50 protein-coding genes and 1 pseudogene (1 of these 51 running past the window's edge) are annotated in these 57,671 nt (G+C 71.5%); 9 read left to right on the top strand and 42 right to left on the bottom strand.

The window, feature by feature from the left end:
- Window positions 1–40 precede the first annotated feature (40 nt).
- Entirely contained in the window at window positions 41–1,300 is a 1,260-nt protein-coding gene (locus OVA15_RS02670) for a beta-ketoacyl-[acyl-carrier-protein] synthase family protein (RefSeq protein ID WP_268142896.1), read from the top strand.
- A 294-nt stretch (window positions 1,301–1,594) separates the two neighbouring features.
- Here the strand turns inward: OVA15_RS02670 and OVA15_RS02665 are convergent, their stop codons facing one another.
- The 24 genes and pseudogenes from OVA15_RS02665 to ftsY form a co-directional block, all read right to left on the bottom strand.
- Window positions 1,595–2,098: a DUF3145 domain-containing protein gene (locus OVA15_RS02665; protein WP_006215096.1), complete on the bottom strand. Its 504-nt coding sequence runs from the start codon at window positions 2,096–2,098 to the stop codon at window positions 1,595–1,597.
- Window positions 2,099–2,411: 313 nt separating this feature from the next.
- Window positions 2,412–3,389 (bottom strand): tyrosine recombinase XerC, encoded by a 978-nt coding sequence (locus OVA15_RS02660; protein ID WP_268142894.1) that lies wholly within the window; start codon window positions 3,387–3,389, stop codon window positions 2,412–2,414.
- Window positions 3,390–3,419: 30 nt separating this feature from the next.
- Window positions 3,420–4,616, bottom strand: coding sequence for a DNA-processing protein DprA (dprA, locus tag OVA15_RS02655; RefSeq protein ID WP_268142892.1), 1,197 nt, complete (start codon window positions 4,614–4,616; stop codon window positions 3,420–3,422).
- A gap of 34 nt (window positions 4,617–4,650) precedes the next feature.
- A complete protein-coding gene (locus tag OVA15_RS02650) occupies window positions 4,651–6,195 on the bottom strand; it encodes a YifB family Mg chelatase-like AAA ATPase (RefSeq protein ID WP_268142890.1) in 1,545 nt (514 codons plus the stop codon).
- A 287-nt stretch (window positions 6,196–6,482) separates the two neighbouring features.
- On the bottom strand, window positions 6,483–6,878 hold the full coding sequence (locus tag OVA15_RS02645; protein WP_024290708.1) for a YraN family protein: 396 nt from the start codon (window positions 6,876–6,878) through the stop codon (window positions 6,483–6,485).
- Window positions 6,879–6,968: 90 nt separating this feature from the next.
- Window positions 6,969–7,649 (bottom strand): ribonuclease HII, encoded by a 681-nt coding sequence (locus tag OVA15_RS02640; RefSeq protein ID WP_268142888.1) that lies wholly within the window; start codon window positions 7,647–7,649, stop codon window positions 6,969–6,971.
- Complete coding sequence (lepB, locus tag OVA15_RS02635) at window positions 7,646–8,515, bottom strand: signal peptidase I (protein ID WP_268142886.1); 870 nt, start codon at window positions 8,513–8,515, stop codon at window positions 7,646–7,648. Before lepB (OVA15_RS02635) ends, OVA15_RS02640 begins: the two co-directional genes overlap by 4 nt.
- Window positions 8,515–9,216 carry a signal peptidase I gene (lepB, locus tag OVA15_RS02630; protein ID WP_053447196.1) on the bottom strand — a complete coding sequence of 234 codons (702 nt, stop codon included), beginning with the start codon at window positions 9,214–9,216 and terminating at the stop codon, window positions 8,515–8,517. The genes lepB (OVA15_RS02635) and lepB (OVA15_RS02630) overlap by 1 nt, the downstream gene beginning before the upstream one ends.
- Window positions 9,217–9,277: 61 nt before the next feature.
- The gene (gene lepB / locus OVA15_RS02625) at window positions 9,278–9,976 is read right to left on the bottom strand and encodes a signal peptidase I (protein ID WP_006215088.1); all 699 of its coding nucleotides are present in this window, start codon (window positions 9,974–9,976) and stop codon (window positions 9,278–9,280) included.
- Between the two features lie 60 nt (window positions 9,977–10,036).
- Window positions 10,037–10,378, bottom strand: a complete 342-nt coding sequence (gene rplS / locus OVA15_RS02620; RefSeq protein ID WP_006215087.1) for a 50S ribosomal protein L19 — start codon at window positions 10,376–10,378, stop codon at window positions 10,037–10,039.
- A 250-nt stretch (window positions 10,379–10,628) separates the two neighbouring features.
- On the bottom strand, window positions 10,629–11,411 hold the full coding sequence (gene trmD / locus OVA15_RS02615; RefSeq protein ID WP_006215086.1) for a tRNA (guanosine(37)-N1)-methyltransferase TrmD: 783 nt from the start codon (window positions 11,409–11,411) through the stop codon (window positions 10,629–10,631).
- Complete coding sequence (gene rimM, locus OVA15_RS02610) at window positions 11,408–12,079, bottom strand: ribosome maturation factor RimM (protein WP_006215085.1); 672 nt, start codon at window positions 12,077–12,079, stop codon at window positions 11,408–11,410. The genes trmD and rimM overlap by 4 nt, the downstream gene beginning before the upstream one ends.
- 155 nt (window positions 12,080–12,234) lie before the next feature.
- Window positions 12,235–12,477, bottom strand: coding sequence for an RNA-binding protein (locus OVA15_RS02605; RefSeq protein ID WP_040561204.1), 243 nt, complete (start codon window positions 12,475–12,477; stop codon window positions 12,235–12,237).
- Between the two features lie 2 nt (window positions 12,478–12,479).
- Complete coding sequence (gene rpsP, locus OVA15_RS02600; protein WP_006215083.1) at window positions 12,480–12,917, bottom strand: 30S ribosomal protein S16; 438 nt, start codon at window positions 12,915–12,917, stop codon at window positions 12,480–12,482.
- Between the two features lie 216 nt (window positions 12,918–13,133).
- Window positions 13,134–14,381, bottom strand: coding sequence for an ABC transporter permease (locus OVA15_RS02595; protein ID WP_006215082.1), 1,248 nt, complete (start codon window positions 14,379–14,381; stop codon window positions 13,134–13,136).
- Window positions 14,378–15,343, bottom strand: a complete 966-nt coding sequence (locus OVA15_RS02590) for an ABC transporter ATP-binding protein (RefSeq protein WP_006215081.1) — start codon at window positions 15,341–15,343, stop codon at window positions 14,378–14,380. The genes OVA15_RS02595 and OVA15_RS02590 overlap by 4 nt, the downstream gene beginning before the upstream one ends.
- A gap of 178 nt (window positions 15,344–15,521) precedes the next feature.
- Entirely contained in the window at window positions 15,522–16,307 is a 786-nt protein-coding gene (locus OVA15_RS02585; protein WP_006215080.1) for a response regulator transcription factor, read from the bottom strand.
- Between the two features lie 13 nt (window positions 16,308–16,320).
- Window positions 16,321–17,790: a sensor histidine kinase gene (locus tag OVA15_RS02580; RefSeq protein ID WP_268142882.1), complete on the bottom strand. Its 1,470-nt coding sequence runs from the start codon at window positions 17,788–17,790 to the stop codon at window positions 16,321–16,323.
- Between the two features lie 69 nt (window positions 17,791–17,859).
- Window positions 17,860–19,257, bottom strand: coding sequence for a hypothetical protein (locus tag OVA15_RS02575; protein WP_144421619.1), 1,398 nt, complete (start codon window positions 19,255–19,257; stop codon window positions 17,860–17,862).
- Between the two features lie 82 nt (window positions 19,258–19,339).
- On the bottom strand, window positions 19,340–19,822 hold the full coding sequence (locus tag OVA15_RS02570; protein WP_268142879.1) for an NUDIX domain-containing protein: 483 nt from the start codon (window positions 19,820–19,822) through the stop codon (window positions 19,340–19,342).
- Between the two features lie 41 nt (window positions 19,823–19,863).
- Window positions 19,864–21,495 carry a signal recognition particle protein gene (gene ffh / locus OVA15_RS02565; protein ID WP_024290722.1) on the bottom strand — a complete coding sequence of 544 codons (1,632 nt, stop codon included), beginning with the start codon at window positions 21,493–21,495 and terminating at the stop codon, window positions 19,864–19,866.
- Window positions 21,496–21,696: 201 nt separating this feature from the next.
- On the bottom strand, window positions 21,697–22,035 hold the full coding sequence (locus tag OVA15_RS02560) for a P-II family nitrogen regulator (RefSeq protein ID WP_268142877.1): 339 nt from the start codon (window positions 22,033–22,035) through the stop codon (window positions 21,697–21,699).
- Complete coding sequence (locus OVA15_RS02555) at window positions 22,032–23,354, bottom strand: ammonium transporter (protein WP_259871153.1); 1,323 nt, start codon at window positions 23,352–23,354, stop codon at window positions 22,032–22,034. The genes OVA15_RS02560 and OVA15_RS02555 overlap by 4 nt, the downstream gene beginning before the upstream one ends.
- Window positions 23,355–23,617: 263 nt before the next feature.
- A pseudogene (gene ftsY / locus OVA15_RS02550) lies at window positions 23,618–24,786 on the bottom strand (signal recognition particle-docking protein FtsY).
- 85 nt (window positions 24,787–24,871) lie between these two features.
- On the opposite strand from ftsY, the gene OVA15_RS02545 reads away from it, so the two are divergent.
- Window positions 24,872–26,185: an MFS transporter gene (locus tag OVA15_RS02545; protein ID WP_442786717.1), complete on the top strand. Its 1,314-nt coding sequence runs from the start codon at window positions 24,872–24,874 to the stop codon at window positions 26,183–26,185.
- A gap of 234 nt (window positions 26,186–26,419) precedes the next feature.
- Here the strand turns inward: OVA15_RS02545 and smc are convergent, their stop codons facing one another.
- Together smc and OVA15_RS02535 are read right to left on the bottom strand one after the other, a co-directional pair.
- Complete coding sequence (smc, locus tag OVA15_RS02540; protein WP_268142875.1) at window positions 26,420–30,172, bottom strand: chromosome segregation protein SMC; 3,753 nt, start codon at window positions 30,170–30,172, stop codon at window positions 26,420–26,422.
- A 127-nt stretch (window positions 30,173–30,299) separates the two neighbouring features.
- The gene (locus OVA15_RS02535; RefSeq protein WP_053447189.1) at window positions 30,300–32,213 is read right to left on the bottom strand and encodes an FMN-binding glutamate synthase family protein; all 1,914 of its coding nucleotides are present in this window, start codon (window positions 32,211–32,213) and stop codon (window positions 30,300–30,302) included.
- 129 nt (window positions 32,214–32,342) lie between these two features.
- Between OVA15_RS02535 and OVA15_RS02530 the strand changes: the two genes are divergently transcribed.
- The 4 genes from OVA15_RS02530 to OVA15_RS02515 all read left to right on the top strand — a co-directional run bounded on the left by OVA15_RS02530 (window position 32,343) and on the right by OVA15_RS02515 (window position 38,384).
- Window positions 32,343–33,374: a 3-oxoacyl-ACP synthase III gene (locus OVA15_RS02530; protein WP_006215067.1), complete on the top strand. Its 1,032-nt coding sequence runs from the start codon at window positions 32,343–32,345 to the stop codon at window positions 33,372–33,374.
- Window positions 33,375–33,400: 26 nt separating this feature from the next.
- The gene (locus tag OVA15_RS02525) at window positions 33,401–36,118 is read left to right on the top strand and encodes an alpha/beta fold hydrolase (protein WP_268145577.1); all 2,718 of its coding nucleotides are present in this window, start codon (window positions 33,401–33,403) and stop codon (window positions 36,116–36,118) included.
- Window positions 36,115–37,275 (top strand): NAD-dependent epimerase/dehydratase family protein, encoded by a 1,161-nt coding sequence (locus OVA15_RS02520; RefSeq protein ID WP_268142872.1) that lies wholly within the window; start codon window positions 36,115–36,117, stop codon window positions 37,273–37,275. The genes OVA15_RS02525 and OVA15_RS02520 overlap by 4 nt, the downstream gene beginning before the upstream one ends.
- Before the next feature lie 488 nt (window positions 37,276–37,763).
- Complete coding sequence (locus tag OVA15_RS02515) at window positions 37,764–38,384, top strand: helix-turn-helix domain-containing protein (protein ID WP_268142870.1); 621 nt, start codon at window positions 37,764–37,766, stop codon at window positions 38,382–38,384.
- Here the strand turns inward: OVA15_RS02515 and mutM are convergent.
- Genes mutM through coaD form a run of 5 tightly spaced genes read right to left on the bottom strand, consistent with a single transcriptional unit; the run spans window position 38,320 to window position 41,364 of the window.
- Window positions 38,320–39,258, bottom strand: coding sequence for a bifunctional DNA-formamidopyrimidine glycosylase/DNA-(apurinic or apyrimidinic site) lyase (gene mutM, locus OVA15_RS02510; RefSeq protein ID WP_268142868.1), 939 nt, complete (start codon window positions 39,256–39,258; stop codon window positions 38,320–38,322). The genes OVA15_RS02515 and mutM overlap by 65 nt on opposite strands.
- A 2-nt stretch (window positions 39,259–39,260) precedes the next feature.
- Complete coding sequence (gene rnc / locus OVA15_RS02505) at window positions 39,261–39,986, bottom strand: ribonuclease III (protein ID WP_024290732.1); 726 nt, start codon at window positions 39,984–39,986, stop codon at window positions 39,261–39,263.
- A gap of 1 nt (window position 39,987) precedes the next feature.
- Window positions 39,988–40,191 (bottom strand): 50S ribosomal protein L32, encoded by a 204-nt coding sequence (gene rpmF, locus OVA15_RS02500; RefSeq protein ID WP_006215062.1) that lies wholly within the window; start codon window positions 40,189–40,191, stop codon window positions 39,988–39,990.
- Between the two features lie 2 nt (window positions 40,192–40,193).
- The gene (locus tag OVA15_RS02495) at window positions 40,194–40,793 is read right to left on the bottom strand and encodes a YceD family protein (RefSeq protein ID WP_235586747.1); all 600 of its coding nucleotides are present in this window, start codon (window positions 40,791–40,793) and stop codon (window positions 40,194–40,196) included.
- A 28-nt stretch (window positions 40,794–40,821) separates the two neighbouring features.
- Window positions 40,822–41,364 (bottom strand): pantetheine-phosphate adenylyltransferase, encoded by a 543-nt coding sequence (gene coaD, locus OVA15_RS02490; protein WP_053447183.1) that lies wholly within the window; start codon window positions 41,362–41,364, stop codon window positions 40,822–40,824.
- Window positions 41,365–41,408: 44 nt separating this feature from the next.
- Here coaD and OVA15_RS02485 point away from each other — a divergent pair, with 44 nt between their 5' ends.
- Entirely contained in the window at window positions 41,409–42,668 is a 1,260-nt protein-coding gene (locus tag OVA15_RS02485; protein WP_268142864.1) for an aminotransferase class I/II-fold pyridoxal phosphate-dependent enzyme, read from the top strand.
- Window positions 42,669–42,671: 3 nt separating this feature from the next.
- Here the strand turns inward: OVA15_RS02485 and OVA15_RS02480 are convergent, their stop codons facing one another.
- From OVA15_RS02480 to thiL, 5 genes are all read right to left on the bottom strand, one after another.
- On the bottom strand, window positions 42,672–44,024 hold the full coding sequence (locus OVA15_RS02480) for a UDP-glucose dehydrogenase family protein (protein ID WP_268142862.1): 1,353 nt from the start codon (window positions 44,022–44,024) through the stop codon (window positions 42,672–42,674).
- Between the two features lie 203 nt (window positions 44,025–44,227).
- Complete coding sequence (rsmD, locus tag OVA15_RS02475; protein WP_006215057.1) at window positions 44,228–44,797, bottom strand: 16S rRNA (guanine(966)-N(2))-methyltransferase RsmD; 570 nt, start codon at window positions 44,795–44,797, stop codon at window positions 44,228–44,230.
- A gap of 7 nt (window positions 44,798–44,804) precedes the next feature.
- On the bottom strand, window positions 44,805–47,105 hold the full coding sequence (locus OVA15_RS02470) for an ATP-dependent DNA helicase RecG (RefSeq protein WP_268142860.1): 2,301 nt from the start codon (window positions 47,103–47,105) through the stop codon (window positions 44,805–44,807).
- Window positions 47,105–48,172, bottom strand: a complete 1,068-nt coding sequence (locus OVA15_RS02465) for a DAK2 domain-containing protein (RefSeq protein WP_206390017.1) — start codon at window positions 48,170–48,172, stop codon at window positions 47,105–47,107. The genes OVA15_RS02470 and OVA15_RS02465 overlap by 1 nt, the downstream gene beginning before the upstream one ends.
- Window positions 48,108–49,373 carry a thiamine-phosphate kinase gene (thiL, locus tag OVA15_RS02460; RefSeq protein WP_268142857.1) on the bottom strand — a complete coding sequence of 422 codons (1,266 nt, stop codon included), beginning with the start codon at window positions 49,371–49,373 and terminating at the stop codon, window positions 48,108–48,110. The genes OVA15_RS02465 and thiL overlap by 65 nt, the downstream gene beginning before the upstream one ends.
- Window positions 49,374–49,527: 154 nt before the next feature.
- On the opposite strand from thiL, the gene OVA15_RS02455 reads away from it, so the two are divergent.
- Window positions 49,528–50,022, top strand: coding sequence for a DUF3515 family protein (locus tag OVA15_RS02455; RefSeq protein WP_006215053.1), 495 nt, complete (start codon window positions 49,528–49,530; stop codon window positions 50,020–50,022).
- 7 nt (window positions 50,023–50,029) lie between these two features.
- Here OVA15_RS02455 and OVA15_RS02450 read toward each other — a convergent pair whose 3' ends face one another.
- The 6 genes from OVA15_RS02450 to leuC form a co-directional block, all read right to left on the bottom strand.
- The gene (locus tag OVA15_RS02450; protein WP_204783022.1) at window positions 50,030–51,202 is read right to left on the bottom strand and encodes a D-alanine--D-alanine ligase family protein; all 1,173 of its coding nucleotides are present in this window, start codon (window positions 51,200–51,202) and stop codon (window positions 50,030–50,032) included.
- Entirely contained in the window at window positions 51,199–52,350 is a 1,152-nt protein-coding gene (locus OVA15_RS02445; RefSeq protein WP_241180058.1) for an NAD(P)H-dependent glycerol-3-phosphate dehydrogenase, read from the bottom strand. The genes OVA15_RS02450 and OVA15_RS02445 overlap by 4 nt, the downstream gene beginning before the upstream one ends.
- Window positions 52,347–53,135, bottom strand: a complete 789-nt coding sequence (locus OVA15_RS02440; RefSeq protein WP_024290742.1) for a lysophospholipid acyltransferase family protein — start codon at window positions 53,133–53,135, stop codon at window positions 52,347–52,349. Before OVA15_RS02440 ends, OVA15_RS02445 begins: the two co-directional genes overlap by 4 nt.
- A gap of 26 nt (window positions 53,136–53,161) precedes the next feature.
- The gene (gene murA / locus OVA15_RS02435; RefSeq protein WP_268142851.1) at window positions 53,162–54,478 is read right to left on the bottom strand and encodes a UDP-N-acetylglucosamine 1-carboxyvinyltransferase; all 1,317 of its coding nucleotides are present in this window, start codon (window positions 54,476–54,478) and stop codon (window positions 53,162–53,164) included.
- Between the two features lie 157 nt (window positions 54,479–54,635).
- Window positions 54,636–55,235, bottom strand: coding sequence for a 3-isopropylmalate dehydratase small subunit (gene leuD / locus OVA15_RS02430; protein WP_006215048.1), 600 nt, complete (start codon window positions 55,233–55,235; stop codon window positions 54,636–54,638).
- Between the two features lie 74 nt (window positions 55,236–55,309).
- The gene (gene leuC, locus OVA15_RS02425; protein ID WP_268142849.1) at window positions 55,310–56,746 is read right to left on the bottom strand and encodes a 3-isopropylmalate dehydratase large subunit; all 1,437 of its coding nucleotides are present in this window, start codon (window positions 56,744–56,746) and stop codon (window positions 55,310–55,312) included.
- 161 nt (window positions 56,747–56,907) lie between these two features.
- On the opposite strand from leuC, the gene OVA15_RS02420 reads away from it, so the two are divergent.
- On the top strand, window positions 56,908–57,671 hold the 5' portion of the coding sequence (locus tag OVA15_RS02420) for an IclR family transcriptional regulator (RefSeq protein ID WP_024290745.1). It continues 10 nt past the right edge of the window; only the first 764 of its 774 coding nucleotides appear in the window; it begins with the start codon at window positions 56,908–56,910; the stop codon falls past the right edge of the window.

Below are 57,671 nucleotides of genomic sequence, written 5' to 3'. Positions count from 1 at the left end.
CCGGCCCCTCCGCCCCTGAGATCAGGAAGCAGCAGCGCACATGACCCGTAAAGCAGTAGTCACCGGACTCGGAGCCACCACGCCCATCGGCGGCACCGTCCCCGAGCTGTGGCGCAACGCCCTGGCCGGAGTCTCCGGTGTCTCCGCGATCGACGCCGAGTGGCTCGAGCTCTACCCCACGAGCTCGCGCATCGCCGCCTCCGTCTCGACCCCCGCCTCCGAGGTGCTCTCCCGCGTGGAGGCCAAGCGCCTGGATCCGTCGGGGCAGCTGTCCCTGATCTCCGCCCGCGAGGCCTGGGCCGACGCCGGCTTCTCCGGCGCCGACGCCGAGCTCTCCGATGAGGTCGACCCCGAGCGCCTGGCCGTCGTGTTCGGCACGGGCATCGGCGGCGCCTGGACCCTGCTCGATGCCTGGGACACCATGCGCGAGCGCGGCGTCCGACGCGTCATGCCCATGACCGTCCCCATGCTCATGCCCAACGGCAACTCCGCCACGATCGGCATGGCTCTGAAGGCCCGCGCAGCCGCCATCACCAGCGTCTCCGCCTGCGCCTCCGGCACCGAGTCCTTCTACCAGGGGCTCATGCTCATCCAGACCGGCAAGGCGGACGTCGTCGTGGTCGGCGGCGCCGAGTCTGCCAACCACCCCGTGAACTTCGCGGCTTTCGGCGCCATGCAGGCGCTGTCCACCCGCAACGACGAGCCCGAGCGCGCCTCCCGTCCGTACGATATCGACCGCGACGGCTTCGTCATGGCCGAGGGCGCCGGTGCGGTGGTCATCGAGTCCGAGGAGTTCGCCAAGGCCCGCGGCGCCCGCATCTACTGCGAGCTCGCAGGCGCTGGCCTGAGCGCCGACGCCCACCACATCACGGCCCCCGACGACACCGGAGCCGGTGCGGCCCGCGCTCTGCGCGAGGCGCTGCGCGAGGGGGATATCGCCCCTGAGGACGTCATCCACGTCAACGCGCACGCGACCTCCACCCCCAAGGGCGACCTCCCGGAGGCCACCGCCATGCGGGCGGCGCTGGGCGATGCGATCGACGGCATCCCCGTCTCGGCGACCAAGTCCATGACCGGGCACATGCTCGGCGGCTCCGGCGCCGTGGAGGCGATCCTCACGATCAAGGCGCTCACCGAGCGCACCGCTCCGCGGACCATCAACCTGGACAACCAGGATCCCGCGATCGATCTCGACGTCGTGACCGAGACGCGTGAGCTGCGCTCCGGCGACGCGGCGGCCCTGTCCAACTCGTTCGGCTTCGGCGGTCACAACGCCGTGGTGGCCTTCCGCTCCGTCTGAGTCGGCTTCTGCTGCCGGGACGATGCCCGGAAAGCATCGACGGCCCCGCACCTCGAGGTGCGGGGCCGCAGTCGTCGAGTGGCCTTGCAGTGCGATTCAGCGGTGCTCACTCATTCGAGTGGTGCCGCAGTGTGCATCCGACGCCCCGAACGCACATGCCGACGCCCCTCGATTCGGCTGCTCACACGCAGGAGCCACTCGATAGTGGGGAGGCGGAGGGGCTGCTCGTTCCGGGTGAGGGATCAGCGGCCAGGCGTCAGGTCCCGCAGAACAGGCCCGCGAGGCCCGGGACTCTCAGGAGACCCGGTGGAGCCAGCGGACGGGGGCGCCCTCGGCGGCGAGGCGGAACGGCTCGAGCTCCTCGTCCCAGGCCTCGCCCAGAGCCAGCGAGAGCTCGTTGACCACCAGGGCGGGGTTGCCGTGGGAGTTCTCGAAGGCGTAGCGGATGCGGTCCTCGCAGACCACCACGTTGCCGGCGGCGTCGGTGGTGGCGTGGAAGACGCCCAGGTCAGGGGTGAAGGACCAGCGGGATCCGTCGCCTCCGGGCGAGGGCTCCTCGGTGATCTCGAAGCGGATCTTCCCGAGCGTGCGCAGGGCAGAGGCCATCAGCGCGCCGGTCCCGGCCGGTCCGGCCCAGGTGAGCTCGGCGCGCAGAGTACCGGGCTCCGCCTCCTGGGCGGTCCAGTCCAGTGCGGTGCGACCCCGCGCGAGCGCCTCGAGCGCCCACTGGATATGAGGGCACAGCGCCTGCGGGGCGGAGTGGATGTGAAGCACTCCCCGCGTGATCGTGGTCGACATGACGTGTCCCTCCGACGTGTAGGTGCGTCTTCCCCAACGACCTTCACGAGTTCCAGAAGCGACAAGGACCCTTCAGCCCGCGTCTGCCGATGCGGTCCGATCGGAGAGGATTCGAGGCCTCCGGGATCGTCCCGCGATGAAATTTTCTGTCCTGCGGCGCCCCACCGTGCTGATGGATTCGAGGTCATCAGACAGAGGAGCAGTCTCATCCTTCTCGATCGATGACTCTGCCGTCAACTCGGCGGCGAAGTGTACGACGAACTCCGACGTCATAAGGACGTCGATGACGCCGCGCTTCGGCTCCGCGAGGGGCTCAGGCCCGGGGATGCGCCTGCTGGAAGGCGGCCCCCAGCCGGTCGACCGAGACGTGCGTGTAGATCTGGGTGGTCGACACGGACTCGTGGCCGAGCAGCTCCTGGACGCTGCGCAGGTCGGCGCCGCCGTCGAGCAGGTGGGTGGCCGCTGAGTGCCGCAGCGCGTGGGGGCCCCGGGCGGCAACGTCCGGGCGGGCCGCGAGCTCCCGATCGACGACCTCGCGGATCTGCCGGGTGCCCAGACGACCTCCTCGGGAGCCGAGCAGCAGAGCCGGGCCGCTGGCCGGGGAGCTCAGCTCAGCGCGCCGGCTCAGCCATCGCTCGAGCGCGGCATCGGCCGGCGCGCCGTACGGGACGACGCGCTGCTTGTCGCCCTTGCCGGTCACTCGCAGGGTCCGGCGCTGCCGATCCAGGTCATCGACATCCAGGCCGGACAGTTCCGCGACGCGGACGCCGGTGGCCCACAGCAGCTCGACGATCACCAGGTCGCGGGAGGCCAGCGCCCGGTCCCGCTCCGAGGACTTCGCGTCCTGGGCTCGGGCGGCGAGATCGTCGAGGATCGCCTGCAGGTCGTTGGCGCCCACGACCTCGGGCAGGTGGGAGCCGCGCCGAGGCGCCTTCAGGCGCAGGTTCGGATCTGAAGGCGTGCGCCCGGTCGCGGTGGTCCACCCGAAGAAGGTGCGCAGGGCGGAGGTGCGACGAGCCAGCGTCGACGCCGAGGCCCCGCGCGCATGCAGCTCGGCCAGCCAGCCGCGCAGCACGCTCAGGTCGATCTGCTCCACCGCAGCTTCCCGACGACGGGCCCACGCCAGCAGGAGCTCGAGATCGGCCGTGTACGCCGTGATGGTGGCCTCGCTGCGCGAGCGCTCGAGGCGCAGGTGCTCGCCGAACTGCGCGAGCAGCCGGGACTCGGCCTCGGTGGAGTCGTCAGCCGCTGAGTCGTGCGGTGCGGCGGGGGGCGGACCGGCGTGGGACATGCCTCCGATCCTATGACGGTGCAGGCCGGCCTATCGGATCCTCGGCCTGCGCCACAGGCCGTCGCGCTCCAGGGCCAGGCCGTCGCGCTCGAGGCGGCGCAGGGCACCGAGCAGGAGGCGCACCGGCAGCCCGGTGGCGGAGACCAGGGCGTCGATGCTCGCACCGCTGCGCACGGGCAGGGCATCGGCGAGCATGCGGTCCTGCTGGCTGAGCCCGTCGAAGATCTGCAGCTGCTCGGCCGGTGCGGACTCGGCGACTGCTCCCAGGGGTTCCAGCAGGGACAGGACCTCCTCGACGTCGCTGACCAGGACCGCCGCGCCCTCTCGGATGAGGCGATGGCACCCGGCCGAGGCGGCCGAGTGGATGCTTCCGGGCACGGCACCGACCGGTTTGGAGAGCTGGTCCGCGTGATGCGCGGTGTTCTGCGCCCCGGAGCGCCATCGCGACTCCGTCAGCACGGTCGCCGCCGACAGCGCCGCGATCAGCCTATTGCGGTCCAGGAACCGGTAGCGCGCCGGCATGGTCCCCGGTGGCGACTCGGAGACCACCGTGCCCTCCGCGCACACCCGCTCGAGCAGCTCCTGGTTCCCGCGCGGGTACAGCCGGTCGATGCCGCCGGCCATCACGGCGACCGTGGGGACGGGACCGACCCCTGTGGCCAGAGCAGCTCGGTGCGCCGCCTCATCCACCCCATAGGCGCCGCCGGAGACGATCGTGCGACCGCGCGCGGCCAGGGCCCCCGCCAGATCGAAGGTGATGCTGCGCCCGTAGCTGGTGACGTCGCGGGAGCCGACGATGGCCACAGCATCGCGCGGCCATCGGCCCAGCGCGGTGCGTCGCCCTCGGCCCCACAGAGCCACCGGCGACTGCAGGCCGAGCTGGTCGAGCTGCGCCGGCCAGTCGTCGTCCTCGGGAACGCACAGCCACCCGCCGACGTCCTCCAGGGCGCGCCGATCGGCATCCGTGTCCACGACCGAGGCCCGTGCCTTCCAGCGCTGCGCTGCCGTGGCCATGCTCCCGCCCACCGCTTCCGGGGCGCGCTGCATCGCCTGAGTCAGGGCGAGGCTCTCCTCGGCGCTCAGGCGGCGTCCGCTGGACATGATCTCCCAGGAGACGACGGGTCCCAGGGCCTTGATCAGCACATGGCCGATCGCATCCCGCGGCTCGATCACGCGGGACAGGCCCGCCCGCGCTCGGCGGATGAGCTGCTGGTCCTCGAGGGTCATGGCGATCTCCTGATCCGGTGCATGGAGGGGCGGTTCACGCCAGGGAGCTGGCGCGGAAGTGCAGGGCGGTGTCGACGTCGTCGGCGGTGGGGCCGTCGCGAGCCTCCAGGTCGGCCAGCGTCCAGGCCACGCGCAGCACCCGGTGCATGCCGCGGGCGGTCAGCGCACCGCGCTCCATCTCCCGCTCGAGACCCGCCATCACGGACGCGGCGCTGCGCAGGGACCCGCTGAGCAGGGAGGACGTGAGCTCCGCATTGGTGCGCAGCCCGTGAGGTCGCAGCCGCTCGGCCTGGACTGCACGAGCTGCGGCCACTCGGCGCGCCACGTCTGCGCTGGACTCCCCCGTCTGCCCGGCCGTGAGCTCGGCATAGCTGAGCGCCGGAACCTGCAGCCGCAGATCCACCCGATCCAGCAGCGGACCCGACAGCTTCCCGAAGTACGCCCGGCGCTGGGCCGGCGTGCACCGACAGTCCTCGCCCTTGCCGCTCGAGCGTCCGCACGGACACGGGTTGGCCGCCAGGACGAGCTGGAAGCGCGCGGGATAGGTGGCGCTGGCGCTCGAGCGGTCGATCCGCACGTCACCGGTCTCCAGGGGCTGGCGCAGGGCGTCGAGCACGCCGCGGTCGAACTCGGGCGCCTCGTCCAGGAACAGCACCCCGCGATGCGCCCGGGACACCGCCCCGGGCCGGGGAATGCCGGAGCCTCCGCCCAGCAGTGCTGCGGCCGAGGTCGAGTGGTGCGGAGCCTCGAACGGCGGGCGGCGGATCAGCCGCCGCCTGGGCCCCACCAGCGTCTCCAGCGACCGCACGGCGGTCACCTCGGTGGCCGCCTCATCATCCAGCTCCGGCAGGATGCTCGGCAGACGGGAGGCCAGCATGGACTTGCCCGCCCCCGGCGGTCCGGTCAGCAGCAGGTGCAGGGATCCGGCCGCTGCGATCTCCAGTGCCATGCGTGCTTCCGCCTGACCGGCCACATCGCACAGGTCGGGAAGCGGTGCCTCCTCCTCGTCTGCGACGCCGACCGAGGTGTCGGCCTGGCTGGCTGGCCTGCGAAGCGGCCGCGGATCCGCGCCGAACTCGGCGGCGGCATCGGCCAGGCAGTCATAGGCGCGCACCTGGGCCCCGGTCACGAGCGCGGCCTCCTCCGCGTTGGCCGTGGCGACGACGATCCGGTCATAGCCGGCGCGCACCGCTGCCAGCACGGCGGGAAGCACCCCGCGCACGGGTCGCAGCGCTCCGTCCAGGGAGACCTCCGCCAGGTAGACCACACCGGGCGGGGCTGCGAGCTGTCCGTCGGCCTGCAGCGCGGCCATGGCGATCGCCAGGTCGAAGCCGCTGCCGCGCTTGGGCAGCGTGGCAGGGGAGAGGTTCACGGTGATGCGCCGCGGGCTCAGGGGGATCCCGGCATTCCGGGCGGCCGAGCGCACGCGGTCGCGGGATTCCTGGACCGAGGCATCCGGCAGTCCCAGGATGGTGAACGCCGGGATCTGCGAGCCGATGTCCGCCTCGACCTCCACGACCGTGCCCTCCAGCCCGATCAGCGCCACCGACAGGCTGCGCGCGTAGCCCGGACCGCTCATGCTGACCCCCTCCGATGCCCCGGACCTCCCGGGTGGCCTCAGGGTGGGTCACTGACCGGCTCGTCGGATCTCGACCGAGCCGATGCAGGAGGGCTCGTCCCGGAGGCGGCAGAAGCATCAGCCTGTGGAGCCGCGACGCCCGCGCGGTTCCACCTCCCGGCATCCGGCCGGGTCTCCGGCCTCCGGTCGCCGGCATCCGGTGCCCGGCCGCGGCGGCGAGGCTCCTCCCCGGCTCGTCGCCGGCAGCTCGGGCTCCGCAGATGCTGGTCGCGCCCGAGTGCCGCGGCTCAGTGCAGCCCCGCGCGGTGCTCCAGCCGGACCCGCTCGTGTTCCGGGCCGCCGAGCAGCAGCACGGCGATCACATCCACTCGCCGAGCGGCCGTCCAGCCCCGCTCGCCCGCCCAAGCCGCAAGCAGCAGGTGCAGCCGCCGCAGCTTGATCTCATCGACCGCCTCGAACGGATGGCCGTAGTAGGTGCCGCGCCGTGTCTTGACCTCCACGCCCACGAGCACGGCCTCACACTGCACGATCAGGTCCAGCTCCCCGCGCACGCCGTGGTGCGTCGGCCGGGCACGCCAATTGCGCTCCAGCACCTGGGCCCCGCGACGCACCAGGAAAGCCTCGGCCAGCCGCTCCCCCTGCTCCCCCAGCTGCAGCCTCGATCCGCTGCCCTCCTTCGGCATGAGCTCCCCCGTCCGTCGTCGTCCGTTGGGGCCCAGGATGACGACACCCGCACGGGCGGACCAGAGCCGCCCTGCGGCTGTGGAAGAGGTTCAGCTCGGAAGACCGAGCTTCCAGCTGCGCCGGTGGTGCTCGGTGACCCCGCGCTCGAGCAGGGCCGCTCGGTGCGCGGCGGCGCCGTAGCCCTTGTTGCGCGCCCATCCGTAGGCCGGGTGCTCGGCATCCAGAGCCTGCATCAGGGCGTCCCGCTCCACCTTGGCCAGCACGGAGGCACCGGCGATCGAGGCGCAGGTCATATCGCCCTTGACCTGTGTGCGCACCGGACCGTCCCATGCAGCGGCCGCATCCGAGTCTGCGGCCAGCGCCAGCAGGTCGCTCGGCGCGCTGAGCCAGTCATGGGAGCCGTCGAGCAGCACGAGGTCCGGCTGCGCCGTCGGGTCCAGGTCCTCCAGCGCCCGTCGTCCGGCCAGGCGAAGAGCCCCGACGATCCCCAGCGCGTCGATCTCCGACGGCGAGGCCATGCCCACCGCCGAGCCGACGGCCCACGAGCGGATCTGCGGCACCAGCTCCTGGCGCACGGCCGGGCGCAGCGGCTTGGAGTCGCGCACGGCGCTCGGCGCCCCGGGCGTCGAAGCGGAGACGACCGCCACGCCGACGGCCACCGGACCGGCCAGCGCCCCGCGACCCACCTCGTCCATGCCCGCGATCAGTGCGCCGGCGGGAAGAGCCTCGAGCAGGGAGCGCTCGAGCTCGAGTGTGGGGGCCGCGCTCACCGCCACGGCGGCTGGGGGCCGAGGGCTGCGGCCCGGGACTCGTCGTAGACCCAGGTGCCGTCCGGCAGCGGCCCCATGCGATCCAGCGGCCAGCCGACGACGAACGCGGTTCCCTCGACCCGGTCGTGGCTCACGAAACCCTGATCGGTGTTGAGCACATCGCGGGAGTCGTGCGAGACGGAGCGGTAGTCGCCCAGCACGAAGTACTGATCATCCGGGACGATGACGTCGAACTCGATGTCGGAGGCGATCTCACCGGGGTGCAGGTAGGCCTCGGCCTCGTCGATCGGGACCTCGTTGACCATGATCCGCCCCTGGGCGTCGCAGCAGGAGACCCGATCGCCGCCGACCCCGACCACCCGCTTGACGTCGTGGTCCAGCGAGCGATCTGGGGACAGCCCGAAGAAGGACAGGGTCTGCTGCACGGGATTGGCCTCGCGTCGGTCCACGGGGCTCGCCGGGTCGCCGTCGAGGCGCCGGAACACGATGACCTCACCGCGATCAGCACCGGAGACCGTCAGATCCAGCACGTTGGCGAACACCCGGTCCCCTGGCCGCAGCGTCGGCTCCATGGCCTCATCGGTGACCAGATATCCGCTGACCAGCACGTGCTGGGACACGAACGTCATCAGCAGGCCGGCCATCACCACAGTCGCGACATCGCGGGCCGACTGCATGCCGCGGCTGCGCTCGGGCTGCGACGCATCCGCGCCTCGCACGCGGCGACCGGTGCGCCTGCGGCGCATGGGCACGCCGTCCGAGCGCACCGCAGGAGCGTCCCGCAGGCCCTCCCACTGGGCGGGCGCCGAGACCTCCGCCTTCTCCTGCTCGGGAGGCGATGACTGCGACGACGGCGAGCCGGTCATCAGGACGGGTCGGGGACGTCGGCGAAGGTGTCGGAGGGGTTCGACAGCCAGGTCCACCGATCGATAGGCCACAGGATCGAGAAGGCCGAGCCCACCACGTCGTCGTGGCTGACGAACTCGGTGCCCTGCTCGATGTGGTACCGGGAATCGGCGGAGGCCGAGCGATGATCGCCGAGCACGAAGTAGCTGTCCTCCGGGACGGTGACCTCGAACGGGATCTCCGAGGGCTCGTCGCCCTCGTACAGGTAGGGCTCGTCCAGCTCCTGCCCGTTGACCGTGATCCTGCCGTCTGCGGAGCAGCAGGTGACGGTGTCGCCCTCGGTGCCGATGACGCGCTTGATCAGGTACTGCTTGGAGCGATCGGGCGCCAGCCCCACGAACTCGAGGCCCTGGCGCACAGGGTTCGAGGAGGTCTCGGCGGCCGGCAGCCAGCCCTGGGTGTCCTCGAAGACGGCGATGTCCCCGCGCTCGAGCGGTCCCGCCCACGGCTCGGCGACGTTCACGCCGATCTTGTCCTGCAGCTGCAGCGTGTTCTCCATGGACCCGGAGGGGATGTAGAAGAGCCGGAACAGGAACGTCTTGAGCAGGAAGGAGATGATCAGGACCACCAGGATCGTGATCAGGATCTCCTTGAGCATGCCGCCCGACGAGCCGCTCTTCTGCGCCTTCTCGGGGGTGCTCGACGCGGGCTGATCGCTCACAGGCAGTGCTTCCTTCCGGACAGGGGGCCGCAGCGCGGTTCGCCGCGCGTCGGTCGATGGATCAGGGGAGGTCCCGACCGGGGGGCCAGACGACGGCCACCGGTGTCCCGAGCACTCTATCCGCCCGGACCAGGCCTCCGCCCGGTGCGCCGAGCAGTGACCGGGAATCCACGGAGACCGATCGGTGATCGCCCAGCAGCCACAGGCGGCCGTCCGGCACGACGACCTCGAACTCGGTCTCGCTGGGGGCATCGCCCGGGAACAGGTAGGGCTCCTCGAGCGGCTCCCCGTTGACCGTGAGGCGGCCGTCGGCAGCGCAGCAGGCCACGGTGTCGCCGGGCACCCCGATCACTCGCTTGACGAAGATGTCGTCCGTCGGTCGGATCCCCGCCCAGCTGGCCAGCCGCTGACCCGCCTCCACCAGGGGCGGGTCAGCGTCGACGGGGGCGAACGACCCGCGTCCGTCGAAGATCACGAGGTCCCCGCGCTGCAGCTGCGAGGCATCGACCATCTGATCGGAGAGGATCCGGTCCCCCGGCTCGATCGTGGGCTGCATGGACTGCGAGCCGACGTAGTAGATGTCGAGCACCCACGTGCGCACGCCGATCAGCACGACGAGCGCGGCGATCACCGCCACGAGCACCAGCCGCCAGCCGCGGCTCCAGCGCTCGAGCAGGGACGTCCGCTGCGGATCGGAGGGACCCTGAGACGACGAGGACCCGGCCGGAGCCGGGTCCTCGTGCGTGCTGCGCTCAGCCAATCGATCGGCTCCCCGCGACGGCCCCGCCCCGAGGGGCGCGGCATGCCATGGGGAGGGTGATCAACGCTTCTCGCGGATGCGAGCAGCCTTGCCGTGGCGATCGCGCATGTAGTACAGCTTGGCCCGGCGGACGTCGCCGCGGGTCAGGACCTCGATCTTGTCGATCACCGGCGAGTGCACCGGGAAGGTGCGCTCCACGCCGACGCCGAAGGAGACCTTGCGGACCGTGAAGGTCTCGCGGACGCCCTGGCCCTGACGGCCCACGACGAAGCCCTTGAACACCTGCACACGAGAGCGATTGCCCTCGATGATGTTGACGTGCACGTTCAGGGTGTCGCCCGGCCAGAACTCGGGGATGTCGCTGCGCAGCGACTTGGCATCGAGATCATCAAGGATGTTCATGGTGCTTCTCCTGGCGGACACCGCAGGTCGCCCGCGTGAGGTCTTCGGCACAGCGCTGGCCCTGACGGGCATCCCGTGGGCTTCGCGTGCCGCGAGTCGTGTGCTTGCCGCCGATCTCCATGGAGGGATCAGGCGGTGCGTGCGCTGTTGAGGTCGCTCTTCCCCCTGCGGCAGGGGCGTGCCCAGCGCACACGCGAGCGACCATTATGCCACAGCGGGCCGCCGAACTCACACTGCGCGGCCCGGGGATTCACTGCGCGGCCCCCGGCTCCCAGCCCAGCTCCTGGAGCACCGCGAGGTCGTGCTTGTCGAGGGTCTCCGGATCCAGCTGCTCGAGAAGGTCAGGACGCCGAGCGGCCGTGCGCCGCAGCTGCTCGTCCCGTCGCCAGCGCGAGATCTTGGCGTGATGGCCCGAGAGCAGGACCTCGGGGATGGGCCGATCCCGCCACAGGGCGGGCTTGGTGTAGACGGGGTACTCGAGCAGCCCGTCCGAGTGCGACTCCTCCACGAGGGACTCCGGGTTGCCGATCACCCCGGGCACCAGGCGGGCGATGGCCTCGACCATGGCCAGCACGGCGACCTCTCCCCCGTTCAGGACGTAGTCGCCCAGGGACATCGGCCGGACCTCGAAGCGCTCGTGCGCCCAGTCGAGCACGCGCTCGTCGATCCCCTCGTAGCGTCCGCACGCGAAGACCAGGTGCTCGCGTCCGGCCAGCTCGTAGGCGGTCGACTGTCGGAAGACCTCCCCCGCCGGAGACGGCACGACCAGCACGGGACGCGGCCGCTCGACCTGGCCCGCGTCCGATGACTCCAGGACGCCCTCGAGCGCGCGCGCCCACGGCTCGGGCTGCATGACCATGCCCGCCCCGCCGCCGTAGGGCGTGTCATCGACGGTGCGGTGCCGGTCGGTGGTGACCTCCCGCAGGTCGGTGACCGTCAGGTCCAGGAGGCCGTCGCGCCGGGCCTTGCCGATCAGCGACAGGTCGAGCGCGGCCAGGTACTCCGGGAAGATGCTGATGACGTCGAGCTTCACGGGCGCTGGTCCTGGGTGTGCCCGGGAAGCTCGACACCGCTGAGATCGGCCGGCTCGCCGGTCTCGGCAGCGCGTTCGGCGGCCTCGCCCTCGGTGCCCTGCGATGCCTCCAGATCCAGCAGACCGGGCGGCGGGTCGATGACCACGCGCGCCGCGTCGGGGTCGACCTCGAGCACGATCTGCTCGACGAACGGCACCAGGCCCTCCTGCCCGTCCGCCAGCTCGAGCTCGAGCAGGTCCTGGGCCGGCAGAGTCCGCAGCCCGGTGACTCTGCCGACCGCGGCGGGCTCGCGCCCCTCGGCCTCGGCGCGCTCCAGCTCGGCGGCCAGCACGACGTCCAGTCCGAGCAGCTCGTGCTCGTACCAGGCGTCGTCGTCCTGGTCGTCGTCCTCGGACTCGGCCCACAGGCGGGACTCGCGCAGCAGCTCCGCGGCATTGCGGTCCTTCACGGAGGTGAAGCCGAGCACCATGACCGACTTGTTCCACCGGGCCGAGGAGATCTCGAGGGTCCCGGTCGGCGCGAGTCGGGCCGCCCGGTCGGTGGCGGCCTCGAGCTGCAGGACGGCGCCGGGCGCGCAGCGCCCCTGGGGATCGTCGGTGAACAGCTGGACGGTGACTTCGCCGCGGATGCCGTGCGGCTTGCCGATGCGGGCGACCTGGACCTTCACGCAGTGCTCCTTGCGCACGGGATGCCCGTGCTGATGGTTCGTGGCCCCTCGCTGAGGAGGGGGCGGGATGACGACGGCCCCCGCGCCCTTGCGGGACACGGGGGCCGTGTTCGGTGCACGATCGCTCGTGCCGGATCCGTGCGGACCCTCTCGCCTCAGCGTCGGCGGTCGGTGTCGACCACGTCGACCCGCACGCCCTCGGACTCGGACAGGGCGCTGATCACGGTGCGCAGCGAAGCCGCCGTGCGGCCGTGGCGCCCGATCACGCGACCGAGGTCATCCGGATGCACGCGCACCTCGAGGGACTCGCCGCGTCGACCGTTCTTGGCGGTGACGTCGACGTCCTCGGGGTTGTCCACGATGCCGCGGACCAGGTGCTCCAACGCGTCGGCGAGCATGATCACTCGGCCTTCTCGGCCTCAGCCTCGGCGGTCTCAGCCGGAGCATCCTCGGACTCGGCGGAGTCCTCGGTCTTCTCGGCCTTGGGGGTGATCGCCTCGGGGATGATCACGGAGCCCTTGTCCTCGGCCACGAAGGCGGCCTTGGACTCCGGCTGCTGCAGGGTGCCCTCGGCGCCCGGCAGGCCCTTGAACTTCTGCCAGTCGCCGGTCACCTTGAGCAGGGCCAGGACGGTCTCCGACGGCTGAGCGCCGACGCCGAGCCAGTACTGCACGCGCTCAGAGGTGATGCGGATGAGCGAGGGGTTCTCGGTCGGCTGGTAGATGCCGACCTCCTCGATCACGCGACCATCGCGCTTCTTGCGGGAATCCACGACGACCACGCGGTAGCGGGGATCGCGGATCTTGCCCATGCGCTTCAGACGAATCTTGACTGCCACTTGTGCAATCTCTCCTTGGTATTCAGGTACGGGTGCACCGGTCACGCTCCCGTGGGGCGGGCCGATCTTGAGGTGCACCCTGTGGACGCGAATCCGGGCGGAGAGAGGGTCCGCTCGTTTCGGGTACCCGGCTATTGTGCCAGATCTGTCAAGGCTGCAGGCGATGACGCCCCGGTCCCCGGTGCGAGTCCGCTCACGCTTGCCGGAGGCGCCGTCTCAGTCCTCGAGCCGCATCGCCTGGCGCCAGGACAGCGAGCGTCCGCCCTGGAACACCGCGCGCTGGTAGACCCGCTCTCCGATCCGCAGCATGGCCCAGCCGAAGGCGCCGCACACGGCCAGGGCCGCGAAGGGCTCCCACACGGCCGCCTCCCCCTCCAGGAGGCGCACCGGCATGGCGATCGACGAGATGATCGGGACGTACGAGGCGACCGTCAGCCAGGTGCCGGTGCCCATGAGCCCCGCCAGCATGGCGACGACGAGCACTGTCATGATCGGCGTCATGGACGTGTTCAGGTCCTCGCTGCGCGAGGCCAGTGCGCCGAGGGCCGCCCAGATCGTCGCCTGCGCGGCGAAGCCCACGACGAAGAACGCGATGAACCAGCCGGAGGCCGACAGCGCCCAGCCGAGGTCATCCGTGAGCCCGAGCAGCGAGGCCGTGAGGAGACCGGCGCCTGCGAACAGGCCCATCTGCGCGAACGCCATCACGCAGTTGCCGAGCACCTTGCCGTAGAGGATCTGGCGCACCGGGATGGCCGTGGCCAGGATCTCGACCACGCGGTTCTGCTTCTCCTCCAGGACGGAGTTGGCGATCGCCGTCCCGAACATGATCGCCGCCATGTAGAACAGCATCGCGAAGACGTAGCGCAGCACGAACGAGGCCGCGGTATCCCTGCTGTCCGACCCCTCGCCGATCTGCTCGACCCGCACCTCGGAGCCCTGCGCGAGCTGATCCATCGAGGTGCCCGCGCTGGCCGCGTTCGCGGCGATGGTCGCGCTGGAGACCGACTGCGTCACGGCCTGCTCGAGGACCGGATCGAGGGAGCCGTCGCCGAGCAGCACCCACGAGCCGTCCTCGTGGACCAGGGCCGCGTCCACGTCGCCGTCGTCGAGCAGCTGCTCGGCCTCCTGACGCGTCGCCTCCCGGGGACTCGCCGAGTCGTCGTCCGACAGGCTGTCATCGACGGCCTCGACCATCTCGACCGAGCCGGCGCCCACCGCCGCGATCTCGTGCTCGCTGCCCGAATCCGTGCCGGAGAGCAGCGAGGAGGCCACGAGGCCTCCGACGATCAGCACGAGCGTGACCGCCGTGGAGATCAGCACGGAGCGGTTGCGGACCTTCACGGCCAGCTCCCGCATCATCACGGTCAGCCACGGGCGCTCGACCGTGCGACCGGGGCCGCCGGCCTCCTCGGAAGCACCGGGTGCGGAGGCATCGGGTCCGTCGGATCGGGTCGAAGAGCTCATCGGGTCACCTCGCGGTAGATCTCGGAGAGGGTGGGCGCCAGGTCGGTGAACTCCTGCAGGCCGCGCTCCAGCGCTCGGCGCAGCAGCTCGGCGCGTGCGGCGTCGTCGTCCAGGCGCACGACGGCCCGGCAGCCGTCGAGGTCCTCGACCTGCACGCCGTGGACATCGCGCACCCATCCGACGTCCTCGCTGCATCGCAGGCGATGTGACAGCGGGCGGGCGGCGCGCAGCTCGTCGGCGGTGCCGTGCTCCAGCACGCGGCCGCCGGAGAGGATCACCATGGAGTCGCACAGCCGGTCCACGAGGTCGAGCTGGTGGGAGGAGAAGAGGACGGGGACGCCGCGGGCCATGTGCTCGCGCAGCAGCTCGACCATCGAGTCCACGGCCACCGGGTCCAGCCCGGAGAAGGGCTCGTCGAGGATCAGGGCGGACGGGCTGTGCAGCAGGGAGGCCGCCACCTGGACGCGCTGCTGATTGCCGAGCGAGAGGGTCTCGAGCTTGTCCTTGGGCCGATCGGCCAGATCGAAGCGCTCAAGCAGGCGCTGGGCCTCGCGCAGAGCCTGGGCGCGCTCCATGCCGTGCAGCTGACCGAGGTAGCCGAGCTGGTCCAGGATCCCCTGCTTGGGATACAGCCCGCGCTCCTCCGGCATGTACCCGAACCCCGCGCGGTCGGCGGCGGTGATCGGGCGGCCGTCCCAGAGCACCTGCCCGGAATGGATCCGCAGCACGCCCATCATCATGCGCATGGTCGTGGTCTTCCCGGCGCCGTTGGCCCCGATGAACCCGGTCATGCCCCCGGGCTCCACGGTGAAGGAGACGTCGTCGACGGCGGTCTTCTCGCCGAACGTGCGGGTCAGGCCGCGGACCTCGAGCCGATGGCCCCGGCTGGGCGGCGAGTAGGTGGTGCTGCGGCTCGCGGCGCCGTCGGAGGGCGTCTCCTGCGCTGTCTGCGTGCTGCTCACGTGGGCTCCTGAGCTCTCGGCCTCAGCGCCGGGGCAGCTCCCCCAGCGCAACTGGGACCAGCCTAGGGACGGGCCTCGCCGCGGTCCTCCGCCGTGCGACGGAATCTCCGGGACAGCCCAGCGGCTGGGCATGGACGACGCCTCCGCCGCGAGGCGGAGCGACCCGAGATCGTGCGCTTCAGGACCCGACGACGCCGGCCCGGTGCGCCAGCACGACGGCCTGGACCCGATCACGACTGCCGGTCTTGGCCAGCACGTTCGACACATGGGTCTTCACGGTGGCCGAGCCCACGAACAGGCGCTGGGCGATCTCGGCGTTGGACAGCCCCTCGGCCATGAGCCGAAGGATCTCGGACTCCCGCTCGGTCAGGCCCTCCAGCAGACGGCGATGCTCCTCGGACGGACGCCCCGGGCCCGATGCGCCGACTTCGGTGGTTGGGCCGGCGGAGGGATTGGTCGCGGTCGTCCCGGTCATGCGCTGCGCAGCGGCTGCCGACGTCGGCGCGGCTGCGCAGTGGGGGCCGGAAGCGCCCGGAGCCGCTGCGTCCGCGGCGACCCACCGCTGGATCACCCGCACCGTGGCCTCCGGAGCCAGCAGCGCGTGACCGTCGGCCACCGAGCGCACGGCGTCGACCAGATCGTCCGGGTCGGCGTTCTTGAGCAGGAAGCCCGAAGCCCCGGCGCGCAGCGCCTCGAACAGGTAGTCCTCCCGGTCGAAGGTCGTGAGGATGATGACCTTGGCTCCGCCTGCGGCCACGATGCGCCGGGTGGCCTCGAGCCCGTCCATGTCCGGCATCTGCACGTCCATCAGCACGACGTCGACACCGCCCTCGGCGACCCTCTCCACGGCCTGGCGACCATCGGCGGCCTGGCCCACGACCTCGAGGTCGTCCTCGACGGAGAGCACCATGGCGAAGCCTGAGCGCACGAGAGCATGGTCATCGGCCAGCAGCACAGAGGTCATGGCTGTGATCCTCTCATTCCGAGTCGGGCGCTTCGGGACCGATCCTCTCGAGCGGGAACCTCGCCCGCACGCGCCAGCCGGGCCCGGGATCCCGGCTGCCGATCTCCACTGTCCCGCCGTGGAGCTGGACCCGTTCGCGGAGTCCTCGCAGTCCGAAGCCGGTGCCGGCGCTGCCCGCACGGGGCCTTCCCCCGTCCAGCACCTCGAGCTCGATCGCCTGCGCTGCCCCGGAGCCGTGGTCGTCCCGGCGGATGCTGCGGATCACGACCTCGGCGCTGGTGGCGGTGGAATGGCGCACCACGTTCGACATCGCCTCCTGGACGCAGCGGTACATGGACAGCCCGAGGGCCGGCGGCAGCTCAGCAGCCTCTGCCCCGTCGACCCAGGTCACCGTCACCGACAGGCCGCGCTGGGCGTGCTCGCGTGCGAGCTGCTCGATCTCCTCCAGCCGGGGCCCGGGGCTCGTCGCCGGCGCCGTCTCCGCTCGCGGCTGTCCATCGGCGGCCTCCGCGTCCGAGTCCGCTCGCAGGACGCCCAGCAGCTGGCGAGTCTCGCTCACGGCCTGGCGGCTGGATCCCTCGATCGAGCGCAGCGCCTCGGCCGTCAGCTCGGAATCTCGGTGCAGGACCTTCCGGGCGGCCCCGGCCTGGATCCCGATGGCCGAGACGTGGTGGGCGATCACGTCGTGCAGCTCGCGGGCGATCCGCAGGCGCTCTTCGACGACCGCCTGCCGGGCCAGGCGCTGCGACTGGCTGCGCAGCTGCTCGGCCTGCGCGCGGTTCTGATGGTCGCGCAGCGCGGAGCGCCACGAGGTCCACCCCAGGAAGATCGTGATGCCGAAGCCCAGGATGTTGAGCAGGAAGGAGTAGGCCGAATAGGCGGACATGGGCTCGAAGGGCCCGGCCTGGGAGTCGAGCTCCTCGACCATCTCCGCGTACGAGCTCGTGATGGCCAGGTCGATGCCCACCCACAGCAGCAGAAGGACCAGGAACAGGGCCACGATGATGCGCACGACCTGCCGCGACGGCCCCCAGGCCACGAGCGTGTAGACCGCGACGTACAGCCCGAGCACCGTCCCCGACTGACCCGCCGCCATGGGTGTCAGGTAGTAGCCGATCACGTAGACCGCCGTGGAGACCACCATGACAGCAGCGGGCCAGCGTCGGCGCCCGGCCAGCGGCAGGATCTGCAGCGCGACCATGAGATAGCCCAGCCAGCGGGGTCGGTTCTCGCTCGTGCCGGCGAAGCTCTCGAGCAGGGCCAGGATGAGGGCGGCCACCGCGAACAGGGCCAGGGCCCCCAGGACATCGCGGCGCAGCCCCGTGGCACCGGGCCCGGGACGGCGCCAGTCCGGATCCGAGGGGTCGGAGAGGACCCCGATCAGGCGCTCGGCGGTCGTGGGCCGGGACTCGGGTCGCGGAGCCGTCCGGGCGGGAGCAGACGGGGCGACATCCTGGCGGGGGTCCTGGCTGAGCTGCGACACCCCAGCACGCTATCGCCTGCCGCGTCCTGGCGGATCCGTCGCGCGACGGATCTGCCGGCAGCGGCCCGCTCAGTCGTGCGATCGGCCGGGCCGCCTGCCGTCTCGACGGCGGCGCTGCCTGCGCAGCACGGCGTAGAGCCCCGAAAGCGAGGCCGCATCCGTGAACGCGAGTCCGGACAGCGTGCCGAGCACCAGGCTGCCGCGTCCCCCGCGACGACCCAGGGCGGCGAGCCCGATGCCCACGGCGGTCTGCGCCCCGGCGGCGGCCAGCAGGATCTCCGGGCGCTCGGCCAGCCTGGCCTGCAGGCGGGAGAAGGTGCTGTCGTCCGTGGGCTCCATCCCCAGGCCCTGCATGACGGCCTCACGCATGCTGGTGGGCTCGAACCGCTCCAGCCCCTCGATCTCCGACAGCGGCTTCTGCCCCTCGACGATCTTGGCGGCCAGCACCGGCAGCTCGAGCAGCTGCAGCACGGACTCGAGCACCAGCGAGGAGGTCTCCCCGTCGACGTAGTTGCGCAGGCGCACGGTCTGCACCGGGTCCAGGTCGAAGACCGAGGCCACCGACTCGACGTGCATCTGGGTGGTCTCGCCATCGCACAGCTCGAGGACCTCGCGGGTCAGCCGTGCGGCGGGGGTTCCGTCGTCGTCGATCGAGACCGCAGACCAGGCCGGGCCCCAGGACAGCCCGCAGGCGGCTCGGTCGCCGGAGGACTCGGCCGAGATCCGCGTGGGGTCGGGCCGGGCAGTCTCCGGATGGCGGCCCACGCCGTCAGCGCCGTCGAGCAGGACCTCCAGGGAGCGGGCGGCGCCGTCCGAGGCCAGCGCCACGGCCGTGCCGGTGACTCCGGTGCGCAGAGCCCACCACGAGGCGTCGTCGTCGGGCACGAGCACGGACCAGCCGTCGCGGCTGACCGCGCGGAAGGTGGCGCCGGCGCTGCTGGCCAGCAGGGGCAGCTCGGGAGCATCCAGGTGCAGGATCAGCGCCCGCTGCAGGCGGGGGTGCTGCGGCTCGAGGGTCTGACCGGTGATGCGGTGGACGGAGGCGGCGATCTCCTCGACGCCCTGGCCCGGCACGACCGCTCCGTGCTCGCCCACGGTGGCCGTGCGGCCCTGGTCGTCGACGAGGACCGCGATCTGCAGGTAGTCGGAGCCCTCGGCGGCGGCGGCCACGGCGCGGTGGTGGCCCAGGACCTTGCGGATGCCCTGCGCGGTGGGCACGAAGCCCACGATCTCGGCGGCATCTGCGGTGTCCGGGCCGAGCAGGTCGGAGCCGTCGACGTCCGGCACGGAGCTGCGGCTGCTGATCCGCACCGCCAGAGGCAGCACCGACCAGCCGTCCAGGGCGGAGGTCTTGCGATCCACCGGGGATTCCGCGCGTCGGCGGCCGTGCCGGGCGCCGTCTGCTCCGCCTGCGCCGGCCGCGCCGGAGGACGACGGATGCTGGGGTCCGGAAGAGGGGGTGGTCATGCGCGCCATGCTACCCGCGGGCACTGGACGACCCCGGGGTGCGGGCAGCAGATTCCGCTGAGAGCCTGCACCGGGGCGTCCTTCAGCCTCCGATCACGAACTCGGACACGCCGCCGGTCTCGAGCTGCTCGAGGCCGCTGAGGATCATCCGTCCCATGCGATCGCCCACGTACCCCAGGATCTCGTCGGGCTCCGCCCAGCGGTGGCTGTCCAGCTCCTCCTCCTGCAGGGTGATCTCGGTGTCCTCGGGGATCACGCCCCCGTCGTAGAGGAACGCGACCGAATCGCCCCAGATGCCGGCGGCTAGCCCGTGGGCCACCACGAGAAGCCGTCCCTCCGGCAGCTGCAGCCCGACCTCCTCGAGCACCTCGCGGAAGCATCCGGTGCGGGGATCCTCCCCGGCCTCGACCGTTCCGCCGGGCAGGGTCCAGCCGTCGCGGTAGTTCGGCTCGACGATCAGCACCCGGCCGTGCGGGTCGCGGATCAGCGCCGAGGACGCCAGGCGGCGGGTCGGCAGCGAGGCGATGAATTCCTTGAGCTCGTTCTCGGGGAGGTACGACGACATGGTGGCGCCTTTCGCTCAGCGGCGCGGGGGCCGCTGCGGGGTCACTTGAGGAACTTCTCGAAGCCCTTGGGGAGGTCCTTGAGGTTCTGCTCGGGCTGCTGGGGCTGGCCGAACGACGAGCCCGTGGGTGCCTTGGAGCGGTTCTGCGCGGCGGCGGCCTCCTGCGCGCGCTTGGCCGGATTGCCGGAGCGCGAGCCCTTCTTCTTGGCCTTGGACTTGGAGGACTTGCCGCCGCCCGCGCCGGGCAGCCCCTGCATGCCCTGCATCCCCTGCATGCCGGCCATGGGGTTGCCGCCCTGCGGTCCCATGCCCGGAGCGCCGCCGCCCATGCCCGGGAGGTTCGGCATGCCCTTGCCCTGGGACATCTTGCGCATCATCTTCTGCGCCTGCCCGAAGCGCTCCATGAGCTGGTTGACCTCCTGCACCGTGGCCCCGGAGCCCTTGGCGATGCGCGCTCGGCGCGAGCCGTTCATGATCTTGGGCGCCACCCGCTCGTGCGGGGTCATGGACTGGATGATGGCCTCGATGCGGGTCAGCGCGGACTCGTCGAAGTTCTCGAGCTGCTCGCGCATTCCGGCCATGCCCGGCATCATGCCGAGCAGCTTCTTCATGGAGCCCATCTTCTTGAGCTGCTGCATCTGGGCCAGGAAGTCCTCGAAGGTGAAGTCCTCCTGATCGGCGAACTTCTTGGCCATCTTCTGGGCCTCGGCCTGATCCCAGGTCTTCTCGGCCTGCTCGATCAGGGTCATGACATCGCCCATGTCGAGGATGCGCGAGGCCATGCGATCCGGGTGGAACTGCTCGAAGTCCTTCACGCCCTCGCCGGTGGAGGCGAACATGATGGGCTTGCCGGTCACCGAGGCCACCGACAGGGCGGCGCCGCCGCGGGCGTCGCCGTCGAGCTTGGAGAGCACCACGCCGGTGAAGTCCACACCCTCGTTGAAGGCCTGGGCGGTCTGGACGGCGTCCTGGCCGATCATGGCGTCGATGACGAACAGGACCTCGTCCGGCTGGACGGCGTCGCGGATGTCGCGGGCCTGGCGCATCAAGGGCTGGTCGACGCCCAGGCGGCCGGCGGTGTCCACGATGACGACATCGTAGAGCTTGGAGCGGGCGTGCTCCACGCCCTCGCGGGCCACCTCGACCGGATCGCCGGTGGGGTCGTCGAACTCGGAGGTGGTGCCCGGGTGCGGAGCCCACACCGGCACGCCCGCGCGCTCTCCCACGACCTTCAGCTGGGTCACAGCGTTGGGGCGCTGGAGGTCGGAGGCCACGAGCAGCGGGCGGTGGCCCTGGCTCTTGAGCCAGTACGCGAGCTTGCCGGCCAGCGTGGTCTTGCCGGCGCCCTGCAGGCCCGCGAGCATGATGATCGTGGGCCCGGTCTTGGCCATGCGGATGCGCCGGGTCTGACCGCCCAGGATCTCCTGGAGCTGGTCGTTGACGATCTTCACGACCTGCTGGCCCGGGTTCAGCGCCTCGTTGACCTCGGCCGACAGCGCGCGCTCCTTGACGGCGGCGGTGAACTCGCGGACCACGGGCACGGCGACGTCGGCGTCGAGCAGCGCGCGGCGGATCTCCCGCACGGTGGCATCGACATCCGCCTCGGAGAGCTTGCCCTTCCCGCGCAGGTTCTTGAACGTCGCGGTCAAGCGGTCGGAGAGGGAGTTGAACACGTGGTCCTCGCTGTGGATCTTCGATGGTCTGGGGCGGCGGGCCGGCCTGGACGCGCGTCGACGGCGCGACCAGGTGGCCGCGCCGTCGTCGCCCCTGGGGGTGCGCAGTGCGCACCGGATCAGTGCTCCAGGGTAGCAATGCCCGCCGTCAGCACATGCTCGGCTCCTGACGCCGTGCGCTGAAGCGCCTGCGGGACGTGTTCAGACAGCGGACTCGCCGCGCTCCCCCGTGCGCAGCCGCACGACCTCCTCCACGGGGGCGACCCAGACCTTGCCGTCGCCCGCCCGACCCGTGGTGGCGGCCGCGGCGATCGCGTCGACGACCTCGTGGGCCTGCTGGTCCGTGACGACCAGCTCCAGGCGGGTCTTCTCGATGAGGTCCACCGAGTACTCCGCACCGCGGTAGACCTCGGAGTGCCCTCGCTGGCGGCCGTAGCCGTGGACGTTGGTGACGGTCATGCCCTGGATCCCGAACGCGGCCAGCGCGTCCTTGACGTCGGCGAACTTCTCCTGCCGGATGACGGCGACGACGAGCTTCATGCGCGCTGCTCCTTCTTCTGACGCTCGATGACGTCCTCGAGGCTGCCCGGGACCGGGCGACGGGGGCGGAACGAGCCGGAGGCATCGCCCGCCAGGTTGTAGCCGGACTCCGCGTGCTCGGTGATGTCGATGCCCTCGATCTCCGCCTCCGCCGTGATCCGCAGGCCGACGAACGCGCGGATGACCAGGGCGATGACGAGAGTCACGACGGCGCAGTAGATGACCGAGACGACCGTGGCGATGACCTGCGTGCCCAGCAGCGCCAGCCCGCCGCCGTAGAACAGCCCTCCTGCCGACTCCGCGCTCGGGATCGCGATGAAGCCCAGGGCCACGGTCCCCACGATGCCGGAGACCAGGTGCACGCCGATGACATCCAGCGAGTCGTCCATACCCATGCGGTACTTCAGCGCCACGGCCACCGCCGAGCACATGCCGGCGATGAGTCCCAGGACCATGGCCCAGAACGGGGAGACGTCGGCGCAGGCGGGCGTGATGGCGACCAGCCCGGCCACCGCGCCGGAGGCCGCGCCCAGGGAGGTCGGGTGGCCGTCGCGGACCCGCTCGACCAGCAGCCAGCCCAGCATCGCGGTGGCCGGAGCACCCATGGTGTTGATCAGGATCAGCCCTGCCTGCTCGGGGGTGGCCGCAGCACCGACGTTGAAGCCGAACCAGCCGAACCACAGCAGGGCCGCGCCGAGCATGACCAGGGGGAGGTTGTGCGGGCGCTGGCCCGAGTCCTTCCCGAATCCCTGTCGCGGGCCGATCAGCAGGATCAGGATCAGCGCCGCCACGCCGGCGTTGATGTGCACCACCAGCCCGCCCGCGAAGTCGATCGCCTCGCCGAAGCGGGAGCCGATCGCCCCATCGGCGCCCAGCAGGCCCCCGCCCCAGACCATGAACGCCAGCGGCGCGTAGACCAGGGTGGTCCACACCGGCACGAACAGCAGCCAGGCGCTGAAGCGCATGCGGTCTGCCACGGCTCCGGAGATCAGCGCGACCGAGATGATCGCGAATGTGCAGGAGAACGCGACGCCCAGCAGGTCGCTCGTGCCGATCAGGTCCTCCAGCCCCGGCGCCTGCAGAGGGCTGCCCGCCAGGCCTCCCAGGATGGGCTCGCCACCGGAGACCGACCACCCCCACAGGATCCACACCGGGATCACCAGACCCAGGGCGGCGAAGGACATCATCATCATGTTCAGCACGCCCTTGGCACGGGTCATGCCCCCGTAGAACAGGGCCAGTCCGGGCGTCATCAGCAGCACCATGGCGCTGGCGACCACGGTCCACACATCGACCGCGCTCAGCGTCGTCTCGTCCATCGTCAGTCTCTCCTCGCGTCTCGGGCCCTCTCGGGCGCTGCGCACGAGTCAAGCGAGGTCATGAGTCACCGGCGTCGCACCGTCGTTTCCGGCGTGTGACAACACGCGCCCGTTCGTGTCGGGCATGTGAACGGGGCTGCGGTCATCGAGCAGCGTCCGCATGTCCTGAGTGCGGCGGAGACAAGACGAGTGGCCCCGCAGTGTGCGTCTGAGCTGGACGAACACTGCGAGGCCACTCGATCTGTGGGATCACACCAGGGGGCCTACTCGAGCAGGGCGTCCACGAACTGCTCGGCGTCGAAGGGGGCGAGGTCATCGGCGCCCTCGCCCAGGCCGATGAGCTTGACCGGAGCGCCCAGCTCCCGCTGGATCGCCACGACGATGCCGCCCTTGGCGGTGCCGTCGAGCTTGGTGAGCGCGATGCCGGTCACGTTCACGGCCTCGGAGAACACGCGGGCCTGGGTCATGCCGTTCTGCCCGGTCGTGGCGTCGATGACCAGCAGCACCTCGTCGACCTCGGCGGCCTTCTCGACCACGCGCTTGATCTTGCCGAGCTGGTCCATGAGCCCGGCCTTGTTCTGCAGGCGCCCGGCGGTGTCGATCATGACGACGTCGACCTCCGAGTCGATGCCGGTCTTCACGGCGTCGAAGGCCACGGAGGCGGGATCTGCGCCCTCCACCTCCGAGCGCACGGTCGGCACGCCCACGCGGTTGCCCCAGGTCTGCAGCTGATCGGCGGCCGCGGCGCGGAACGTGTCGGCCGCACCGAGCATGACGTCCTTGTCCTCGGCCACGAGCACGCGCGCCAGCTTGCCCACGGTCGTGGTCTTGCCCACGCCGTTGACGCCCACCACGAGCATCACGGCCGGGGTGTCGCCCTTGCGGGTCACGGCCAGGGAGCGGTCCATCGACGGGTCGACGAGCTTGAGCAGCTCCTCGCGCAGCATGGCCCGCACGTGGTTCGGGTCCTGCGTGCCCTCGGCCTTGACCCGCACCTGCAGGTTCTCGACGAGCTCCATCGAGGCGTCGGTGCCGAGGTCCGCCATGAGCAGCGTCTCCTCGATCTCATCCCAGACGTCCTGGTCGATGTGATCGCGGGACAGCAGCGCCAGCAGGCCGCGGCCGAACACGTTGTTGGACTTGGCCAGGCGCCCGCGCAGCCGGGCCATGCGGGAGCCGGCCGATTCGGGGGTGTCCAGCGACGGCGCCTTGGCCTCGGTCGCGGTTCCTCCCCGGCCCGGGCATGCTCACCCGAGCCGTCGTCGGCAGCGCCCGGCGCCGGGTCATCGGCGTCGCGGGTCGAGTCGTAGCCGCCGGGAGGCGCCTTGGGCCCGCGCAGAAGCACGAAGCCCAGCAGCGCCAGCACCACCACGGCGATCAGCACGTACACGAAGACAGGGATCTGAGCGAGTATCTGGTCCACGTCCCCCATTGCACCACGATTCGGCGGGGCCCGCCGAGGGGCGGTGCCCGCACGCGCCTGCGGCGTCAGCGCCCTCTCCTAGACTGCGCTGGTGATGGCCTCCTCCTCTTCCTCCCCGGACCCCGCTGCGCGCAGGTCCTCCGACCGGTCGTCGCGATCGAAGTCTCCTGCCCGGACCCCGGTGCCGCGGGAGATCCTGGTGCTGATCGCCGCGGCCTTCGCGATCGCGGTCGGCTACGGCCTGGTGGCCCCGGTGCTGCCCCAGTACGCCTCGAGCTTCGGCGTGGGGGTGGCCGCCGCCTCAGCCGTCGTCTCGGCTTTCGCATTCTGCAGACTGATGTTCGCCCCGGCCGGCGGTCGCATCCTGGATGCCATCGGCGAGCGCCGGACCTATCTCATCGGCCTGGTGATCGTGACGCTGTCGTCGTTCGCCACGGCGTTCGCCGGCTCCTACTGGCAGCTGCTGCTCTTCCGCGGCCTGGGCGGACTCGGCTCCACCATGTTCACCATCTCCGCCATGGGCCTGATCGTGCGCCTGGCGCCGCCGGATTCGCGCGGGCGGATCTCGGGCATGTACGCCTCCACATTCCTGATCGGCGGGATCCTGGGGCCGGTGATCGGCGGGCTGCTGGCGGGATTCGGCATGCAGGCGCCGTTCCTCATCTACGGGGCCGCGATCCTGCTGGCCGCCGGTGTGGTCTTCTGGCAGATCCCCCCGCAGTCGCTGCAGGATCGGGCGGCCGCCAAGGCCCAGGTGCGCATGAGCTTCCGCGAGGCCTGGCAGTTCGGGGCGTATCGGGCTTCACTGGTCTCGGGCTTCGCCAACGGATGGACCTCCATGGGGATCCGCGTGGCGCTGATCCCGCTGATCGCCTCCGCCGTCTTCGGCGCCGGACCTGCCCTGTCCGGCGTCGCACTGACGGTGTTCGCCGCCGGCTCCGCCGTGGCGCTGTCGTTCTCGGGCCGGATCTCCGACTCCGTGGGCCGCAAGCCGCTGGTGATCAGCGGACTGGTGCTGGCCGGCGTGATGACAGCGGTGATCGGGTTCACGGACAGCGTGTGGATCTTCGCGGTGGCCTCCTTCCTATCCGGAGTGGGCTCGGGCACCCTCAACCCGGGGCAGCAGGCGGCCGTGGCCGACGTCATCGGCCCGCAGCGCTCGGGCGGCACCGTGCTCTCGCGATTCCAGATGAGCCAGGACGCCGGACAGATCCTGGGCCCGATCCTGGCCGGGGCCCTCGTGGATGCCGCCGGCTTCGGCCCGGCCTTCCTGGTCTCCGGCGTGCTGATGGGTGTGGCCGCGCTGGCCTGGACCCCCGTGATGGACACCCTCAAGCGCCCCGACGTCGACGCCGTCCCCACCGGCTCCGTCCCCCGTGTGTCCGACGAGGACCGCGAGGACCCCTGAGAGCCGCTGCCAGCCGATTCCGGCCGGTCCCGCCATCGAGCGGCCGAATCCGGACTGATCCGTCATCGACAGGCCGTGTCGTCACCGGTTCCTCGCTGGAACGGTGAGGGATCGGCCAGTCAATGGGGGTGGCGTGAGGATTCGGCCACTCGATGAGCCGGAAGGCCACCGCCCAGCTTGCTCTGGTCGGCGCAAGTCGCCACCGCTGGTGAGCACCCCTTCAGATCAGATCGCCTAGCGCATCTCCTTGAGGCGCTGGCCCAGGACGGTGGTGACTCCGTCGCGCATGGTCACGCCGTAGACGGCGTCGGCGATCTCCATGGTGCGCTTCTGGTGGGTGATCACGATCAGCTGCGAGGTCTCCTGCAGCTGCTGGAAGATCGTCAGAAGCCGGCCCAGGTTGCGGTCATCCAGGGCGGCCTCGACCTCGTCCATGATGTAGAACGGCGAGGGACGGGCGCGGAAGATCGCCACGAGCATGGCGATCGCCGTCAGCGACCGCTCTCCGCCGGACAGCAGCGACAGCCGCTTGATCTTCTTGCCGGCCGGGCGGGCCTCCACGTCGATGCCGGTGTTGAGCATGTCCGCCGGATCGGTCAGCCGCAGCCGCCCCTCGCCGCCGGGGAACAGCGTCCCGAACACGGTGACGAACTCGCGCTCGACGTCGTGCCAGGCCTCGGTGAAGACCTGCTCCACGTGCTCGTCGACGTCGCGGATGATCTGCCGCAGATCGGCCCGGGAGCGGTGCAGGTCCTCGAGCTGCTCGGAGAGGAACGCGTGGCGCTCCTCCAGGGCCGCGAACTCCTCGAGCGCCAGCGGATTGACCTTGCCGAGCTTGGCCAGATCGCGCTCCGCCGACGCCAGCCGCTTCTCCTGCTGCTCGCGCACGAACGGGATGCCCACCGGCTCGTCGTAGAGATCCTCCTCCGGCTCCTCCCCGTCCGAAGTGTCCGGGGTTCCCGACGACGGCACCGACTCCCCCTGCTTCTCCGCCAGCTCCTCCGGGGTGATGCCGTGCTGCTCGGCCTCGAGCTCGCGACGCGCAGCTGCGGCGGCGGCGCGCTCATCGCGGCGCTGCGAGGCCTCCAGGATGGCGTCGGCATCAGGGATGGGCAGGTGCGGGCCGTAGTTGTCGATCAGGGCGTCGGGGGTCAGCCCGAGCTCGTCCAGCGAGCGCTGCTCGAGGGTCTCGATGCGGGCGCGCTTCTGGGTGCGGGCGACCTCGTCGCGGTGGACCTCGTCGGTGAGCTGGGCCAGCCGAGAGGCAAGGCCGTCGTTGGCGGTGCGCACCTCCTGCAGCTCGGCATCCAGGGCCTGGCGGACCTGCTCGGCCTGCTGCCGCTCGGCCTCGGCCCGCTCCACGGAGGCGTCGATGCGCACCAGGATCTGGCGCACCGCGGCCAGCACGGCCTCGGCGCTGCGCGCCTGCTGCCGCCGCCTCTCGGCACGGCGGGCCGCCTCCTCCCGGGCGCGGCGCTCGGCGGCGGCGGCCCGCTCCTGCGAATGCGCGCGGTTGCCCAGTGCTCGGGCCTGCTCCTCGAGCGACCGCAGCGCCAGCCGGGCTTCCGTCTCTGCCTGCCGTGCCTGGGTCGCCTCGCGCTGCGAGGAGTCGCGGCGCGCCACGGCCTCCAGGTGGGCGCGCTCGGACTCGTCGTCGTCGTGGTCCTCCTGGGCGGCCTCCAGGCGCGAAAGCGCCTCGTCCAGTGCCCGCTGATGCGCGGCCACCTGGTCCTGGGTCTCGGCGACCTGGCGCTGGAAGCGATCCGACTCAGCCTGAGCAGAGTCCAGCACGGCCTCGGTCCGCGAGGACGCTCCGGCGGCATCCCGCTCGGCCTTCTCGGCCTCCTGCGCCGCCTTGCGCGCAGCTTCGGCCTGAGGGCGCAGTCGGTCCCGCTCCGCAGCAGCCGACTGGGCGGCCTCCGTCGCCTGATCCAGCGTCTGCCGCAGTCGAGCCAGCTCGGCCTCCGCGGCCTCGGCCTGCGCGCGGATCTCCAGGGAGCCGGCCGCCTCCCGCGCTCCGCCCCAGGCGCTGTGCGGGGCGAAGACGTCGCCGTCGCGGGTCACGGCGCGCACCTGCGGATGATCGCCGGTCAGGCGCACCGCGGTGGCCGCGTCCGAGACCAGCACGGTCCCGGCCAGCTCCGCGCGCACGCGCTGCACGACGGCCTCCGCAGCATCCCCCGCTCCCGACGCCGCCTCGACGGCCTCGGCCGCCGGCACGACGCCCGCGTAGCCCCGGATCTCGTCCGGCAGCTCTGAGACGGGCGCCGCAGATCCGCCCGCCACGAGCATGTGCACGCGCCCGGCATCCGCCTGGCGCAGAGATTCGAAGATGCCCGCCGCCGCCGCGTGCGAGCGCACCGCGAGGGCCTCGGCCAGCGGACCTAGGGCCGCCGTCAGCGCACGCTCCCAGCCGACGGAGATCGTCAGGACCTCGGCCACTGCAGCCACCACAGCATCGGCGGACTGCGCCTTGACGGCCTCGGTGCCGTCGGGCTGGCGCACCGAGGCCCGCAGCGTCTCGGCGCGGGCGGCCTGGGCGTCGTGGGCGCGCACCGCCTCGGTGCGAGCGGCCTCGGCCTGGCGGTGCAGCTCCCGGGCGGCGTCGAAGGCCTCGACCGCCTCGTCGCGCTCGGAGGCCGCGCGGCGCGAGGCCTCGGCGGCGTCCTCGGCGGCTGCGCGCAGCGTCTCGACCTGGCTCAGGGCACCCATGCGGCGCTGGGCGGCCTGCTGCTCGGTGCCGCGCAGCCGCTCGAGCTCGTTCTCGGCGGCCTCGACCCGCGAGCGCGCAGCGCCCACGCCGCCGGAGAGCTTGGCGACGCCCTCCCGGCGATCGGCGGCGGCCTGCAGGATCGCGGTGACCGCTTTGTCGGCCTCGCGCGCCTGCGCCTCGCTGTCCTCGCGGTCCTGGATGGCCTCGGCCAGGGTCTCGACGGCTTCCTCGACCTGCTCCAGCGCCGACTTCTCCTCCTCGCGGGTGCGCGCGGCCTGCTCGGCCAGCCGGTCCGGGTCGCGGTCCGACGACGGCTGCTCCTCGGTCGCCCCCAGCAGTCTCCGCCGCTCCCCTGCCAGCTGCTCGAGCGAGCGGTGCCGCTCGCGCACCGAGGTCAGCTCGTACCAGGTCTCGCGCGCCGCCGTCACCGCCGGTGTGGCCTGCGCGGCGCGGGTCTCCAGCTCGTTCTGGCGGGTGCGGCCCGCCCCCAGACGCCGTTCGGCGTCCTCCTTCTCCTCGCGCAGCCGCTGCTCGGTCTCGACGTCGACGGCCAGTGCGGACTGCGCCTGCACCAGGTCATCGGCGAGCAGGCGCGAGCGGGCGTCGCGGACGTCGAACTGGATGCGCTGGGCGCGGCGGGCGACCTTGGCCTGACGGCCCAGCGGCGTGAGCTGACGCCGGATCTCGGAGAGCAGGTCGTCAAGGCGGTCCAGGTTGGCCTGCATGCCCTCGAGCTTGCGGATCGTGCGCTCCTTGCGCCGCCGGTGCTTGAGGATCCCGGAGGCCTCCTCGATGAAACCGCGGCGCTCCTCCGGCGTGGCATGCAGGATCCGGTCGAGCTGGCCCTGCCCGACGACCACGTGCATCTCCCGGCCCAGACCCGAGTCCGAGAGCAGCTCCTGGATGTCCAGCAGGCGGCAGGACTGGCCGTTGATCGCGTATTCGGAGCCGCCGGTGCGGAACAGGGTGCGCGAGATCGTGACCTCGGTGTACTCGATCGGCAGGGCCCCGTCGGTGTTGTCGATCGTCAGGGCCACGTGCGCCCGCCCCAGGGCCGCCCGGCCCGAGGTGCCGGCGAAGATCACGTCCTCCATCTTCCCGCCGCGCAGCGACTTGGCGCCCTGCTCGCCCATGACCCAGGACAGGGCATCGACCACGTTCGACTTGCCCGACCCGTTCGGGCCGACGACGCAGGTCACCCCGGGCTCGAACTCGAAGCTCGTGGCCGAGGCGAACGACTTGAAGCCGCGCACGGAGAGGGTCTTGAGATGCACCCGGCGAGCCTACCGGGAGGGGGCCGGCGACGCCGTCAGCCCGCCCCCGGGTGAGGTCGGCAATGAGATCGCCGGTCAGGAGCCGACCGAGCACACCCTCTGAACCTGCCTCACTCGGAGTTCTGCCTCACTCGGCTGGGCGTCCCTCCGGTCGGGTGCTGTCGCCGACGACCGGCGTGGACCCGGTGGTCGGCGTGCGGCTGGCCTCCGGTCGGCCGATCGGCTCGTCGCCGTCGCTGCGCACCGGCTGCTGGCCCTGCTCCTGCTCACCTGAGCGAGTGCCAGAGGCGGTGTGCGCCTCCGAGTGCCGCTCCCCCGACGGCCCGCCCGGAGCATGGCTGCCGCCCGAGGAGGCCAGCGAGCTGCCGACGCCGACAGTGGCCATCATCCCGGTCTGCGTGGCCATCTCGTCGTTCCAATGGGGCCCGTCGTCGTCCAGGAAGCCGAGCGGGGCGTGCTCGCCGAAGTGATCGGCGTCGGCCTCGGCCCAGTCCGCGGCCCAGCCGCGCGGGGGCTGCTCGAGCAGCTCGCCCTCCCGCAGCCAGTTGTAGATCGAGGCGTAGGAGCGGGTGTTGAGGTGATCCACCCGACGGCGCAGCATCCGCGCGTTGAGCTGCGACGGGGCCTCCACGCCCATGGAGGCCATGATCTGCACGGCCTCGCGGACGGTGAGCTTCTGGTAGTTGTGCACCCGCTTGGCCTTGTCCTCCACGTCCAGTGCGCGCATGAGGCGGGCGTCCTGGGTGGCCACGCCCACGGGGCAGTGGTTCGTGTGGCACTTCTGCGCCTGGATGCAGCCGGTGGCCATCATCATCCCGCGGGCGGACATGGTGAAGTCCGCGCCCTGGATCATGCGCTTGACGATGTCCGAGCCGGAGACCACCTTGCCTGCGGCGCCGATGCGGATCATGTGCCGCAGCCCGGTGCCCACCAGGGCGTTGTGCACGAGCATGAGCCCCTCGGTCAGCGGGGTGCCCACGTGATCGGAGTACTCGAGCGGGGCGGCGCCGGTTCCGCCCTCGGAGCCGTCCACGATGATGTAGTCGGGCGCGATCCGCTCCTCCCACATGGCCTTGCACATGGCCAGGACGTCGGTGCGCGAGCCCACGCAGAACTTGATGCCGATCGGCTTGCCGCCCGAGAGCTCGCGCAGCTGCCCGATGAACCGGACCATCTCGCGCGGGGTCGTGAACGCCGAGTGCGACGCCGGGGAGATGCAGTCCACTCCCTCGGGGACCTCGCGGGCCTCAGCAATCTCGGCGGTGACCTTGGAGCCCGGCAGCACGCCGCCCAGGCCGGGCTTGGCGCCCTGGGACAGCTTGATCGTGATGCCCTTGACCTCGTCGTAGCGGGCCTTCTCGGCGAAGCGCTCGGGGTTGAAGCGCCCGTCGTCGTACCGGCAGCCGAAGTACCCGGAACCGATCTCCCAGAACAGGTCGGCGCCGCTGCCGAGGTGGTACTCGGTCAGCCCGCCCTCGCCGGTCTCGTGCACGAACCCGCCCATGGCCGCGCCCTTGTTCATGGCCAGCACGGCGTTCTTGGACAGCGAGCCGAAGGACATCGAGGAGATGCTCATCAGGGGCATCTCGTAGGGCTGAGCGCAGTCCGGCCCGCCCACGCGCACCGTCGGCGGCTCCGCGGCCGGGGCTACCGGGGCGGTGGTGTGCAGCAGGAACTCGTAGCCGATCTCGTCGGTGGCCTTCTCCGTGCCGAAGGCCTTGTGATCGTCCTGACCCTTGGCGCGGGCATAGACGATCGAACGCTGGTCGCGGCTGAACGGCTTGCCCTCGGTGTTCTTCTCGATGAAGTACTGCTGGATCTCGGGGCGGATGGACTCCAGCAGGTAGCGGGCGTGCCCGAGCACGGGGAAGTTGCGCAGGATCGCATGGCGCGGCTGGACCAGGTCCCAGATGCCCAGCCCCAGCAGCAGCAGGGCCACCACGCCCAAGAAGATCCAGGCCCACATGCCCACGAGATAGGCGACGAGGAGGACGAGGGCCAGGGTGACGACGGCCCCGGCCATGAGGAAGCGATTGTTCATGCGCCCATCGTCTCGCATCGGCCCCGGGACGACGAAGCGGCGGACATGGACGCGCTGCCGTCAGGTGATGTCCAGGCGCGTCGATAGACTTCTGGACAGACTCCTCACCCCTTCGTCGAAAGCAGTGCCTTGTCAGGGAACTCCATCATCCGCCACAGCAGCGCCTCGCTGCTGTCGATCCAGAAGGTCGAAGCCGACGTCGTCGTCTCCTCCGCGCGCGCCGATGAGCAGCTGGGGGCGACGTTCGAGCGGCTCAAGCTGCCCAAGGGCCTGCTGGAGCGCTTGGCCGGCGTCAAGGAGCACCGCGAGTGGTCCCCTGGCCGCCACTACACCGACGGCGCGATCGAGGCTGCGCAGGCCGCCATGGACCAGGCCGGCATCAGCCCGGACCAGGTGGGCCTGCTGGTCAACTGCTCGGTGACCCGCGACGGCTACGAGCCGGCCCTGGCCTCCGGGGAGCACGCCCGGCTGGGCCTGCCCAGCTCGGCGCTGAGCTTCGACATCACCAATGCCTGCCTGGGCTTCATCAACGGGATGACCGTGGCCTCGTCCATGATCGACTCCGGGGCCATCGACTACGCCCTGGTCGTGGCCGGCGAGGATCCCACCCGCTGGCACCGCGAGGCCTTCCGCCGCCTCAGCGAACCGGACGTCACCCGCGCCGAGGTCATCCGGGAGTTCGCCACGCTCACGCTGGGCTGCGGCGCCGCGGCTGCCGTCGTGGGACGGGCGGACAACCACCCCGACGGCCATCGGATCCGCACCTCCGTGACGCGTTCTGCCACTGAGCACTTCGAGCTGTGCGTGGGCGGCTTCGACGGCATGTTCACGGATGCGGGCGGGCTGCTCAAGCACGGCGTCGGCCTGCTCACGGACACGTGGGAGGAGGCCCGCACCCAGGGCTTCGAGTGGGATGACTTCGACTGGGTGGTCGCCCACCAGGTCTCCACCTCCCACACGGACAAGACGGAGGCGGACATCGGGATCCCCGCGCACAAGCTGCCGCGCACCTTCCCGTTCTGGGGCAACGTGGCCTCAGCCGCCCTGCCGATGACCCTGGCGCTGCAGGCCGAGAACGGCTCGTTCCAGAAGGGCCAGCGCGTGCTGGCCATGGGCGTGGGATCCGGACTGAACGCGACCTTCATGGAGATCGACTGGTGAGCATCGCCGAGACCACCGAGCCCGTCATGCCTCCCGGCAGCTGGGAGGCCTTCCCCGGCGTGGACCCCCGCTGGTCCCGCACCGTGGAGGCACCCTCCCACGCGGCCTGCGAGCCGGTCCCCGGCACGACCCGGCGCTGGCACCTGCTCGACAACCAGGCGGTGCTCCAGGAGCAGGGGAAGACCCCGGCCGGCACCATCCTGGCCGTGCACGGCAACCCCACCTGGTCGTACCTGTGGCGCTCGGTCCTGAAGGCCGCGACCGAGGCCGAGACCCCCTGGCGCGTGGTGGCCGTGGATCAGCTCGACATGGGCTTCTCCGAGCGCACCGGCCTGTTCCGCCGCTACGACGACCGCATCCAGGACCTCGGCGACCTCACCGCCGAGATCGGCCTGGACGACGAGCGCGTGGTCACCCTGGCCCACGACTGGGGCGGTCTCGTGTCCATGGGCTGGGCCGAGCTGCACCCGAAGGCGCACGCGGCCACGATCATGACCAACACGGCGATCTACCACGATCCCGAGTCCGGTCCCATCCCGGATCCGCTGCGGCTGGCGCTGGCGCCGAAGGTCCACGGAGCCGTCACCTCCCGGACCACCGCGTTCCTGGACATCTCCCTGTCGCTGGTCTCCCCCTCGCTGGCTCCCGAGATCAAGGCGGCGTTCAAGGCGCCCTACGACACCCCCGAGCATCGAGCCGGCATCGAGCACTTCGTGGCGGACATCCCGGCGTTCGCGGATCATCCGTCGAACCACCGCTACGAGCGCACGGCGTCCTGGATGGCCACCTCGACCGTTCCCGCTCTGTTCCTGTGGGGCCCCAAGGACCCGGTGTTCCTGGAGCGCTACCTCCAGGACCTTCGCAAGCGCATGCCGCAGGCGGACGTCCACCGCTTCGAGGGCGCCAACCACCTGCTGCCCGAGGACCGGGACATCGCCACGCCGGTCATGCAGTGGCTGCAGCAGAACCTGGTCGATCCGCACCCCCGCCGCTTCCAGCACCTCGAGGCCCGTCCGCAGGCCGAGGAGCCGTTCGTGCCCTTCACGGCCGGGCTGTCCCACCGGGCCGGCCTGGATGAGGCCACGGCCGCGGTCGCCACCGTGGACATGGGCAAGGCCGAGAACGACAGCGCTCCGGCCGTCGAGCGCAGCCTCACCTGGGCGCAGCTCGACGAGCGCGTGGAGCGCATCGCCGCCGGGCTGATCGGGCTCGGGGTGAAGCCCGGAGACCGCATCAATCTCATGGTGCCCCCGGGGGCCGACCTCACCACGCTGATCTACGCCTCACTGCGTGTGGGAGCCGTGATCGTCGTGGCGGACACCGGACTGGGCCTGCCGGGGCTGCGCCGCGCGCTCAAGGGCGCCTCCCCGCAGTGGTTCATCGGCATCCCCGCGGCTCTGACCGCCGCCCGCACGCTGGGCTGGCCGGGGCGGCGCATCAGCGTCGAGACCCTGGATCCGGTGCGCCGGCGCGTGCTGGGGATCGAGGCTTCCGTGGCCGAGCTCGAGCGCACCGCGCCGGGCCCGCTGCCGCAGATCGACCCGGATGCGGACGCCGCCGTGCTGTTCACCTCGGGCTCCACCGGCCCGGCCAAGGGCGTCGTCTACACCCAGCGGCAGATGGCCGCCATGCGCGATGCCGTGGCCGCCGTGTGCGATCTGCGCCCCGGCACCGGGCTGGTCGCCGCCTTCGCGCCGTTCGCGCTGCTGGCCCCGGCCATGGGCGCGGCCTCGGTGACCCCGGACATGGACGTCACCAAACCGCGCACCCTCACCGCCCGGGCGCTGGCCGATGCTGCGGCGGCGATCGAGGCCACCACCGTGTTCGCCTCCCCCGCTGCGATCGTCAACGTGCTGGCCACCCAGAACGACCTGGCACCGCATCAGCGCCAGGCGCTGGGCCGCGTGCGGCTCATGCTCTCGGCCGGGGCCCCGCTGCCGCCGCCGCTGCTGGAGCAGCTGCAGAAGCTGCTGCCCGCGGCCGAGCTGCACACCCCGTACGGCATGACCGAGGCCCTGCCCATGACGGACGTCCGCCTGGAGACCATCCGCGAGGCGGCCGTCGACTCCCAGCCGCTGCACCCCGAGCAGGGCTTCCGCTCGCAGGCCCGCGTGCTCGGCGCCGGCGAGGGCGTCTGCGTCGGCACCCCGGTCCCCGGTGCGGCCGTGCGGATCGCGCCCGTCGATCACGACGGCGTCCCCTCCGATCAGCTCGTGGATCTCCCGGACGTGCTGGGCGAGATCGTGCTGCAGGCCCCGCACGTCAAGGACCGCTACGACTCCCTGTGGATCACCGAGAACGAGTCCACGCGGATCCCCGGCTGGCACGCCACCGGAGACGTCGGGCAGCTCGACGACAAGGGCCGCCTGTGGGTCTCCGGACGCCTCCATCACCTGCTGCTGACCAGCGACGGACCGGTCGCTCCCGTGGCCGGCGAGCATGCCGCCCAGACCGTCTCCGGGGTGGGCCGAGCAGCGCTCGTGGGTGTCGGACCCAAGGGTGCTCAGGTGCCCGTCGTCGTGTGCGAGACTGAGCCTCCGGCACGCCGATCCGGCCCCGCGCGAGCGGGTCTGGCCGGGCGCGTGCGCAGTGCAGTCCACGACGCCACCGGCCTGGATGTCGCGGCCGTCCTGGTGGTGCCCCGGCACCCCACGGACATCCGCCACAACTCCAAGGTCGACCGCACGCGCCTCGCCGCCTGGGCCGATGATGCCCTGAGCGGGGGAAGGATCAGGAACCCGTGAGCACCACTCCAGGCATTCCCCGCGCCGCCGGAGCACCCCGGAAAGCGCATCGTGCCACGCCGGAAGAGCTGCAGGATGTGCAGGAGCTCCAGGGGAAGGGCCGCACCGTCCTGGTGACCGGCGCCTCCGGGATGCTCGGCGAGTCCGTGGCCCGCAGGCTGCTCAGACAGGGCTGGACGGTGCGCGTGCTGCAGCGCGGGCAGGCTCCCATCGCGCTCGAGGACGGCGTGGAGCAGGTCCTCGGCTCCATCACGGACATGGAGACCGTCGAGCGCGCGCTGGACGGCGTGGACGACGTCATCCACCTGGCGGCCAAGGTGTCCTTCGCCGGCGACTGGGAGGACTTCGTCTTCACCAACATCACCGGAACGCGCATCCTGCTGGAGTCGGCGCGCAAGGCCGGTGCCCGCAACTTCGTGTTCGTCTCCAGCCCGTCGGTGGCGCACACGGGCGTGTCCATCGCCGGCGACGGCGCTGGACCGGCCAATCCGTACAAGGCCCGCGGGAACTACGCCCGCTCCAAGGCGGCAGCCGAGCTGCTGGCCCTGGAGGCCGATTCCGATGCCCTGCGCGTCACCGCGGTGCGCCCGCACATCGTGTGGGGCCCCGGCGACACCCAGCTCGTGGAGCGCATCGTGGACCGGGCCGCGCGCGGGCGCATGCCGCTGCTCGATGACGGCGCCGCGCTGATCGACACCACCTACGTGGACAACGCCTCCGAGGCCATCGTCCGGGCGCTGGAGCGCATCGAGGTCGCCCACGGCGAGGCCTTCGTGGTCACCAACGGCCAGCCGCGTCCCGTCGGCGAGCTGATCGGCATGATGTGCCGCGCAGGCTCCGTGCCCGCTCCCAAGCGCAAGATCCCCGCCGGAGTGGCCCGCTTCGCCGGCCGCACGATCGAGAAGGTCTGGGCCCGGTTCCCCGGTCAGGACGAGCCGCCCATGACCGAGTTCCTGGCCGAGCAGCTCTCGACCGCGCACTGGTTCTCGCAGAAGCGCACCCACGAGGTCCTGGGCTGGGAGCCGTCCGTCTCCATCGAGGAGGGCATGCGCCGCCTCAAGCAGCACTACGACCACCATCCGCTGCCGGTCGTGGTCGAGCAGCGCGAGAAGCGCGAGAAGCGCGTCGAGTCCACGACCTTCAAGGCCAAGGGCTGAGCCGGCTTCCCCGCTGAGGCGACCGCGACGGCCCCGCTCCCTGTCTCTGCAGGGAGCGGGGCCGTCGTCATCCTCCACTTGCTGACGCCGGAGGTCGGCTGCTCCTCCCGGCAGGGCCCCGGCCACGACGCGCACCAGGGTGGTCTGCGCCAGCGCCTTCTTCCTCAACGACGATTCGACATCTGCACCGGTGAGCTCGTCCAGCGGGGCGTAGACCACCTCGCCCCCGGCACAGATCACGGCGTCGACCTGCCCCGCCTGCTCCCACAGCCGCGCGAGCTGCGTCTCCTCGGCGATGTCGCAGCGGATGTCTCCGCTGCTCCTGCCGGCCGTCTCGACCTCGTGCCCGCGCTCACGCATCAGCACGTCGACCGCGCGGCCGAGCTTTCCCTGCGCTCCTACGATGAGAATCTTCATGCTGGTCACGCTGCGAACGGGTCCGGTCGCAGGGAAATACGCTCGAGCGCGCACTGCCATTCGCTGCACGCATGAACGTGGAGATCAGGCACCTGAGGGCCGTGACCGCGCTGGCTGAGGCGGAGTCGTTCACCGTGACAGCCGCCATGCTCGGCACCACCCAGCTCACCCTGTCGCGCACGCTCACCCAGCTCGAGGAGATCCTCGAGATCCGGCTCGTGGCGCGCACCACCTGGGAGCACTCGCTCACCCCGGCGGTCTGCGCGACAGCCCCCACGGCGACCGCTCCTCTGCGGGACGGCGCCGACTCGACTCCCCGAACGATCAGGGTGGCCAACACCGACGAATGGCTCACCCGGATCGCCGTGGGTGGGGCCGTCGGCATCACCGCAGAGGCCACGACCCATGACTATCAGTCCCCCCGAGAAGGTCTCTCGCAGCTCGAGGTGCAAAGCGCAAGATCCACCGTTGAGGCCGCACGTGCGCAGCTCCTCGGAGCTGATCAGCTGCGGATCTGCGGCTTCAACGGGACAGGCGCCTCCGCAGTGGTCGACGCCGCACTCGCTCAGCCCATCGGGGTTGATGACTCGCGCATCTGCGGCCTCGGGAATGCGGGCAGATGGGAACTCAGTAGCGCGCGCGACGGGGGCGGCGCTGGCACACCGAGCACCGGTACGACGACCGGTTCATGAACTGCTCGCGCACGATCACGCCATCGCGGCCCTCGGCCTCGCAGCGCGGGCACGCCTCACCGGCGCGGCCGTAGGCATTGAGGGAGCGGGAGAAGTAGCCGGATTCCCCGTTGATGTTCACGTACAGGGAGTCGAAGCTCGTCCCGCCGGCCTCCAGGGCCCGGGCCATGACGTCCTGCACGGCCTCGACCAGGCGCTGCGTCTCCGGACGCGTCATGGTCTCGGTGGGGCGGGCGTAGTGCAGCTGGGCAGACCAGAGGGCCTCGTCGGCGTAGATGTTGCCGATCCCGGAGATCAGGCCCTGATCCAGCAGAGCCCGCTTGATGCCGGTCTTCCGGCGACGCAGGGCGGCGTGGAACGCCGAGGGGTCGAAGTCCGGATCCAGCGGATCTCGCGCGATATGCGCGGCGTGCTGCGGAATGAGCGGCAGTCCCAGGGCGCCCCGGCCGCCGGGATGGCCGTCGGCGGTGGGCTCCAGGGGATCCAGGAACATGCCGCCGAAGATGCGCTGGTCCACGAAGCGCAGCTGCCCGGGCAGCCCGTCGGGAGTCTCGGAGAGCCCCAGGCGGACCTTGAGGTGGCGCTCGTCGGGCTGGTCATCTCCCTGGATCAGCGCCTGGCCGGACATCCCCAGGTGCATCATCAGCGCGAGCTCGTCGCCGGAGGCCAGCGCTACGGGCAGCCAGAGGAACTTGCCGCGGCGCACCGCATCCAGGATGGACGCGCCCTGCAGCCGCTGCACGAAGTCGCCCGGACCGCCTATGTGGCGGCGCAAGGAGCGCGGGTCCAGGACCTCGACGGTCTCGACCCGGCGCCCGACCGTCCAGCGCTCGAGGCCGCGGCGCACGACCTCGGCCTCGGGCAGCTCGGGCATCCTCAGCGCCCGTCGGCCAGCGGCCGGCCGTGGCCGTCGGTGCGAGTGGTGCCGGTGATCGCCGAGTAGGCGGACTCCGCCGCCCGGCGCTCGGCCTCCTTCTTGGAGGTGCCGGGGCCGGTGCCGTGCACGGTTCCGCCCAGCAGGCAGGAGGCCGTGAAGGAGCGGTTGTGGTCCGGGCCCGTGCCCTCGACCTCGTAGGTCACCGCGCCCATCCCCCGCATGGCCGCGAGTTCCTGGATCTCGGTCTTCCAATCGCGGCCCTCGCGGATCACGAAGTCGTCCTCGAGCAGCGGCACGATCATCCGCAGCACGAAGGCCCGCGCGGCATCCAGGCCCTGCGACAGGTACAGCGCACCGATCACGGCCTCCATGGTGTCGGCCAGGATCGAGGACTTGTCGTGCCCGTCGGTGCGGATCTCGCCGCGGCCCAGGCGGATGAACTCCCCCAGCCCGCGCTCGCGCGCCAGCTGCGCCAGGGTGCGCGTGGAGACCACGGAGGCACGGATCTTGGCGAGGTCGCCCTCGCTGCGCTCGGGGTAGCGCGTGAAGATCTCGTCGGTGACCGTCAGCCCCAGCACGGAGTCGCCCAGGAACTCGAGGCGCTCGTTGTGCTTCTGACCGGCATGCTCGTAGGCGTACGAGCGATGCGTCAGCGCAATGAGCAGCGTCTCGGCGTCGATATCGACGCCGAGACGCTGCAGAAGATCCTGATGATCAGACGCCAACTCAGGCGTCCGCCACCTTGCGGCCCTTGTACTCGTAGTACAGGGCGGTGCCGGCGGAGTCGGTGACCAGCTTGGCCTGGTGCGGCAGGGAGTACACGGTCTTGCCGTTCTCCACGGTGCGGACCAGCTTGGGGGCCTTCGCCTTCCACTGCGAACGACGGGCGTGCGTGTTGGCTCGCGAGAGCTTCCTCTTCGGAACAGCCACTGCTATCTCTCTTCTCTCGGGGACTCGTCCCCCTGCTCGAGCAGGCCTGCGAGGGCGCTCCAGCGGGGGTCGAGCACTTCATGTACATGATCGGGGTCGTCCTCCAGCCGCGCGCCGCACTGGGCGCACAGACCGGGGCAGTCCTCCCGACACACTGGCTGGAACGGCAGCTTGGTGATCGCTGCGTCCCGGAGCATCGGCTCCAGATCGATGTGATCGTCCTGGACGGTGTACATCTCGTCGGCGTCGTCGTCCTCTTCCGGAGTCTCGGAAGGGGCGTCGAACAGGAAGAGCTCCTGCACCTCTACGGTCATGTCCTCTTCGACCGGATCGAGGCACCGACTGCACTCGCCGTGAAGGCGGGCTGTCACCGTGCCGGAGACCAGGATACCGTCCACGACGGATTCCAGCCTCAGGTCGGCTGCCATGTCGGAGCCCTCAGGGGCCCCGATGATCGCATTGCCGAAATCCTTCGGCGCAGGCAAGGTCTCCTGGAAGAGACGCATCGTCCCGGGACGGTGTTCCAGGTCCCTGACGTCCAGCGCCAGCGGTGAAACGTTGTCTCGACTGATGATGATCTCCTGTGGGTTCAATGCCAGCACGTCATTCTAGACGGCAGGACGAGGATGCTCAACCGATGGCGTCGCGGGTTCCGTCCAGGGCGGCCAGCACCTCTGGCGTCACGAACGCGGAGACGTCCCCTCCGAAGCCGTGGACCTCCTTCACGAGCGACGACGACACGTGCGCGAGCTCCGGCGCAGCGGCCAGGAACACCGTCTCCATGCCCGTGAGGCTGCGGTTCATCCCGGCCATGGGCAGCTCGTAGTCGAAGTCCTGCCCCGAGCGCAGGCCCTTCACGACCGCCACGGCGCCGCGGCCGGTGACGTACTGCGCCAGCAGTCCCCCGCCCAGCGGCTCGATCCTCACCCGCTCCGACGACGAGCCCAGCGACTGCTCGACGAGCTCCACGCGCCGATCGATCGGGAAGCGGTGCTTCTTGCTCGGGTTGTCCGCCACGGCCACGATCACCTCGTCGAACAGCCGAGCCGCGCGCTCGATGATGCCCACGTGGCCCAGGTGGATCGGGTCGAAGGACCCGACGCAGACGGCTCGGCGCCCAGCGCTCGGAGTCTGCTCGGGCGCGGCCGACGCGGGTGCAGGGTTCTCAGTCATGCCGGACACGCTATCGCGGCGGCCGCCTCCCTAGACTCGAGCCCATGAGCCTTCCGCAGACCGACTCCCCCGACCTCCCCTGGCACGACCTGGCACGCGGTGCGGGTCTCATGCAGGACTCCGGGGCGCTGCGCTCCACGATCTTCGACGAGACCTCCGTCCTGGCCCGCGCCCACGGCGCCGTGAACCTGGGTCAGGGCTTCCCGGACGCCGACGGCCCCGCCGCCATGATCGAGGCCGCGGCGGAGGCCCTGCGCTCGGGGCTCAACCAGTACTCGCCCGAGCGCGGGCTGCCCGAGCTGCGCGAGGCGATCGCGGCCCAGCAGCTCGCCACGCAGTCCCGCGAGCTCGACCCCCACACCCAGGTGGTCGTCACGGCCGGCGCCGCTGAGGCCCTGGCCGCCTCGCTGCTGTCGATCCTGCGCCCGGGCGACGAGGTGGTGGTGCTCGAGCCGCACTACGACCTGTACGCCGCGATCGTGGCCTTCGCCGGGGGCGTCCTGCGCCCCGTGGCCCTGCGCCCGCCGGAGTTCGGTGTGGACCTGGAGGACCTGCGCGCTGCCTTCAGCGACCGCACCGCCGCAGTGCTCGTGAACGATCCCCACAATCCCACCGGCACCGTGCTCAGCCCCGAGACCGCACGCGAGATCGCTCGGCTGGCCGTGGAGCACGATGCCGTGATCCTCACCGACGAGGTCTACGAGCACCTTCGCTACGACGGAGCGCACCTCTCCCTGGCGGCCGGGGCGTCGTCGTCCATGCTCGAGCCCGAGCTGGCCGAGCAGGTCCGCGAGCGCACGCTCGTGGTGTCCTCGGCCTCCAAGTCCCTGCAGGTCACGGGCTGGCGCATCGGCTGGGTGAGCGGGCCGGCCGATCTGATCAGCGGGGTCAGCGCCGTGAAGACCTACCTGAGCCACTCCGCGGCCGCTCCCCTGCAGAAGGCCGTGGCGGCAGGCCTGCGCGACCTGCAGACCTGGGGGCAGACGCTGGCCGCCGAGCAGGCGCAGCGCAGCGCACTGGTCGGGCAGGCGCTGCGGGATCTGGGGCTGCAGGTCGCCCAGCCGTCCGGCTCCTACTACGTGGTGGCCGACTTCTCGCCGCTGTTCGACCGCTACGGCGCCACGACGTCGGCGGAGATGTCGCGCGCGCTGATCGAGCAGGCCGGGCTCGCCCTGCTGCCCCTGTCGGCCTTCGCAGCCCCGGAGAACCAGGAGCTCTACGCGGGCTGGATGCGAGTGGCCGCGTGCAAGCAGGAGTCCACGCTCCAGGAGGGCATGGACCGGCTGGCCGCAGCCCTGCGCTGAGGCTCAGCCCCTGCGCCCCAGCGCGCGGTAGGTCCAGTCCGCATCGATCCACTGCTGCGGATCGAGCACGTTGCGCCCGTCGAGGATCTGGCGGCGCCGCACCAGCGGAGCCAGGTCCTGCGGCGTCATCCGCCGGAACTCGTCCCACTCGGTGAGCAGCACGACCACCTCGGCGCGGGCCACCGCCTGGATCAGGGAGCTCGCGTAGTCCACGCGGGGGTAGCGCTTGGCGGCGTTCTCGTTGGCCTTGGGGTCATAGACGTGGACGTCGGCGCCGATCGAGTGCAGGCGCGCGGCAATGTCGAGTGCCGGCGAGTCGCGGACGTCGTCGGACTCGGGCTTGAAGGCGGCGCCGAGCACGGCGATCTCCCGACCCATGACGGAGTTGTCGAGCATGTCGGTGATGACCCCGACCGTGTGCTCGCGGCGTCGGGTGTTGATGTCGTCGACCTCGGCCAGGAAGCGCACGGACTGATCCAGGCCGAGCTCCGAGGCCCGGGCACGCAGGGCGCGGATGTCCTTGGGGAGGCAGCCGCCGCCGAATCCGACGCCCGCGTTGAGGAACTTGCGCCCGATCCGCTCGTCCATCCCGATCGCATCGGCCAGCGTGCGGATGTCACCGCCCACGGCCTCCGTGAGCTCGGACAGCGAGTTGATGAAGCTGATCTTGGTGGCCAGGAACGAGTTCGCCGCGACCTTCACGAGCTCCGAGGTCTCGTAGTCGGTGACGATCAGCGGGATGCCCTCGGCCAGCTGCGGGGCGTAGACCTCGCGCATGAGCGACTCCAGGCGCTGGGCCTGCTCGTGCTCCCGCGGATCAGCGGAGCCGTGCCCGGGCAGGCCGATGACCATGCGGTCGGGGTGCAGCGTGTCCTCGACGGAGTGGCCCTCGCGCAGGAACTCGGGGTTCCACACCAGGTCCACCTCGATCCCCTCCGGCGCATTCTCCCGCGCCAGCTCGCGCAGCCGCCGAGCGGTGCCCACCGGGACGGTGGACTTGCCGGCGATCACGGCATCGCGGGTCAGGTGACGGGAGATCTGCTCCACGGCGGAATCCACGAAGCTCATGTCCGCGGCGAATGCTCCGGGGCGCTGCGGGGTGCCCACCCCGATGAAGTGCACGTCCCCGAAGGCCCCAGCCTCCTCGTAGTCGGAGGTGAAGCGCAGGCGCCCGGACTCCACATGCTTGCGCAGCAGCTGCGGCAGCTCCGGCTCGTGGAAGGGCAGGACCCCGGCCGACAGCGATTCGAGCTTGGCGGGGTCGATGTCCACCCCCAGCACCTCGTAGCCCATCTCCGCCAGCGACGCCGCGTGCGTGGCGCCCAGGTATCCGGTCCCCAGAACAGTGATGCGCATCCGGTGCGTGCTCCTCGGTCTCGTGTGCGTGCCCGACGCACGCCGTTCCGCAGTGCGGGCCGCACGGACGGCAACCCATACCAGCAGACTAGCTATCCGCTTCCTCCCCGGAGCGGGGGGCCGCGGCGTGCCAGGTGAACTTCAGATGATGCCGGCGTCGACGTCCCCGCCCGCACCCCGGATCCGCTCGGGCGACGAGCGAGTCAGGAGGGGTCGTCGGCCTCGGCGAACCAGAGCATGGTCTCGCCGTGCCTGCTGCTCTCGAGCCGACGCAGGCCCTGGGGCCAGGCGGGCTCCGGGCTGCGCGAGGATCGCTCGATCACCACGACGCCGCCGGGGCCGAGCTTGCCGCTCAGCAGGGACAGCACCTCGCTCAGCTCGGCCTCCCCCAGCGGGTAGGGCGGATCTGCGAGCACGAGATCCCAGGGACCCTCGTGGGCCGAGGCGTATCCGTGCACGGAGCCGCGCTCGCAGCGCACCCGCTGCGAGCCGAGGGCACGATTGACCGTCTCGGCATTGACCCTGCACACCGAGACGGCCCGCGGATGCTTCTCCACGAGCACGACCTCGCGCGCGCCGCGGCTGGCGCACTCGCAGCCCAGGGCCCCGGAGCCGGCGAAGAGGTCCAGGACGCGGGCGTCGTCGAGCATGCCCCAGGCGTCCAGGCGGGAGAACAGCGACTCCTTGACACGATCGGTCGTGGGCCGGGTACCGGTGCCGGGCACGGAGGCCAGTCGGGTGCCGCCGGCCGCTCCGGCGATGATGCGGGTCACGAGCGGATCAGCCCCTCTCCAGGTACTTCTCGGTGTCCTCGTCGAGCGCGGCGCGGATGGCCGCGAGCAGCTGCGGGTGCTGCTCGAGCCCGGGATCGGCCGTCAGCACGGCCTGGGCCTCGCGGCGGGCGCGCTCGATGACGCCGGCGTCATCGACGGCGCGCAGCAGCCGCAGGGTGGAGCGCCCGCCGGACTGGGCATCGCCCAGGATGTCGCCCTCGCGGCGCTGAGCCAGATCGGCCTGGGCGAGCTCGAAGCCGTCGGTCGTGGCCGCCACGGCCGCGATCCGCTCCCGCGAGGGATGCTCGGGATCGCGGCGGGTGACCAGCAGGCAGGTGGAGCGGTGCGCCCCGCGACCGATCCGCCCGCGCAGCTGGTGCAGCTGGGAGATGCCGAAGCGATCGGCGTCCACGATCACCATGAGCGTGGCATTGGGGACGTCGACGCCGACCTCGACCACGGTGGTGCAGATCAGCAGATCGATCTCCCCGGCGGCGAAGGCCTCCATGGTCTCGGTCTTCTGCGCGGCGTCCAGGCGCCCGTGCAGCACCGCGACCCTCGCCTGCTCCAGCTCGGGCGCCCGCTGCACGAGCAGCTCGAGCCAGGTGGTCGAGACCATGGCCTCGGCGGCCTTCTCATCGGCGGCCGAGCCGGCCAGGGAGAACGGCGGGACCTCGTCGTCCGCCCCGATCTTGGGCGCGACCATGTAGACCTGCCGTCCTGCGGCGATCTCCTCTGCGGCCCGGGCCATGATCCGCCGCTCCCAGGCCGGGTGCTCGAGCAGCCCGACCACGTGCGTGTCGATCGGCTGGCGTCCCGCGGGCAGCCCTTCGAGCACCGAGACGTCGAGGTCGCCGAAGACCGTCATGGCCACGGTGCGCGGGATGGGCGTGGCCGTCATGACGAGAAGGTGCGGGACCTCGTCGGCGCCGGTCTCGCGCAGGCGGTCGCGCTGCTGCACGCCGAAGCGATGCTGCTCATCGACCACCACCAGGCCCAGGCGCAGGAACTGCACCGTCTCCGAGAGCAGCGCGTGGGTGCCGATCACGATCCCGGCCTCGCCGGTGACGATCTCGAGCAGCGCCTGCTTGCGCGCGGCGGCGGGCATGGAGCCGGTCAGCAGCACCACACGGGTTCCCTGCGGATCGCCCTCCAGCGTCCCGGCCGCACCCAGCGGCCCCAGTGCGCGCACGATCGAGGCGTGGTGCTGGGCGGCCAGGACCTCGGTGGGCGCGAGCAGTGCGGCCTGCGCCCCGGAGTCCACAGCCTGCAGCATGGCCCGCAGCGCCACGACGGTCTTGCCGGAGCCCACATCGCCCTGCAGCAGCCGGTTCATGGGGTGGACCTGCCCCAGATCTGCGGCGATCTGCTGCCCGACCTCCTGCTGCGAGGCGGTCAGCTTGAAGCCCAGCCGTCGTGCGAAGCCCTCCTGCAGCACGCCCTCCGCGCCGGTGAGCTCCGGAGCGCGGCGCTGGGCGACCGCCTGGCGCCGACGCAGCAGCGCAGCCTGGAGCACGAGCGCCTCGGTGTGGCGGAAGCGGGCCTTGGCGCGGTGCCACTCCTGCTCATCCGCCGGACGGTGCATGGCCTGATAGGCGCTGGCCAGATCTGAGTACCGGTGCTCCCGGGCGACCTCGAGAGGCAGCGGATCCGGGACGGTGGACCAGTCCACGGCGGCCAGGCACAGCTGCACGGCCTGAGCGATCCGATCGCTCGTGAGCTTGGCGACGGCCGGGTACACCGGCACGGGGCGACCAGCGCTGTCCAAGGCGTCGGCGGCATCGACGTCGTCGTCGGGATCCAGCGGCGCATAGTGCGGGTTGGCCATCGTCAGCTCGCCGCGATACTGCGAGACCTTGCCCGAGAACAGCGCGTGGGTCCCGCTGGTGAGGTCGCGCGAGGCGGTCCAGGCGTTGAAGAAGCTCAGCGTCATGGTGGCCCCGGTGGACTCCGCGAGCAGATCCGGCCCGGAGTCCGACGAGCGATCGGTGATCACGACCTCGGTGATCGAGCCGCTGCGCGAGCGCATCCGCCGGGTGGACACGCGCAGCACCTCGGCCACGAGCGTGGCGTGCTCATCCAGGCGCAGCTCGCTGAAGGACGTCAGCTCCCCGCGGGGCACCAGCCGGCGCGGGAAGTGCTCGAGCAGCTGCCCGATCGAGACGAGGCCCAGGTGCTTCTCGAAGGCCTTCGCCGAGCTGGCCCCGAGGACCTCGGCCAGCGAGCGGTCCAGATCCCCGCGGTCCACGGACGACGCTGGGGCCTCCGGTCCGGATGCCGAGCCCCGGCTCCCCTTCCGGGGGCTCATCAGTCCAGATCCGAGGGGTTGACGCGGCTCTGACGCCCCGAGCCCTCCGGGTCCAGCCCGGTGACGGCCACATTGCGCGGCGTGCCGTGGGCACACAGGACATCCAGGGCGGCCTGCCGATCATCCACGTGGACGTGGACCCGCCAGCGCCACAGCTCTCCCTCGATCTGGGAGATCGGCGAGGTGATCACGGAGCGGCCGATCTCGGTGAGCTCGAAGCGCACGGAGGCGGCCTCCAGGGCGGTCAGCTCGACGGTGGCCACGACTTCCACGCCGGTCTCGGCCTCGCCGCCCGCCGCGCCGGCCTCCCCGGCTGCGCAGGCCGCCGCGGCCTCTCGCATGCTCTCGAGCAGCTGCTGGACCTGCACGCCGGTCTCCTGGCCGGTGGGCTCTGCGCTGTCGTCCGGGGCGCCGGCCCACAGCACGGGCCGCCCGGAGCCCTCGCCGGCGGCGGTGCGGCGCAGGGCGTCCAGGATGATGAGCATCCCCAGGGCGCCGGCGTCCACGCGCCCCGAGCCCTGCAGGGCCCCGAGCTCCTCGGTGGAGCCGAGCACGGCTTCCCGGGCCGCGGCGACCACGCGCTCCATGTGGTGCAGCAGCGTGCGCTTGGAGCCGGGCTCCTCGGCCTCCGGGACCTGCACCGCGGCGATGTCCCGGATCACCGAGAGCATGGTGCCCGGCACGGGATCGGTCAGGGCGGACCAGGAGCGCACCTCGCCCGAGGACAGGGCCTGGGCGAAGGCATCCGCGGTGAGGCCGCGGCCCTCGAGCGAGGCGCCCACGGCGCACAGCCACACGGCGAACAGGGAACCGGAGTTGCCGCGGGCGTCATCCAGCGCGGCCTGGCCGGCGAGCGAGATGAGCTCGCCGACATCCGGGGTCTCGAGCACCTGAACGGCCTGAGCGGCGGTGCCGACGGTGGTCACGAGGTTGGCTCCGGTGTCCGAGTCGGCCACCGGGAAGACGTTGATCGCGTCCAGGATGTCGGCGCTGGCGCGCAGCTCACGGACGGCGAGGTCGAACCACCGCCGAACGGCCTCCGTGCTCGCTGTGCTGCGCTCGTTCAAAGTGGTCCCATCCTCCGCTGCGGCTCCCGCCGATCAGCTGGTTCGCATCATCGCCTGCCACGCTCACGCCCCAGCCGCCGACGGGCTCCTGGGGCTGCGCGCGTCCGGGAGGACCGGCTGCTGGTCCGCCGGAGGGAGCTCCCGGAAGGCGCACAGAGCCTATCGCACGGACTCCCTCGGGCACCTGGGCATCCGCCGGGAGACAGGCGAGCAGACCGTGGTCCTCCCCGCCTGCGAGCACCCACTCCAGGGGGTCTGCACCCAGCAGCTCGGCCGCCGGCCGCAGGGGCTCGGCAAGCTCCTGCAGGGACTGGGGATCCAGCTCCAGGTGCACACCGGAGGCCGAGGCGATCCGTCCGCCGTCGCGCACGAGGCCGTCGGAGACGTCGATCATGGCGGTGGCCCCTGCCTGCGCCAGCCGCGCGCCTGCCGGGACGGGGCTCACGGGCCGCAGCTGCCAGCCGGCGATCTCATCCAGGACGGCATCCTCCCCGGGGCGGTAGTCGCTCGAGAGCAGCAGCGCCAAGCCGGCCGCCGCGCGCCCGACTGTCCCGGCCAGCACAAGACGCTGCCCCGGCGCGGCTCCCGAGCGGCGCACGGGCTCGCGGCCCTGCAGATCCCCGGTCACCGTCACGGTCACGGAGATCTGCTCGCCCCCGCCCAGATCACCTCCAGCCACCGACAGCTGCGGTGCCCCGCAGGCCTGGATCCCGCCGCGCAGCCCGCGGGCGAAGTCCAGGACCCACTGGCACGGAGTCTGCGCCGGGAGGGTCAGGGACACGACCATGGATGACGGCACCGCCCCCATGGCCGCGGCATCCGCCAGGTTCTGCGCGGCTGCCTTGGCACCGGTGTCCGCACCGCCGGTCCGTGCGCCGCTGGGCCACACCGAGAGGAAGTCCTGGCCCTCGACCTGGGTGTCCGTGGTGATCACGAAGCGCCCGTCCGGGGCGGCGATCACCGCGCAGTCATCACCCGGGCCCAGCTGCAGGTACGGCGAGTCCTCGCCCTGCAGCAGCGGCAGGAAGGCGGAGAGCAGCTCCGATTCGGAGGTCTCCCCCACGCTGCGGCCGGCGAGAGCCTCCGCTGCCGTGGACGGCTCGGCGGAAGCCTCCGACGAGCCGTCCACGGCCGCTGCGCGAGCAGTCCCAGGCCCCTGGCCTCGCAGCGTCGAGCCGCCCGTGCTGTCCTGCCTGGTCATCTGCGCCGCCTCTCGGTTCATCGGGGCTCACGCTAGCCACCTGGGCGGACAGCACAGCCGCTCGCTGCGCCCTGAGGGCGTGCGTGCCGGCGGTCCCGTGCGGCGGTTCTGCGCGATTCGAGGCCCGCTGGAGCCGGGCGATAGGATCCGGGCCATGCGCTCCGGTCCGAATCCCCTGCTCCCCCTCCGCGCTGCGGCTCTGACGGCCGCCGGCCTGGTCCTGCTCACGGGCTGCGGCTCGAGCACCGCGCAGGTCGAGGCTGCCGAGGACGCCGCGAATCCGGAGTGCGCGCCCGCCATGCTCGCCATGCCGGAGCAGATCAGCGGGCAGGACCAGCGCCAGACCTCGAGCCAGGGCACCACGGCCTACGGGGATCCCTCGGCGGCCGTCGTGCGCTGCGGGGTGACTCCCCCGGAGCCCACGACCGATCTGTGCACGCGCGTGAACGGTGTGGACTGGCTGATCCGCGATCTCGAGTCCGACAACCAGTGGCAGGCCACGACCTACGGGCGCGATCCCGCCTTCGAGATCACCTTCGACACCACGGTCGTGCCGTCCTCGACCGCTCTGGTCGATCTGGGCAGCGCGGTCTCGACCGTGCCGCAGGACTCCGAGTGCCTCTCCGTGGACGAGGTCCCGCAGACCTGAGCCGGGCTCAGCGCAGCCCGACTGGCCGCTCGAGGGCCAGGCGCAGCAGCTCGTCGAGCAGGGCGTCGTAGGGCAGGCCGGAGGCCTCCCACAGCCGCGGGTACATGGAGATCGAGGTGAATCCCGGCATGGTGTTGACCTCGTTGATGAGGGCGCGGCCGTCGTCGGCCAGGAAGAAGTCGGCGCGCGAGAGCCCCTCGCCGTCGACGGCCTCGAAGGCCCGGGCGGCGTCCGCGCGGATGCGCTCGGCGGTCGCCTCCGGGACCTCGGCCGGGCAGCTGAGCTGCGCGGAGTCCTGCGCGACGTACTTGGCCTCGAAGTCGTAGAACGAATGCTCGTCCACCACGACGATCTCCCCGAGCAGCGAGACGCGCGGAGCGTCCTGCCCGTGGCCCTGCAGCACGGCGCACTCGATCTCGCGCCCGGAGATCCCGGCCTCCACGACCACCTTGCGGTCGAAGGACCGGGCCTCCTCCACCGCGGCGGTGACAGCCGAACGATCGCTCGGGTCATCCACCCGGGTGATGCCGAACGACGATCCGGCTCGGGCGGGCTTCACGAAGACGGGCGCCGCCAGCTGAGCGATCTCGTCCAGGACCGCCTCCGGCTCGCTGCGCCAGCGCCGGTCCTTGGCCACGATGTACGGCCCGACCTCCAGCCCGGCCGACTCGAAGGCGACCTTCATGAAGTGCTTGTCCATGCCCACGGCCGAGGACGTCACCCCGCAGCCCACGTAGCGCATGTCGGCGAGCTCGAGCATCCCCTGAAGGGTGCCGTCCTCGCCGTAGGGGCCGTGCAGCAGCGGCAGCACGACGTCGATGTGCTCGCGGCGCTCCTGGGCCGGGCCCTCGCCGGAGATGTCGCGGATCAGCAGCTCGGTGTCGCCGGAGCCCATGGGCAGCGAGACCATCTGCTCGCCGACCGGCAGCTCGGTGATGGGGTTCTCGTCGAGCAGCGCCTCGAGCTCGTCCTGCGAGAAGAGGAACCACTCGCCCGTGCGCGCGATCCCCACGGTCACCACGTCCCAGTGCTCGCGGTCGATCGCCCCGAGCACGCCCCGGGCGGTGACCAGCGAGATGCTGTGCTCGGAGGAGCGCCCGCCGAACAGGATCGCCACACGGGGGCGGGACGACGGGGCTGCGGTCTGCGGTTCAGCGGCTGCGGGATCGATGGTGCTCATGCGGTGGTTGCCTCCGCTTTCAGTTCGCGGCCCAGCAGCAGCGGGGCGAGGTGTTCGACGGTGATGCGACCGTCCAGGATAGCCACGACGGCCTCGGTGATCGGCATGTCGACCCCGTGCGCCCGCGCGAGCTGCAGCACAGCAGGCGCGGACTTCAGGCCCTCGGCGGTCTGCGTCATCTCGCGGTCGATCTGCTCGAGCGTGCGGCCCTGTCCCAGCAGGCGCCCGGCCGTCCGGTTGCGCGACAGCGGCGATGAGCAGGTGGCCACCAGATCGCCGATCCCGGCCAGCCCAGCCATGGTCTCGCTGCGAGCCCCGAGCGCCAGGGCCAGCCGGGTGGACTCCGCCAGCCCGCGGGTGATCACGGAGGCCTTGGAGTTGTCGCCGTAGTGGCGGCCGTCGCAGATGCCCACGGACAAGGCGATCACGTTCTTGGTCAGTCCGGCGATCTCCGTGCCCACGGCATCGGTGTTCGTGTACGGGCGGAAGTAGGGCGCGGCCACGGCGCGGGCCACATCGGCGGCCAGCTGCGGATCGGCTGCCGCCACCACCGAGGCGGTGGGCTGCTCGTCGGCGATCTCCATGGCCAGATTCGGGCCCGAGACGATGCACAGCCGCCGGCTCCAGCCCTCGCGCTCGCGCCCGCCCAGCGGGTGGCCCTCCGGGCGCTGCTCGGCCAGGACCTCGGCCGCGACCTCGCTCATGCGCAGCCCCGTGCCCCGCTCGAGGCCCTTGGCCAGCGAGACCAGCACGGCCTCGTGCTCGAGGTGCTGCGCCACGGCAGCCATCTGCGCGCGCAGGGCCTGAGCGGGAACAGCCAGCACGACCAGGTCCGCCCCCTCCAGGGCCTGGGCCAGGTCCGCGGTGACCTGCAGCGGATCGGGCAGGTGCGTGCCGGGGACGTAGCGCTCGTTGACCCGAGTGCGGGCGATGCGGGACATCGCCTCTGCGTCCCGGCCCCACAGCACGACCTCGGGGGCCGGGCCCTCGCCGCTGAGCCCGGCGTCGGTGAGGATCTTGGCGAAGGTCGTTCCCCAGGATCCGGCGCCCAGCACGGCGGCCCGGCGCGGGCTCCACCTCGGCTCGGGAGCGCCCAGATCCTGCGCGGCGTCGCCGTCGCGGGTCAGCTGCTCGGAATGCTGCGTCATCGTCGTCCCCTGAGGCGTCGGTCCCATCGGGTGGGCGGAACGGGTTCGTCGCGCAGGACGGACAGCTCAGCGGCGATCGCGTCCAGGATGGCATCGGTGGCCTCAGCGGCCGCGGCGCGCGGCACGGCCGCGACCCTCTCGGCATCCGTGCGCCCAGTCTGCCCGGGCGCACGCGTGCTGCGGAAGCGGCTCAGGTCCACGGGCTCGCCCACGCGCACCCGCACCGGCCGCCGGGGACGGAGGCTCACGTGCACCCGCCACCGGCTGTCGCGGCCCAGGATCTGCTGGTCTCCCCAGTGGGCGATCGGGATCACGGGGACGTCGAGGCCCAGAGCCAGCCGCGCCGCACCGGGGTAGGCGTGCATGGGCCAGCGCAGCGGATCCCGGGTCAGCGTGCCCTCCGGATAGATCACGACGACCCCGCCGCGAGCCAGGTGGTCCTGGGCGTCGCTGAGGGCCTGGGCGGTGTCGCGAGTGCCCCGGTGCACGGGCACCTGCCCGATCCGATGCAGCAGGAACCCGAGTACGGGGATGCGGAACAGCGACTCCTTGGCCAGGAACCGGGGCGTGCGCCCGGCATCGACGACGCTGAGCCCCACCGTGATCGGGTCGATCTCGGTGACGTGGTTGGCCACGATCAGGCACGGGCCGTCGGACGGGATCCGCTCCAGATGCTCGACGCGGCGGCGGGCCAGCAGCCCGTAGGGCAGCCGCACGAGCCGCTGGAGGATCTGCAGCTCGAGATTGAGCTCGCTGCGTCGACCGGAGCGGCGGGTGCGGGCCATGTGCAGCTCCCTGCGGTTCGAGCGGATCAGCTGTTCGCGACGTCGAACGTGGCGCCCAGGGCCTCGAGCTTCGTGGTGAAGTGCTCGTAGCCGCGCTCGATCAGCTCGACGCCGGTCACATGGGAGACGCCCTCGGCGGACAGGGCCGCGATCAGGTGCGAGAAGCCGCCGCGCAGGTCCGGGACGTGGATGTCCTGGGCCCGCAGCTCGGTGCGTCCGGAGATGATCGCGGAGTGCACGTAGTTGGACTGGCCGAAGCGGCAGGGCGTGGAGCCCAGGCAGTCGCGGTGCAGCTGGATGTTGGCTCCCATGCGCTGCAGCGCGTGGGTGAAGCCGAAGCGGTTCTCGTAGACGGTCTCGTGCACGATCGACACGCCCTCGGCCTGCGTCAGCGCCACGACGAGCGGCTGCTGCCAGTCGGTCATGAAGCCGGGGTGGACATCCGTCTCCACGACGATCGGCTTGAGCGCCGTTCCCGGATGGGAGAAGCGGATGCCGTCCTCGCGGATGTCGAGATCGCCGCCGACCTTCCGGAAGGTGTTGAGGAACGTCATCATGTCCGCCTGCGTGGCGCCCTCGACGAAGATGTCTCCGCCGGTGGCCAGTGCGGCCGAGCCCCAGGAGGCCGCCTCGATGCGATCGGACATGGCGCTGTGGTTGTAGCCGGACAGCGATTCGACGCCCTCGATGTGGATCACGCGATCGGTCTGCACCGTGATGATCGCGCCCATCTTCTGCAGGATCGCGATCAGGTCCATGATCTCGGGCTCGGTCGCGGCGCCGCGCAGCTCGGTGCGCCCGCGAGCGCGCGTGGCGAGCAGCACCTGCTCGGTGGCCCCCACCGACGGGTACGGCAGCTCGACCTTGGCGCCGTGCAGCCCGTTGGGGGCGGACATGCGGATGCCGGAGTCGAGCTTCTCGACCTTGGCGCCGAAGTGGCGCAGGACATCGAGGTGGTAGTTGATGGGGCGATCGCCGATCTTGCAGCCGCCCAGGTCGGGGATGAAGGCCTCGCCCAGGGTGTGCAGCAGCGGGCCGCACAGCAGGATCGGGATGCGGGAGTCGCCGGCGTGGGCATCGATGTCCGCGTGCTGGGCCCGGACCACGTTCGACGGGTCGAGGTGCAGCTTGCCCTGGCCGTCGTTGTCGACCGCCACTCCGTGCAGGGACAGCAGATCGGTGACGACCTGGACGTCCTTGATGTGCGGGACGTTGCGCAGCGTCGAGGGGGTGGCGCCCAGCAGCGCGGCCACCATGGCTTTGGGTACGAGGTTCTTGGCTCCCCGGACCTTGATCGTGCCCTGGAGCGGAACCCCGCCCGTGATGGTCAGTGCGCTGGACATGGTCTCCCGATCTGCCGTGAGCCCACGGCAATTGCTCGATGCGCGCAGCGATCGCGCTGCTTCGAGGGACCATCCTACGAGAGGACGGCCCCGCGTGTTCGCACTGCCCTCATGGGCGGTTCATCCGCCCAGGTCACGATCCGCCTCCTCGAGGGCCTCAGGTCCGAGCGGGGAGGGTCGTGGGCAGCCAGGCCGGGCGCTGGGCCTCGAACTCGCGGATCCGATCCTCGTGCTGCAGGGTCAGGCCGATGTCGTCGAGCCCCTCGGACAGCCGCCACGCGGTGTAGTCGTCGATCTGGAACGGCACGGTGACGCTGCCCACCGAGACGGTGCGCGCGGTGAGATCCACCGTGGTGGGGACCTCCGGCTCGGCCTCGATCTGCTTCCACAGCAGCTCCACGTCCGACTGCTCGACCTGGGCCGCCAGCAGCCCCTGCTTTCCCGAGTTGCCGCGGAAGATATCGGCGAAGCGCGGCGAGATCACGACCTTGAAGCCGTAGTCGCGCAGCGCCCACACGGCGTGCTCGCGCGAGGAGCCGGTGCCGAAGTCCGGACCGGCCACCAGGATGCTCGCGTCGCGGTAGGCGTCCTGGTTGAGCACGAAGTCGTCCTGGGTGCGCCATTGGGCGAACAGGGCGTCCTCGAAGCCCGTCTTGGTGATCCGCTTGAGGTAGACGGCGGGGATGATCTGGTCGGTGTCGACATTCGACTGGCGCAGCGGCGCTGCGATGCCGGTGTGGGTGCTGAACTTCTCCACGGGGTCCTCCTGGAGTGCTGCCGGGCTCGGCCCGGGCGGGTGCTGGACGTGTGCGAGGCGGGCGCTGGGCCCGATCAGACCGAGACGGGCTCGAGGTCGGACGGGGCCGAGAGCGTGCCGCGCACGGCCGTGGCGGCGGCGACGACGGGCGAGACCAGATGCGTGCGACCGCCCTTGCCCTGTCGACCCTCGAAGTTGCGGTTCGAGGTGGAGGCGCAGCGCTGCCCCGGGGCCAGCTGGTCCGGGTTCATTCCCAGGCACATGGAGCAGCCGGCGAAGCGCCAGTCCGCGCCGAAGTCCTTGAAGATCTGATCGAGGCCCTCCTCCTGGGCCTGCAGCCGGACCTTCTGGGAGCCGGGGACGACCATCATCTCGACGTTCGGGGCCTTGGTGCGGCCCCTGACGACCTCGGCCGCCAGGCGCAGGTCCTCGATGCGCGAGTTCGTGCACGAGCCCAGGAAGACCACATCCACGGGAACCTCCTTGAGCGGGGTGCCGGGAGTGAGGCCCATGTAGGTCAGGGCGCGCTGCGCCGCGGTCTTGGCGCTGTCGTCGGTGAAGTCCTCGGGATCCGGGACCTCCCCCGACAGCGAGACGCCCTGGCCCGGGTTGGTCCCCCAGGTCACGAACGGCTCGAGGGTGTCGGCATCGATCACGACCTCGGCGCCGAAGACGGCGTCGTCATCCGTGCGCAGGCTGCGCCAGTGCTCGACCGCCTGGTCCCACAGCTCGCCCTCGGGGGCGTGCGGGCGGCCCTTGACGTAGTCGAACGTGGTCTCGTCCGGGGCGATCATCCCGGCGCGCGCGCCCGCCTCGATCGACATGTTGCAGATCGTCATGCGGGCCTCCATCGACAGCTCCTCGATGGCGGTGCCGCGGTACTCCAGGACATAGCCCTGGCCGCCGCCGGTGCCGATCTCGGCGATGACCGCCAGAATGATGTCCTTGGAGGAGACCCCCGGGCGCAGGTGGCCGTCGATCCGGATGGACATCGTCTTGAACGGTGCCAGCGGCAGGGTCTGCGTGGCCATGACGTGCTCGACCTCGGAGGTGCCGATGCCCATGGCCAGCGAGCCGAAGGCCCCGTGGGTGGAGGTATGGGAGTCGCCGCACACGACGGTCATGCCCGGCATGGTCAGCCCCAGCTGGGGGCCCACCACATGGACGATGCCCTGCTCGTCATCGCCCAGAGGGTGCAGCCGGACGCCGAACTCCTCGGTGTTCGAGCGCAGGGCCTCGATCTGCTTGCGTGAGGTCTGATCGGCGATCGTCGAGAAGATGTCCTCGGTGGGCGTGTTGTGGTCCTCGGTGCCGATAGTGAGGTCCACGCGCCGCAGCGGCCGATCCGCCAGGCGCAGGCCCTCGAAGGCCTGCGGCGAGGTGACCTCGTGGATCAGGTGGAGGTCGATGTAGAGCAGGTCCGGCTGCCCGTCCTCGCCGCGGCGCACGAGGTGCTGCTGCCAGACCTTCTCGGCCAGGGTGAGAGGCGCTGACTGGGTCTCAGTCGACATGGTGGTCCTTCCGCTGAAGAGCTCCGCGCCCGCCCGATCGGGGCGAGGCGGAAGAGGGCGGCCATGCGGCCGCCGGAGTCATGCACACAGGATCGGCCCGCCGCGCGGATTCCGCCACATGATGGGAAGACATCTCGCATCCTGAGACGTAGTATCGCAACATGGACACTCCGCGGGCCTCCGACCCCCTCCGCAGCACCTCCGCCGAGGCGGAGACCTCCTTCTCCCCCAGCGGAGTCGGGGTGATCGACAAGGCCTCCGGGATCCTCGATGCCCTCGAGGCCGGCCCCGCCTCACTGGCCCAGCTGGTCTCGGCCACCGGCTACTCGCGGCCCACCGTCCACCGGCTGGCCTCCGCCCTGGCGCATCACCGGCTGCTCGGCAAGGACATCCAGGGGAGGTTCGTGCTGGGCCCGCGCCTGGTCGAGCTCTCCTCGGCCGCCGGCGAGGACCGCCTGATCGCCGCGGCAGGCCCCACGCTCGTGCAGCTGCGCGATGCCACCGGCGAGTCCGCGCAGATCTTCAGGCGCCAGGGAGAATGGCGCGTCTGCGTGGCCTCCTCGGAGCGCCCGATCGGCCTGCGCGACACCATCCCGGTCGGCACCCAGCTGTCCATGAAGGCGGGCTCGGCGGCCCAGGTGCTCACCGCCTGGGAGGATCACAGCCGCCTGCTTGAGGGCCTGCAGGGCGCCCGCTTCACGGCCACCATGCTCTCCGGAGTCCGACGCCGCGGCTGGTCCCAGTCCATCGGCGAGCGCGAGGCGGGCATCGCCTCGGTCTCCGCTCCGGTGCGGGGACCGTCCGGGCGCGTCATCGCCGCCGCGTCGATCTCGGGACCGATCGAGCGCCTGACCCGCCAGCCCGGACGGCTGCACGCCGAGACGGTCGTGGCGGCGGCGCGTCAGCTCACCCAGGCTATCCGCCC

The organism is Kocuria sp. SL71, from assembly GCF_026672465.1.
Taxonomy (GTDB): Bacteria; Actinomycetota; Actinomycetes; order Actinomycetales; family Micrococcaceae; genus Kocuria; species Kocuria palustris.
The sequence above is the reverse complement of the archived record's forward strand: the minus strand, read 5'-3'. Positions and strand labels throughout refer to the sequence as shown.

Coding starts and splice junctions, on each gene's coding strand:
- OVA15_RS02585 (WP_006215080.1), bottom strand. CDS start 16,307: ATGACCTCTGTGCTGCTGGCCGATGACCATGCTCTCGTGCGCTCAGGC.
- OVA15_RS02665 (WP_006215096.1), bottom strand. CDS start 2,098: ATGTCGACCACGATCACGCGGGGAGTGCTTCACATCCACTCCGCCCCG.
- OVA15_RS02670 (WP_268142896.1), top strand. CDS start 41: ATGACCCGTAAAGCAGTAGTCACCGGACTCGGAGCCACCACGCCCATC.
- OVA15_RS02605 (WP_040561204.1), bottom strand. CDS start 12,477: ATGCTCGCCGACGCGTTGGAGCACCTGGTCCGCGGCATCGTGGACAAC.
- OVA15_RS02560 (WP_268142877.1), bottom strand. CDS start 22,035: ATGAAGCTCGTCGTCGCCGTCATCCGGCAGGAGAAGTTCGCCGACGTC.
- OVA15_RS02515 (WP_268142870.1), top strand. CDS start 37,764: ATGAACGTGGAGATCAGGCACCTGAGGGCCGTGACCGCGCTGGCTGAG.
- OVA15_RS02440 (WP_024290742.1), bottom strand. CDS start 53,135: ATGGCCCGCACCCGCCGCTCCGGTCGACGCAGCGAGCTCAATCTCGAG.
- OVA15_RS02450 (WP_204783022.1), bottom strand. CDS start 51,202: ATGAGCACCATCGATCCCGCAGCCGCTGAACCGCAGACCGCAGCCCCG.
- coaD (WP_053447183.1), bottom strand. CDS start 41,364: ATGACTGAGAACCCTGCACCCGCGTCGGCCGCGCCCGAGCAGACTCCG.
- mutM (WP_268142868.1), bottom strand. CDS start 39,258: ATGCCCGAGCTGCCCGAGGCCGAGGTCGTGCGCCGCGGCCTCGAGCGC.
- OVA15_RS02480 (WP_268142862.1), bottom strand. CDS start 44,024: ATGCGCATCACTGTTCTGGGGACCGGATACCTGGGCGCCACGCACGCG.
- OVA15_RS02535 (WP_053447189.1), bottom strand. CDS start 32,213: ATGAACAATCGCTTCCTCATGGCCGGGGCCGTCGTCACCCTGGCCCTC.
- OVA15_RS02595 (WP_006215082.1), bottom strand. CDS start 14,381: ATGAGCTCTTCGACCCGATCCGACGGACCCGATGCCTCCGCACCCGGT.
- dprA (WP_268142892.1), bottom strand. CDS start 4,616: ATGACCCTCGAGGACCAGCAGCTCATCCGCCGAGCGCGGGCGGGCCTG.
- OVA15_RS02470 (WP_268142860.1), bottom strand. CDS start 47,105: ATGAGCCCCCGGAAGGGGAGCCGGGGCTCGGCATCCGGACCGGAGGCC.
- OVA15_RS02525 (WP_268145577.1), top strand. CDS start 33,401: ATGCCTCCCGGCAGCTGGGAGGCCTTCCCCGGCGTGGACCCCCGCTGG.
- OVA15_RS02485 (WP_268142864.1), top strand. CDS start 41,409: ATGAGCCTTCCGCAGACCGACTCCCCCGACCTCCCCTGGCACGACCTG.
- thiL (WP_268142857.1), bottom strand. CDS start 49,373: ATGACCAGGCAGGACAGCACGGGCGGCTCGACGCTGCGAGGCCAGGGG.
- OVA15_RS02645 (WP_024290708.1), bottom strand. CDS start 6,878: ATGCCGAAGGAGGGCAGCGGATCGAGGCTGCAGCTGGGGGAGCAGGGG.
- OVA15_RS02660 (WP_268142894.1), bottom strand. CDS start 3,389: ATGTCCCACGCCGGTCCGCCCCCCGCCGCACCGCACGACTCAGCGGCT.
- OVA15_RS02455 (WP_006215053.1), top strand. CDS start 49,528: ATGCGCTCCGGTCCGAATCCCCTGCTCCCCCTCCGCGCTGCGGCTCTG.
- murA (WP_268142851.1), bottom strand. CDS start 54,478: ATGTCCAGCGCACTGACCATCACGGGCGGGGTTCCGCTCCAGGGCACG.
- lepB (WP_268142886.1), bottom strand. CDS start 8,515: ATGACCGGCTCGCCGTCGTCGCAGTCATCGCCTCCCGAGCAGGAGAAG.
- OVA15_RS02575 (WP_144421619.1), bottom strand. CDS start 19,257: ATGACCACCCCCTCTTCCGGACCCCAGCATCCGTCGTCCTCCGGCGCG.
- OVA15_RS02650 (WP_268142890.1), bottom strand. CDS start 6,195: ATGAGCGGTCCGGGCTACGCGCGCAGCCTGTCGGTGGCGCTGATCGGG.
- OVA15_RS02570 (WP_268142879.1), bottom strand. CDS start 19,822: ATGTCGTCGTACCTCCCCGAGAACGAGCTCAAGGAATTCATCGCCTCG.
- OVA15_RS02445 (WP_241180058.1), bottom strand. CDS start 52,350: ATGACGCAGCATTCCGAGCAGCTGACCCGCGACGGCGACGCCGCGCAG.
- rplS (WP_006215087.1), bottom strand. CDS start 10,378: ATGAACATCCTTGATGATCTCGATGCCAAGTCGCTGCGCAGCGACATC.
- leuC (WP_268142849.1), bottom strand. CDS start 56,746: ATGTCGACTGAGACCCAGTCAGCGCCTCTCACCCTGGCCGAGAAGGTC.
- OVA15_RS02545 (WP_442786717.1), top strand. CDS start 24,872: ATGGCCTCCTCCTCTTCCTCCCCGGACCCCGCTGCGCGCAGGTCCTCC.
- OVA15_RS02555 (WP_259871153.1), bottom strand. CDS start 23,354: ATGGACGAGACGACGCTGAGCGCGGTCGATGTGTGGACCGTGGTCGCC.